Origin of the sequence: Halobacillus sp. A5 (assembly GCF_024189315.1) — a bacterium.
In the GTDB taxonomy this organism is placed as follows: Bacteria; Bacillota; Bacilli; order Bacillales; family Halobacillaceae; genus Halobacillus_A.
This window is the reverse complement of record NZ_JAIZEO010000004.1, coordinates 461,370-519,040: the sequence shown is the minus strand read 5'-3', so window position 1 is coordinate 519,040 and position 57,671 is coordinate 461,370. Positions and strand designations below refer to the sequence as shown.

At 38.4% G+C, this 57,671-nt stretch carries 49 protein-coding genes and 5 pseudogenes (2 of these 54 cut by a window edge); 34 read left to right on the top strand and 20 right to left on the bottom strand.

The window, feature by feature from the left end; genetic code table 11:
- The 19 genes from LF822_RS17715 to LF822_RS17625 all read left to right on the top strand — a co-directional run.
- Positions 1–307: the 3' end of a VirD4-like conjugal transfer protein, CD1115 family gene (locus LF822_RS17715; RefSeq protein ID WP_253925403.1), read on the top strand. Its footprint begins 2,234 nt before the window's first position; 307 of the gene's 2,541 nt are visible here — the last part of the coding sequence; its start codon lies off the left edge, out of view; it ends in the stop codon at positions 305–307.
- A gap of 21 nt (positions 308–328) precedes the next feature.
- Positions 329–2,179: a pLS20_p028 family conjugation system transmembrane protein gene (locus LF822_RS17710; protein ID WP_253925402.1), complete on the top strand. Its 1,851-nt coding sequence runs from the start codon at positions 329–331 to the stop codon at positions 2,177–2,179.
- A 40-nt stretch (positions 2,180–2,219) separates the two neighbouring features.
- Positions 2,220–2,543 (top strand): DUF5592 family protein, encoded by a 324-nt coding sequence (locus LF822_RS17705; protein ID WP_253925401.1) that lies wholly within the window; start codon positions 2,220–2,222, stop codon positions 2,541–2,543.
- On the top strand, positions 2,524–3,177 hold the full coding sequence (locus tag LF822_RS17700; RefSeq protein WP_253925400.1) for a hypothetical protein: 654 nt from the start codon (positions 2,524–2,526) through the stop codon (positions 3,175–3,177). The genes LF822_RS17705 and LF822_RS17700 overlap by 20 nt, the downstream gene beginning before the upstream one ends.
- A gap of 5 nt (positions 3,178–3,182) precedes the next feature.
- A complete protein-coding gene (locus LF822_RS17695) occupies positions 3,183–5,105 on the top strand; it encodes a VirB4 family type IV secretion system protein (protein WP_253925399.1) in 1,923 nt (640 codons plus the stop codon).
- Between the two features lie 2 nt (positions 5,106–5,107).
- On the top strand, positions 5,108–6,208 hold the full coding sequence (locus tag LF822_RS17690) for a lysozyme family protein (RefSeq protein WP_253925398.1): 1,101 nt from the start codon (positions 5,108–5,110) through the stop codon (positions 6,206–6,208).
- Positions 6,209–6,223: 15 nt separating this feature from the next.
- The gene (locus tag LF822_RS17685) at positions 6,224–6,802 is read left to right on the top strand and encodes a hypothetical protein (protein ID WP_253925397.1); all 579 of its coding nucleotides are present in this window, start codon (positions 6,224–6,226) and stop codon (positions 6,800–6,802) included.
- On the top strand, positions 6,799–7,662 hold the full coding sequence (locus tag LF822_RS17680) for a hypothetical protein (protein WP_253925396.1): 864 nt from the start codon (positions 6,799–6,801) through the stop codon (positions 7,660–7,662). Before LF822_RS17685 ends, LF822_RS17680 begins: the two co-directional genes overlap by 4 nt.
- A gap of 250 nt (positions 7,663–7,912) precedes the next feature.
- Positions 7,913–8,170 (top strand): hypothetical protein, encoded by a 258-nt coding sequence (locus LF822_RS17675; protein ID WP_253925395.1) that lies wholly within the window; start codon positions 7,913–7,915, stop codon positions 8,168–8,170.
- Positions 8,167–9,330, top strand: a complete 1,164-nt coding sequence (gene mobP2, locus LF822_RS17670; RefSeq protein ID WP_253925394.1) for a MobP2 family relaxase — start codon at positions 8,167–8,169, stop codon at positions 9,328–9,330. Before LF822_RS17675 ends, mobP2 begins: the two co-directional genes overlap by 4 nt.
- 10 nt (positions 9,331–9,340) lie before the next feature.
- A complete protein-coding gene (locus tag LF822_RS17665) occupies positions 9,341–9,769 on the top strand; it encodes a hypothetical protein (protein ID WP_253925393.1) in 429 nt (142 codons plus the stop codon).
- A 40-nt stretch (positions 9,770–9,809) separates the two neighbouring features.
- A complete protein-coding gene (locus LF822_RS17660) occupies positions 9,810–10,091 on the top strand; it encodes a hypothetical protein (RefSeq protein WP_253925392.1) in 282 nt (93 codons plus the stop codon).
- Positions 10,078–11,571 (top strand): ImmA/IrrE family metallo-endopeptidase, encoded by a 1,494-nt coding sequence (locus tag LF822_RS17655; RefSeq protein ID WP_253925391.1) that lies wholly within the window; start codon positions 10,078–10,080, stop codon positions 11,569–11,571. The genes LF822_RS17660 and LF822_RS17655 overlap by 14 nt, the downstream gene beginning before the upstream one ends.
- Before the next feature lie 59 nt (positions 11,572–11,630).
- Positions 11,631–12,560: a toprim domain-containing protein gene (locus LF822_RS17650; protein ID WP_253925390.1), complete on the top strand. Its 930-nt coding sequence runs from the start codon at positions 11,631–11,633 to the stop codon at positions 12,558–12,560.
- A 32-nt stretch (positions 12,561–12,592) separates the two neighbouring features.
- Positions 12,593–17,293 carry a DEAD/DEAH box helicase gene (locus tag LF822_RS17645; protein ID WP_253925389.1) on the top strand — a complete coding sequence of 1,567 codons (4,701 nt, stop codon included), beginning with the start codon at positions 12,593–12,595 and terminating at the stop codon, positions 17,291–17,293.
- A gap of 685 nt (positions 17,294–17,978) precedes the next feature.
- Entirely contained in the window at positions 17,979–19,124 is a 1,146-nt protein-coding gene (locus LF822_RS17640) for a hypothetical protein (RefSeq protein WP_253925388.1), read from the top strand.
- Between the two features lies 1 nt (position 19,125).
- Positions 19,126–19,563 carry a hypothetical protein gene (locus LF822_RS17635; protein WP_253925387.1) on the top strand — a complete coding sequence of 146 codons (438 nt, stop codon included), beginning with the start codon at positions 19,126–19,128 and terminating at the stop codon, positions 19,561–19,563.
- Positions 19,556–21,325: a hypothetical protein gene (locus LF822_RS17630; RefSeq protein WP_253925386.1), complete on the top strand. Its 1,770-nt coding sequence runs from the start codon at positions 19,556–19,558 to the stop codon at positions 21,323–21,325. Before LF822_RS17635 ends, LF822_RS17630 begins: the two co-directional genes overlap by 8 nt.
- A 93-nt stretch (positions 21,326–21,418) precedes the next feature.
- Positions 21,419–21,772 (top strand): hypothetical protein, encoded by a 354-nt coding sequence (locus LF822_RS17625; RefSeq protein ID WP_253925385.1) that lies wholly within the window; start codon positions 21,419–21,421, stop codon positions 21,770–21,772.
- Between the two features lie 755 nt (positions 21,773–22,527).
- On the opposite strand, the gene LF822_RS17620 is transcribed toward LF822_RS17625, so the two are convergent.
- Positions 22,528–23,181, bottom strand: coding sequence for a hypothetical protein (locus LF822_RS17620; protein WP_253925384.1), 654 nt, complete (start codon positions 23,179–23,181; stop codon positions 22,528–22,530).
- A 407-nt stretch (positions 23,182–23,588) separates the two neighbouring features.
- On the opposite strand from LF822_RS17620, the pseudogene LF822_RS17615 reads away from it, so the two are divergent.
- Positions 23,589–23,826 (top strand): annotated as a pseudogene (locus tag LF822_RS17615) (IS21 family transposase); the annotation flags it as partial.
- Between the two features lie 73 nt (positions 23,827–23,899).
- Here the strand turns inward: LF822_RS17615 and LF822_RS17610 are convergent.
- The 3 genes from LF822_RS17610 to LF822_RS17600 all read right to left on the bottom strand — a co-directional run bounded on the left by LF822_RS17610 (position 23,900) and on the right by LF822_RS17600 (position 27,305).
- On the bottom strand, positions 23,900–24,136 hold the full coding sequence (locus LF822_RS17610) for a hypothetical protein (protein WP_253925383.1): 237 nt from the start codon (positions 24,134–24,136) through the stop codon (positions 23,900–23,902).
- 1,599 nt (positions 24,137–25,735) lie between these two features.
- Positions 25,736–26,185 (bottom strand): CBO0543 family protein, encoded by a 450-nt coding sequence (locus tag LF822_RS17605; protein WP_253925382.1) that lies wholly within the window; start codon positions 26,183–26,185, stop codon positions 25,736–25,738.
- Between the two features lie 928 nt (positions 26,186–27,113).
- Complete coding sequence (locus LF822_RS17600) at positions 27,114–27,305, bottom strand: aspartyl-phosphate phosphatase Spo0E family protein (protein ID WP_253925381.1); 192 nt, start codon at positions 27,303–27,305, stop codon at positions 27,114–27,116.
- A gap of 1,029 nt (positions 27,306–28,334) precedes the next feature.
- Here LF822_RS17600 and nhaC point away from each other — a divergent pair.
- Genes nhaC through aspA form a run of 3 tightly spaced genes read left to right on the top strand, consistent with a single transcriptional unit; the run spans position 28,335 to position 32,262 of the window.
- Positions 28,335–29,762 carry a Na+/H+ antiporter NhaC gene (gene nhaC, locus LF822_RS17595; protein ID WP_253925380.1) on the top strand — a complete coding sequence of 476 codons (1,428 nt, stop codon included), beginning with the start codon at positions 28,335–28,337 and terminating at the stop codon, positions 29,760–29,762.
- Positions 29,763–29,801: 39 nt separating this feature from the next.
- Positions 29,802–30,818 (top strand): asparaginase, encoded by a 1,017-nt coding sequence (locus LF822_RS17590; protein ID WP_253925379.1) that lies wholly within the window; start codon positions 29,802–29,804, stop codon positions 30,816–30,818.
- 31 nt (positions 30,819–30,849) lie between these two features.
- Complete coding sequence (gene aspA / locus LF822_RS17585; RefSeq protein ID WP_253925378.1) at positions 30,850–32,262, top strand: aspartate ammonia-lyase; 1,413 nt, start codon at positions 30,850–30,852, stop codon at positions 32,260–32,262.
- 1 nt (position 32,263) lies between these two features.
- Here the strand turns inward: aspA and LF822_RS17580 are convergent, their stop codons facing one another.
- Positions 32,264–32,617, bottom strand: a complete 354-nt coding sequence (locus LF822_RS17580; protein ID WP_253925377.1) for a helix-turn-helix domain-containing protein — start codon at positions 32,615–32,617, stop codon at positions 32,264–32,266.
- A gap of 129 nt (positions 32,618–32,746) precedes the next feature.
- Here LF822_RS17580 and LF822_RS17575 point away from each other — a divergent pair, with 129 nt between their 5' ends.
- The 3 genes and pseudogenes from LF822_RS17575 to LF822_RS17565 all read left to right on the top strand — a co-directional run bounded on the left by LF822_RS17575 (position 32,747) and on the right by LF822_RS17565 (position 36,036).
- Complete coding sequence (locus LF822_RS17575; protein WP_253925376.1) at positions 32,747–33,727, top strand: asparaginase; 981 nt, start codon at positions 32,747–32,749, stop codon at positions 33,725–33,727.
- Between the two features lie 687 nt (positions 33,728–34,414).
- Positions 34,415–34,835 (top strand): annotated as a pseudogene (locus LF822_RS17570) (amino acid permease); the annotation flags it as partial.
- A 217-nt stretch (positions 34,836–35,052) separates the two neighbouring features.
- A complete protein-coding gene (locus tag LF822_RS17565; RefSeq protein WP_253925375.1) occupies positions 35,053–36,036 on the top strand; it encodes a LacI family DNA-binding transcriptional regulator in 984 nt (327 codons plus the stop codon).
- Positions 36,037–36,274: 238 nt separating this feature from the next.
- Here LF822_RS17565 and LF822_RS17555 read toward each other — a convergent pair.
- Both LF822_RS17555 and LF822_RS17550 read right to left on the bottom strand, forming a co-directional pair.
- Positions 36,275–37,013: pseudogene (locus LF822_RS17555) on the bottom strand (ROK family protein).
- 168 nt (positions 37,014–37,181) lie between these two features.
- A complete protein-coding gene (locus LF822_RS17550) occupies positions 37,182–37,799 on the bottom strand; it encodes a hypothetical protein (protein WP_253925372.1) in 618 nt (205 codons plus the stop codon).
- Positions 37,800–37,896: 97 nt separating this feature from the next.
- Here LF822_RS17550 and LF822_RS17545 point away from each other — a divergent pair, with 97 nt between their 5' ends.
- The 7 genes and pseudogenes from LF822_RS17545 to LF822_RS17515 all read left to right on the top strand — a co-directional run bounded on the left by LF822_RS17545 (position 37,897) and on the right by LF822_RS17515 (position 44,179).
- Positions 37,897–38,505, top strand: a complete 609-nt coding sequence (locus LF822_RS17545) for a YesL family protein (RefSeq protein WP_253925371.1) — start codon at positions 37,897–37,899, stop codon at positions 38,503–38,505.
- Positions 38,506–38,553: 48 nt separating this feature from the next.
- Positions 38,554–38,646, top strand: a pseudogene (locus tag LF822_RS23255) (LacI family DNA-binding transcriptional regulator); the annotation flags it as partial.
- A 108-nt stretch (positions 38,647–38,754) separates the two neighbouring features.
- Positions 38,755–38,922: pseudogene (locus LF822_RS17535) on the top strand (LacI family transcriptional regulator); the annotation flags it as partial.
- 197 nt (positions 38,923–39,119) lie between these two features.
- Positions 39,120–40,079 (top strand): ABC transporter permease, encoded by a 960-nt coding sequence (locus LF822_RS17530; protein ID WP_371925953.1) that lies wholly within the window; start codon positions 39,120–39,122, stop codon positions 40,077–40,079.
- Positions 40,080–40,095: 16 nt separating this feature from the next.
- The gene (locus tag LF822_RS17525; RefSeq protein ID WP_253925369.1) at positions 40,096–41,004 is read left to right on the top strand and encodes a carbohydrate ABC transporter permease; all 909 of its coding nucleotides are present in this window, start codon (positions 40,096–40,098) and stop codon (positions 41,002–41,004) included.
- Between the two features lie 131 nt (positions 41,005–41,135).
- Positions 41,136–42,734, top strand: a complete 1,599-nt coding sequence (locus LF822_RS17520; protein WP_253925368.1) for an extracellular solute-binding protein — start codon at positions 41,136–41,138, stop codon at positions 42,732–42,734.
- Positions 42,735–42,748: 14 nt separating this feature from the next.
- Entirely contained in the window at positions 42,749–44,179 is a 1,431-nt protein-coding gene (locus tag LF822_RS17515) for a glycoside hydrolase family 32 protein (protein WP_253925367.1), read from the top strand.
- A gap of 426 nt (positions 44,180–44,605) precedes the next feature.
- Here LF822_RS17515 and LF822_RS17510 read toward each other — a convergent pair whose 3' ends face one another.
- From LF822_RS17510 to LF822_RS17495, 4 genes are all read right to left on the bottom strand, one after another.
- Complete coding sequence (locus tag LF822_RS17510) at positions 44,606–45,049, bottom strand: tripartite tricarboxylate transporter TctB family protein (RefSeq protein ID WP_253925366.1); 444 nt, start codon at positions 45,047–45,049, stop codon at positions 44,606–44,608.
- Between the two features lies 1 nt (position 45,050).
- Entirely contained in the window at positions 45,051–46,532 is a 1,482-nt protein-coding gene (locus LF822_RS17505) for a tripartite tricarboxylate transporter permease (protein ID WP_253925365.1), read from the bottom strand.
- Between the two features lie 15 nt (positions 46,533–46,547).
- Positions 46,548–47,660 (bottom strand): type 2 periplasmic-binding domain-containing protein, encoded by a 1,113-nt coding sequence (locus LF822_RS17500; RefSeq protein WP_253925474.1) that lies wholly within the window; start codon positions 47,658–47,660, stop codon positions 46,548–46,550.
- A gap of 105 nt (positions 47,661–47,765) precedes the next feature.
- Positions 47,766–48,635 carry a LysR family transcriptional regulator gene (locus LF822_RS17495; protein ID WP_253925364.1) on the bottom strand — a complete coding sequence of 290 codons (870 nt, stop codon included), beginning with the start codon at positions 48,633–48,635 and terminating at the stop codon, positions 47,766–47,768.
- A 137-nt stretch (positions 48,636–48,772) separates the two neighbouring features.
- Between LF822_RS17495 and LF822_RS17490 the strand changes: the two genes are divergently transcribed.
- Positions 48,773–49,888, top strand: coding sequence for a 2-methylaconitate cis-trans isomerase PrpF family protein (locus LF822_RS17490; RefSeq protein WP_253925363.1), 1,116 nt, complete (start codon positions 48,773–48,775; stop codon positions 49,886–49,888).
- 456 nt (positions 49,889–50,344) lie between these two features.
- On the opposite strand, the gene LF822_RS17485 is transcribed toward LF822_RS17490, so the two are convergent.
- The 9 genes from LF822_RS17485 to LF822_RS17445 form a co-directional block, all read right to left on the bottom strand.
- Entirely contained in the window at positions 50,345–51,235 is an 891-nt protein-coding gene (locus LF822_RS17485; protein WP_253925362.1) for a metal ABC transporter permease, read from the bottom strand.
- Positions 51,232–52,101: a metal ABC transporter permease gene (locus LF822_RS17480; RefSeq protein WP_253925361.1), complete on the bottom strand. Its 870-nt coding sequence runs from the start codon at positions 52,099–52,101 to the stop codon at positions 51,232–51,234. The genes LF822_RS17485 and LF822_RS17480 overlap by 4 nt, the downstream gene beginning before the upstream one ends.
- A gap of 4 nt (positions 52,102–52,105) precedes the next feature.
- Complete coding sequence (locus LF822_RS17475; RefSeq protein WP_253925360.1) at positions 52,106–52,858, bottom strand: metal ABC transporter ATP-binding protein; 753 nt, start codon at positions 52,856–52,858, stop codon at positions 52,106–52,108.
- 10 nt (positions 52,859–52,868) lie between these two features.
- Positions 52,869–53,789 carry a metal ABC transporter solute-binding protein, Zn/Mn family gene (locus LF822_RS17470; RefSeq protein ID WP_253925359.1) on the bottom strand — a complete coding sequence of 307 codons (921 nt, stop codon included), beginning with the start codon at positions 53,787–53,789 and terminating at the stop codon, positions 52,869–52,871.
- A 247-nt stretch (positions 53,790–54,036) separates the two neighbouring features.
- Positions 54,037–54,285, bottom strand: coding sequence for a hypothetical protein (locus LF822_RS17465; protein ID WP_253925358.1), 249 nt, complete (start codon positions 54,283–54,285; stop codon positions 54,037–54,039).
- 25 nt (positions 54,286–54,310) lie between these two features.
- Entirely contained in the window at positions 54,311–54,889 is a 579-nt protein-coding gene (locus LF822_RS17460; RefSeq protein ID WP_253925357.1) for an HMA2 domain-containing protein, read from the bottom strand.
- Positions 54,838–56,961: a heavy metal translocating P-type ATPase gene (locus LF822_RS17455; protein WP_253925356.1), complete on the bottom strand. Its 2,124-nt coding sequence runs from the start codon at positions 56,959–56,961 to the stop codon at positions 54,838–54,840. The genes LF822_RS17460 and LF822_RS17455 overlap by 52 nt, the downstream gene beginning before the upstream one ends.
- Positions 56,961–57,491 (bottom strand): HMA2 domain-containing protein, encoded by a 531-nt coding sequence (locus LF822_RS17450; protein WP_253925355.1) that lies wholly within the window; start codon positions 57,489–57,491, stop codon positions 56,961–56,963. Before LF822_RS17450 ends, LF822_RS17455 begins: the two co-directional genes overlap by 1 nt.
- Positions 57,488–57,671, bottom strand: the 3' portion of a protein-coding gene (locus LF822_RS17445; protein ID WP_253925354.1) for an HMA2 domain-containing protein. 146 nt of this gene lie beyond the right edge of the window; the window shows 184 of its 330 coding nt (coding positions 147–330); its start codon lies off the right edge, out of view; the stop codon is at positions 57,488–57,490. The genes LF822_RS17450 and LF822_RS17445 overlap by 4 nt, the downstream gene beginning before the upstream one ends.

Sequence of the window (57,671 nt, the reverse complement as noted above, 5' to 3'; positions counted from 1 at the left end):
TGGTGAAGCTGAAAATGGTCCGTTTGTTGAAGATAGTGAAAGAAGAGAACCCTGGAAAGAACAAAAGGTAGGAGAATTTTTTGATAAGAGCACCCTTCATATGGTTCATCAACACGTGGCACCCCTTTTACATCATAGTAAGGAAGAGATGGATCAGGAGCCAATGGAGGTCTTCCTTTACCTTATTAAACTTTTAGGAGATGGGCAGGAAATCAATCGTCAAGTGTATGGTCATATCCGGAAACAGATTGACAAATTAAAAAAACAGCAAGAGGATCTGCCAAAAGAAATGATTCAAGGTGAGTAATGCTTGAAAGGGGGTGAAACGATGTCTGATGAAGAGCTATTAGAGAAATTGCTGGAGTTTTCAGAGGTTTTGTCAACGAATAATATTTTTATATCGGGCTTACGGATCATGGGCTGGGGGATTATATTATTTCTGAAGATGATCGTAGATAGCCTAGAAGGCATGGTCGACAGTGTCTTATCGTTAACAGATTTCTTCTTAAGTGAACCAGTCCAAAATTTTCTAGATACCATTCAACCTGTGCTTTACGTACTGTTAGCTATTTCATTAGCGATGATCGGTTTTCGTTTGATTTTTAACAAAGAGAAAAATCGTGCCGATCTACCAATGAACCTTTTTATCTCCGTGATGACTATTAGTCTACTGACGTTTGGTATGGGACAAGTCAATGATTTTACTGGGGATGCAGTGAATGTAGCCCAGGTGAACACTGACTCCTTTACAACTTCCGACCGAGTGATGACCGACTATATTACGGATATCGCCGTTTACGATGAAACAGGATGGGAAAGCCCAGATGTTGAAAACCAACATCATGTTAGTCCCAACTCTATAGATAAAATTTCTATAAACGAGACCATTACCAGGGAGTTTAAAAAGGCGAATGGCGATCAACTTTCCTCTGAAGGAAAAGAGATAATAATGAATAAAGTTGGCCTAGAGTCCAACGGGGAAGAAGGGTTAGTTGAGTTAGGCAAAAGTGGTTTATTTGACTTCTTGCCTGAAAATTATTACCGATGGCATGTCGATTGGTTTACAGCCATCGTGACACTTGGAGTCATGGCTTTTACGATGATTCTCATATCCATTAAAATCGCCAAGTTATGTTTTGAACTTGGATTTAATCACATTGTGGCTCTTATTATGGCTTATGCCGACATCTCGACAGGGCAACGATTAAAAGCGATCATCAAGAATATTGGTAGTATTTTTGCTTCGCTTATTATGATTTTCTTGAGTTTGCGGGTGTATATGTATTACACCACCTTTATTGGTGAAAATCTTGAAGGAATAGGTTATTTAGTGGCATTGATTGCTGGGAGTCTAGCTGTAATTGATGGACCGAATATCGTTCAGAAGCTCTTTGGCATAGATGCTGGATTGAAGAACGCTTGGCATGTGGCTATGGGGGGTTACTTAGCATCGAAAACGTTAGGTCCACCTGCAAAGAAAGCAGCCGGCGCTATCGCTAGTGGAGGAGCTAGTGCCGTTATGAATACGGGAGCTGGGGCAGCAGGAGCTGTTGCAGGAATGGCAGGAAGTAAAACAAAAGGGAAGTCACAGGGATCTGAACAAAATAAGCAAACGGCTAGTCCTACAAAGAGTAACAGAACTCAGGAGGAGAGACAGAAAAAGCATGAACCTAGTCCAATGGATTCCTCCCAGAGAGGCCGTTCACCTTCTCGTAAAGGGTCCACTTTATCTGGGACATCCATGAATTCTACTCCTCAAGAAATGAGCAAAGAAAAGCAGCAACCTTCCTCTTATTCAAATAACCATCAGCTTTCACATGATGAAGGGAGTCAAGGGAAGCAACAAGCAAGTGCTACTAAGGGAAAGAGAGAAAATAAAAACTCAGGGTCCAATGGAAAGCCTTTAGAACAAACAGAACAGAACCCTAATCATGATGTTCAGAAAGATCAAGGAACCACACCATCACATCAAAAAGCTCCAACAACTACAGATGAGATACCGATGCCTAATCAGCACAGAACGGAGCAGAGAACCATTAGTCAATACGTCAGGGACCAAGCTAAGGAAAGCATTCAAACTAACAGAAAGGTACAGGGGGCTAAGCGAACGTACAATTTATCACGAAATACCACGGAAAACTGGAAAAATAAAATCAAGAAACGCGGACAGGGATCTTAACTTTGTTCGCGTTTTTATTTTGAGAAAGGAGATATGAACCTTGCAGTACAAAATTCCTTCCGAGATTGGAAGTGAACTTAAAATCAATCGGCTGTTTTACCTTACCGATTTACTTGTAGTTTTAATTCTCGGAGGGATTGGCTTTACTTTTCGATATGTGGTTCATCCCTCTTTGGTTTGGTACTACGTGATCTTTTGGATTTTGTTAATGGTGGCTTGGTTGATACGTCCGAGAACCAACCCCAAGCTGCGGATGGCGAAAGTGTTGCTTTTAGCTGTCAGCCGCGATCGAGTGACCTATTGCGCCGTAGATACAGAAGAAAAAAGAGAAAGGAGAATTCTAAATGCCTGGAAAAGAAAATGAAAATGCTTGGTTCATCGAAGATACCGAAGAGCAACAAGCGCTCTTCGACGAACGAGCCAAGCGAAGAAAAAAACATAAAACACCTAAGGCTCGAAAGAAAAAAAGAGAGGCGGTCAAAGCTTCTATGGCAGACATCCTCCCGATTCAAGATATGACGCCGGATGGATCCTTTGAACTTCAAGAAAACAAAGGGTACATGGACGTGATGCAGCTGCAAAGTAAGGATATTTACTCTCCATCTACGCAAGAAACGGAATACGACATTATGATGATGGCTAAATTCTTCCAATCCTATGCTCACGACATTAAGGTTGTCTCTATGAATTTTCCAGTGGATATGCAAAAGCAATTAGACGCGATCGATCTTAAAATTGCCCAAAACACAGCCCCTTTATATGAACGATTCTTAATTAAGAAAAGGGATGAATTGAAGTTCTTAGAAACTCATCGAACCAACCGGGAGTTTTATTTATATATTTACGCCTCGAGCCTTAAGCAGCTATCGGAGTACCGCAATAACTGTCGTCGGTATCTTGGACGAGTTACACCCATCATTGAATTAACTGATGAAAAGAAGCTTGATTTAATTTATAAGCTCAACAATCAGAATACCAAATTGGAAAAAAGGGGGTAGAACGATTGTTTTCTTTCCTTAAAACGAAAAACGATGAAGAGGAAACCAAGTCTCGTGGATACAATCCCTACTTATTAGCCCATGTACAACCTCAGGGTGGCATTCATTTTCAGGAATCCTTTATTCGCAAAGGTGATGGTTTTGAAGCTTGTGTCCATGTCTATACCTTCCCGAAAAACGTGTCGGACTTTTGGTTGGAACCCATTTTTAATATGGAAAGTGTGATTACCACCATGGATATCGTATCCGATGATCGTTACAAAGTACGTGATGGATTAAATAAAGGGATGGCCGAACAAAGCTCCCGCATCATCAATGAGAAAGATAACGCAGGGATCATCGAGGCACAAAATAATTACGATGATTTACGAGAGCTTTATAATCAGGTATCCGAAGAGGGGGAGATTGTTAAGCGTGTTCATCTTCGCCATTACGTCAGCGCTCCTACAAAAGCTGAGTTAGAGGATAAAGTGAAAGCTGTACTATCCAACTTGCAAGATGAAAATTTCCGAGGATCCATTTTCTTAAATGAACAGGAGTATGAATGGCAATCCCTTCTATCAAACTATACCGATCAATCCACTTATCGGAACAAACGGGAAGGACAGCCGATTCCAGCATTAGGCTTAGCTGGTGGTTTTCCTTTTCATTTTACGAGTCTTAATGATCCCTACGGTACCTTTTACGGCACCACGTTAACTGGAGGCAATGTAGTCTTTGATTTATTCCATCGGGATAAGCAGCGTAAAAGTTATAACGGGGTCATGGTCGGAGCGATGGGGGCCGGAAAATCTACTACACTCAAGAAAATCATGCTCGACAATGCAATTAAAGGGTATAAGGTTCGAACGTTTGACGTAACAGGGGAATTCGCCGAATTAACCGAAGCTCTAGGAGGAAAACAAATTGCCTTAGATGGGTCGGATGGGGTCATTAATCCCTTACAGGTCTATCGAACAGCTGAAGATGAGTACACGTCCTTTACCCAGCATTTATCGAAGTTGACCACGTTTTATAAATTCTTAGCTCCAGAAGCTACAGATAGTGAACTGAAAGAGTACGAGAATCTATTAAGGAAGCTTTATGAAAAGACAGGGCTTTGGAGAGATGAGGAAGACTCGAACATTACGAAACGATCGGTGAATGATTATCCTATATTTACAGATTTCCTGAAATTTATTGAAGATCAACTTTATGAAAATATCGAGGAAGGAAAGCAATGGGAGAAGGTGAGCCAGGAGAGAAAACGACGGCTGGAAAGTATTGAATTGAACATTCGTAACCTCGTGGAAACTTACGCTCACTTGTTCAATGGAGCTTCAACGATTGAACACTTTGATGCTCAACAAGTAGTTACCTTTACGCTGCGGGGGCTATCCCAAATGCGTGCGGAGGTATTTCAAGCGCAGCTATTTAATGTGCTGAATCTCCTCTGGGATTCGATGCTAACGAATGGAGCCCCACAGTTCGATGCGTATGATCGAGGGGAACTCGCGTTTGAAGATGCGGTTCGCTATCTTATCTTAATGGACGAAGCTCATCACATTATCAACACAAAAAAGAAAAGCGAAAGTGCGCTAGACTTCCTTACCAAGTTTAGTCGAGAGGCACGAAAATATTTTGGCGGTTTGCTTTATGCAAGTCATACCATTCGTGACTTTGTGCCGGAGGGTTCTGACCAAAGTATGGTAGAAGAAATTAAGAAACTTTTTGAACTGACTCAGTACAAAATTATCATGCAGCAGGATAGCAACAACCTAGAGATGATGCAGCAAATATTTACCGGACAACTGAGCCAAAGTGAGCTTCAAGATATCCCTTATCTTCAAACAGGAGAGACCATGCTAAGTATTCGTGCTGTGGAAAATATTCGCTTTAAAGTTGAAGTTTCTGATGAGGAACTAGCTTTGTTTGGAGGAGGTGCATAAGGATGCCTTGGTCCCTTCTCCTAGGCCTAGTACCTCGGAAAGTCTGGCTATGGTTAATAGGGATCGCTTTGATTCTTTTTATCCTTCAAACGGTCTTGTTTGCTTCAGCCATTACGACCTTAATTGGATTTGAGAAGAGTGATTCTAGTGAAGATGTTCAATCGATTGATGACGTAAATGGAACGGCTCAAGTCTCTGCTCAACTTGAAAATTATCGCCCTCTATTTGAAGAGTATGCAGCCGAGTACGGAGTTTCCGATTATGTTGAACTCCTGTTAGCCAAAACGATGCAGGAGTCAGGTGGACGTCTTGACGACGTAATGCAAGCCTCTGAATCTCTTGGTCTACCACCGAATACCATTGAAGACCCAGAACGAAGTATTAAAGTAGGGATTCGCTATTTTGCAGACATGTTAGAGAAAGCTGGTGGAGATGTGAAGCTTACCCTTCAAGCGTACAACTTTGGAGGAGGGTTTATTGACTATGCTGACAATCACAATGATGGAGAATACAGCAAGGAGTTAGCGATTGAATTCTCTCAGATGAAATATCAAGAATTGAAGCATACGGGCATGTACTCATGCGTCCGCCCGGAGTCTGCAGAAACAGGTGCTTGTTATGGAGATATTGGTTATGTGGATGCCGTTTTAGGTTACCTAGAAGGCGGGGTTATTGACTCGGATATTGAGCCCACTGAAGAGTGGGGTATGCCTATTTCAGGAGCTCTTACCCAAACATCGGATTACGGGATGCGCTCGGATCCATTTGATGGAACGTCCACTATGCATCGGGGCATCGACTTTGCCTGTACCAACGCTGTCACCCCTATTCAAAGCGTAGATAACGGTGAAGTTGTTGAAGTGGAAAGAAGTAATTCAGGTTATGGAAAGAACGTTCTCGTTAAACATGAAGAAGGACTCTATAGTCTCTATGCTCATTTGTATACGATTAGTGTACAGAATGGGGAGGTCCTTCAAAAAGGAGCAGAAATCGGCAAGTGTGGGTCGACCGGAAATTCAACAGGTCCCCACTTACACTTTGAAGTGATGACCAAAAACCAATATGGATCTGATGTGGATCCAGCTCCTTATCTGGGTCTATAAGAAGGGGGATACTCAATGAATAATCGATTCCTTTTTGGTTTGCTTTTGTTCTCTTTGGTAGCAACGACCGTATTTAATGTGTACGTCGCAGGTACTCCTTCCAAGGACGACATGCAGGCTGAAATTAGAAGTCTTGAAGTAGAAAAACAGCAAGCCTTAGAAGAGAAAAATGAATTAAAACACACGCTAAAGGAAGAGGATCCAGCTGAGATTCAAAAGCAACATAAAGCTTTAGAAAAGGACGTTTCTGCTTTTATAGAAACAGCTTTTGTGCAAAACAAAGAAACGTATCAGGACCGAAAAAAGAATGCTAAAAATATTATGAGTGACGAGTTAGTAAACACCTTCTTTCCTACCGATGTGTATAAAGGGGAAACGGAAACGAGTGTAGATGACGTCGAAGTATTTATTAAAACCGGCAACCTTGGCAGTAATCATGCCCAAGTCATTGTAAGGCTGGAGCACACCCTTCACTCTTTAGAAAATGATCAAAGCCAAGTGTCTCCTGTCTTCATAGAAGTGAACGTTCAACGCCAGAAAGATCAATGGATTATAACAGATTTTAAAGAAGTCAGGGAGGAGAGAAATGAATGAAAAAACCAACCAATGTCCTAGCAGAAGGAACCACAAGAAAATATTTAATTGGGTTAAGCGCCATGGCTGTGGCGCTTCTTTTTTTCTTATTTTCCGAATTTTTATTTGGAGATGAAGATCAATCTGAAATCCAACAAACCCCTTTGGATGAACCACTACATTTGCGAGGTGCAGGAGACTTAGTGGTTGAGGAATGGACCTATAACCCTTCGAAGAATCTTATGATTGTAACATTGAATGTAAATAAATCGACCTCCATTTTAAACGATACGTTGAGCTTTGTGGCTCAAGAGAAAGAACATCCTAATCGTGAACTTCCAACCCATGTCGAGTATCACGATGAACGTCGGTATGTGGTTAGTATCCAACAGGTAAGTCCTTCCTTTGATGTCATGGCTTTAGATATTACGAAGGAAAAAAACGAACACTTTGCTCTGGAGACTGAAGAACAACCTTCACTGAAAGAAGGTGAGGAAAAAGAGGAGCTAGCACGGATCTATACCGATCAACGAGAGGTACAACATGACCAAACATTGAGTATACAAACGGAGCAGGAATATGAAGTAGCTGCTATATCTCAAGACATTAAACAAGCACAGCAAGAGGTTGTCGATAAGGAAGATCAAATTCAAAAAAACGATGATCAATTAAAAGAAATGGAGCAGGAAATGGTTGAGTTAGAGTCTCAACAAATGTATGAAACAGAAGAAGAGAAGGAGCAAACAACGGCACGTATTGATCAATTAGAAAATGAAGTTGATCGACTTCAAAGAGAAACCACTGAACACGAAACAACAATTCAAACGCTACAAGAAAAGATCAAGATGCTGAAAGAAAAACGAGAGATGATGGAAAGTTAAAGTCAGTAATAAAAAGAGAAAGCATCAACACAAGGGACACACACCTCCTGTGCAGGGACCACACATCACGGTGAAAACACGAATGATTGTTCCTATTTTAGCCACACAGCGACCGCACATCTGGAGATTTTCTTGTTCCCTCGTTTTGCCCGGCTCTGCCGGGATTCACACGCCAAGTGGGAACAAAAACCCCTTATGCTCTTCTCTTTATTCACTAGTTTTAGGGACTTCAACAAAAGGAGTGATATTAATGGAAGTAAGAATTCGTTATATGGATCCAAAAGCTGTTCAACGAATTGACGAACTTGCAGAAGAAAAAGGATTAAGTCGGCAGGAATTTTTACATGCTCAGTTGCATCAATTAGCTGTCTTTCGAGAAGAGAACCATCGTGAACAAAGACTCCAGCAATTAGTCGATCGCAACATTCAAACGATGGCTCATTGTTATACAGCGATTCGAGAAATGAATGATCTCTTACAGATTGAAGAACCAGGTGAAGAAGCATGAGTGAAACCGTAACACCTGGAGTGGTTTTAAAAACAAAATTCGTGACCGCAAATAAAAAAGGATTCCAAGATTATGTGCAATACGTAGATCGTGAAGAGGCCAAAGGAAAGGGGGATGCTAATCGGTCCATGTTTAGTTTATATAATCACTATATGGACGATCCGGATAAAACATCTGCCTTGTTTACTCAGCAATCGGATCGTTTATCGGTGGAAGGAAAACAGGGCATTAAATCTTTGTTTGAACAAGCTCAAAAGAAGAACAGTATCATGTGGCAGGACGTCATTACCTTTGATAATGATTGGCTTCAAAAACAAGGTGTTTATGATTCCAAGACACACACCTTAGATGAAGAAGCTTTGAAGCAAGTAACAAGGAAATCTATGCAGGCCATGATGAAAAAAGAGGGGTTGCAAAAGAGTGCTGTATGGTCGGCGGCTATTCACTATAACACCGAAAACATTCATATTCATGTGGCTACAGTCGAACCCAACCCGACTCGTGACCGTGGAAAGCGAAAACCGAAAACATTAGACGCGATGAAAAGTGAAGTCGTGAATGGATTGTTAGATCGAACCCAAGAACGAAATCAAATTAACACGTTGATTCGTGACTACATGGTTAATGAAAAGAAAGAAAATAGCAGCATGAAATGGAGCAATAGAGAAATGAAACCTTTGTTCCTCGACGTATATAATCACTTGCCAAAGGATAAGCGACAGTGGCACTATGGCTATCAAACGCTGAATCCTATTCGTCCGAAGATTGATGAACTAACGACAAGATATTTAGGTAAGTACCATGGCAAAGATATGAAGCAGCTGCATGATCAATTGGATCAAGAAGTGACCGAATTAAAACGGGCCTATGGAGATGGACCTAAGGATAAGAGACGCTACCAGCATTACAAACAAAACAAGTTGGATGATCTCTATAAACGAATGGGCAATGCGTTCTTACAAGAAATGAAGCGTTATGATCGCCAGCAATATACTAGACAAACTACACACACAAATGCCTCTTATAAGTCCATGCCATCAGGAATTGAACTGCAACGTTCCTTGAGAAGCATTCAACGTTCGATGGGACAAACCTATGATCAGTTTATCAATGACTTGGATCATCAGAAGTTGGAACGAAAAATCGAAAGAGAAGGGTAGGGGTATATAAATGGGAAGGCGGCAAAATGTTACGCTCCATGAAGAAACGATAGCATTAATTAAAGAGTATCAGGAACAGCATCATATTCGTTATCCTGGTGAAGCTTTAGACCGCATGATTGAGGAGTGGGAATCGCAGAACGCGACAGACAATTCTCAAGAATATCTCCTAAGTTTAATGGCGCAACGTTTTCAAGAAGTGTTTTCTGAAGAGATGAAACGGTTACGGTTAGCAGCCAACCGAAGCGATAAAAATACACAGGTCCTTCTTGAATTAATGAATGGTTTCGCGATGGATCAGAACTTAGAAAGTTGTGTTACGACACCAATTTTTGAGAGCCCAGCGATGAAGGATGCTAAACAAGCGGTGGAAGAAAGGATCAGTCATCAGCGTCAAAAGAGAATAAGTGTCGGAGAGACTCAACCAGCATCAAGCTAATGGTATGCATGAGTAATTATCCAACAAAGGAGTCGAAGGAATGCTTATGTTTAATAGCAATTATGAAGTAGGTGTGTTTAAGCGTTTAAGTGAAAATAATGAGCTCGTGATGGAGGTGGGCCAGGAGGAATATACCTTAACGTTGAGTGATCTGGAAATGGTTGATCTTGAACAGCATTTAGTGAATCAAGAGAACCTACTCATTCCCTTTCATAAGAAAACAAAGGAACTGATATTAAATACAGAACCCAATTACGATGAGGAAGGAATGGAAGAGCTCATGAACATCAGTGAGGGAGCTGGGGATCATGGCGAAGACTAAACGATCCTATAAACAGAAATCACCAGAAAAGGTCAAAGAGGAGATCAATCAACTGACTGAGGGAATGGAAAAAAGCATTTCAAACCATTTTCATTCTCCTTCACAAATGAAAGAGTATCTAGACTTTATGGGGAAGTTCCATCGGTATTCCCCACGTAATACAGCACTCATTGATTCACAGTTTCCAGGAGCCGAAGCTATAGGTTCCTACGCCTTCTGGAAAGATAAAGGGTTCTCCGTAAACAAAGGTGAAAAAAGTCTAAAGGTTCTCGTGCCCAATCGGTTAGGGCAGCAGTTCCAAGATGAAGAGGGCGAATGGAAACCTTTGAAATATGCAACGAAAACAGAAAAGCAACAAGTCAAAGACGGTCAACTCGATAAGCGAGATGGCCGTCTTGTTTATTCTACCGGAAGTGTGTTCGATGTTTCGCAGACAACAGCAACTCAAAAAGATCTGCCTCAAATTTTTCCAAACAAATGGATTGATGGGGAGGTTGAAAACTATGGTCAGCTTCGACAAGGGATGGAGTCTATAGCCGAAAAAAATAATATTCAAATTGTAGAGCCTTATGAAGAGTTAGGAGCAGCCAAAGGCGTAAGTTACACCGGGCGAGATGAAGTCGCTCTTAATCCGCGTAACTCTGAGCGACAAGATACAAAAACTCTGCTGCATGAACTGACTCATGCCAAGCTTCATACAAAGGAAAATATAAATGACTACACCAAACCGGAGAAAGAATTTCAGGCGGAAATGACAGCTTATACGGTTGCTTCTTATTTCAATATTGATACCAGTGACTACTCTTTAGACTATTTGCATCACTGGACCAAGGACCATGAATTTAAAGACCACGAAAGCCTGTTACAAGAAGTTCAGTTAACAGCTAAAGAATTTATTACAACCATTGAAGAATCTATGGACCAAGAAAAGGAAGGGGAGAAAACCATGAGTGTAAAACAACCAAAACATGAAATGGAAGAGGAGAAACAAGAAGTGGAGATGTTACCTTCAGAAAAACTTAGAGATATGTACCGAAGCCAAGTGAGTAAGGCTGAAAAGGATAACGGGCCTTTTGTTAAGGAAGAAAAGAGCGAAGAGGAATATTCTCATCAAGATTTCAAAAATGCTTATAAAAAGGAGCTCATGAACTTTATTGAACCAACCGTCGGAAAAGAATTGGATAAAGAAGAAAATTCTGATCGGCAAGAACGTCTAAATCTGATGCGTGCTTTTCAAGAGACTCACAGCAAAGAAGATGTGTACCAGCTTAAGAAGGAATCTCTTCAAGAATTAAAAGAACTACCATTGACCGATCGTGGGGAGCAGCGACTATCTCAAATCGAAAGTAAGCTGGATCGAGAATTTCATGGAGAGAAAGAAAAAGAAAGCACCACTTCAAAAATGAAGAATGGAAATGAGGATAAGAAGGCGTTTCATCAGAAGGAAAAGCAAAAAGAAAAAATAGAGGTTGAACGATAGGCAGGGAGTTTTCTCCCTGTCTTTTTTTATATCTAATTTTAGAGAGGAGGAAGTGCTGCATGGCCAAACATGTAAGCGCGGACCAAGTGGAAGTTGCTCGTAATGCGGATCTCATAGACTATCTGGAGCGTAAAGGGGAGCCATTGAAGAAAGAGGGACGATATTACCGACATCAAGTGCATGACAGCTTAGTGATTAAAGACCAAATGTATGCCTGGAACTCCAGAGACGAAAAAGGAGCTGGAGTCATTAACTTCGCCAAAATGTTTTATGGAATGAGCTTTCCAGAAGCTGTTTTAGATCTGAATGCACATGGTTGCAAGGTGAAAAACAACGTCCAAGAAAAGCAATCAGAGGAGCCATATCAATATCCTTCTCATTATGAAGTGAACGATAAGAGAAAAGCGAAAAATTATCTTACGAATGAACGAAAGATTCATCCTAAGATTGTTAATTGGCTCGATAGTAAGGATTTGATTGCGCAGGATAAGCTCGGTAATGTGGTTTTTAAGTGGAAACAGCAGGGAGAGGTCGTTGGTGCGGATCGACAAGGAACCTCTCCTATGAAAGATGGACGAATGTTTAAAGGTATTGATAGGAACAGTCATGGTTCTGCTGGGTTTTCGGTTGATATCGGTAAGCCGAATTCCATTTACCTGTTTGAAAGTCCAATTGATGCAATGTCTTATTGGAGTATTAAGAAAGAAAAGCTGCAGAACACTCGGTTAGTTTCCATGTCTGGGCTTAAACGGCAGACCATGATTGATGAAATAAAACGAATGGGGAAGGATGGTCATAAGGTGAAGCACATAACCTTCTGTACGGATAATGATAAGGCGGGGAGGGAGTTTGCTAATAAGTATCAAAGAATGATGAGTGAAAAAGTATCCAAAGTTACCTTACCGATTAATAAAGACTGGAATGATGAATTAAAAAACTGTAACATAAAAAACAGTAGAAGCTATAATGTTTACATGCGCGAGCATTGATGAATCACACAATAAGGAGATTTTATAAGATTATGAACATAAATGATAAAAGTTTCGTTTCATTAGTAAAGGAGATAGATGCTGAATATAGGGTACAAAGAGACAGAGGTACTTTATTTGAATTGTTAATAAAAACCTATTTAGAGAATGAACCTATGTACCAACGTTTGTTTGAAGAAGTCTGGATGTTGAGTGAAGTCCCTTTTGAATTTAACATACCTAAAACTGATACTGGCGTTGACTTAGTTGCAAAAAAAGCAATGACAGGTGAACTAGTAGCTATTCAGTGTAAGTATTATTCCAAAGATACAAGTATCCGTAAAGAACATATAGATTCATTTTTAAATGAAGTTGGAAAAAACTATTATTCCGAAGGATTAATTGTAACCTCCACAGAAAAATGGACTAAAAATGCAGATGAAGCTTTGAATAATAGAGATAAAAATATTATGAGGTTGACCTTGTCTCAACTAAAAGAAAGTCGAATAGATTGGTCAGAATTTAGTTTTACCAAACCAAAAGAAGTAATTTTACAAAACAAAAAAATTCCAAGATCACATCAAATACCAGCAATAAATTCTGTTATTGAAGGGTTTGAAAATACAGATCGTGGAAAATTAATTATGGCACCAGGAACAGGGAAAACATTTACCTCCATGGCAATTGCAGAAAATATGGCTAAGAAAACAAATGATACGTTTAAAGTATTATATCTAGTCCCTAGTATTCAATTGCTATCACAAACCTTAAGAAGCTGGAATTCAGACATTGATTTTAATATGGATTCAATTGCGGTTTGTTCTGACAGAAAAGTAACTAAAAAGAGGATAGGAACTGAAATTGAAGATATTGCAACAGCAGATATTGGCTTCCCTGCGACTACAAATACTGAAAAACTATTAGAGTACCAGCAGAAAATAGAAGCGAAGAGTATTCAGCCAGAGTTTATTAGTGTATTTTCTACTTATCAATCGATAGACGTCATTATTGAAGCTCAAGAAAATGGATTTTATGAATTTGATTTAATTGTATGTGATGAAGCACATCGAACAACTGGTGCAACAGAATTAAATCAAGAGGCCTCAGCTTTTACGAAAGTACATAGCAATGACAATATTAAAGCGAAAAATCGTCTATATCAAACTGCTACACCTAGAGTATATGGGGAAGATGCAAAAAGGAAAGCAGAGGAAAAATCAACTATAATTGCTGATATGAATGATCCAGAAACTTTCGGAGAAGAGTTATACCGTATTGGTTTTGGGGACGCAATTAGGCAAGGAATATTAACGGACTATAAAGTTATGGTTTTAGCAGTAGATGAAGACGTTATAGCACGTCGTTTCCAAGATATGTTTTCAAAAACTGAGTCAGGCTTACAATTCGACGACGTGACGAAAATTATTGGTTGCTGGAATGGTCTTGTGAAACGTGACGGTAATTCAAACAAAACATTAGGACAACCAATGAAAAGAGCTATTGCATTTACAGGTACAATTAAAGATTCAAAAAAAATTACAAATATGTTCTCAACGGTGGTAGACGAATATTTGTATAAAGATGATCATAGTGGCAAAAATCATTTTAATATTGATATTCAACATGCAGATGGAGCAATGAATGCTATAGAGAAGAATGAAAAGATTGATTGGTTAAAGAGCGAAGTTCCTGATAATACTTGTCGCGTACTTTCTAATGCTCGCTTTTTAACAGAAGGTGTAGATGTACCACACCTTGATGCAGTAATGTTTTTAAAGCCTAGGAAATCAAAAATAGACATTGCGCAAGCAGTAGGAAGAGTAATGAGGAAAGCAGAAGGAAAAGACTACGGATATATTATACTACCTATTGGCGTCCCAGCAGCTTCTGAAGCTCATTCAATATTAGATAATAACGAGAAATATGAAGTAGTTTGGGAAATCTTAAACGCTCTTCGTTCGATTGATGAGCGCTTTGATGCAACGATAAATAAGTTAGAATTAAATAAAAGTAAACCCAATCAGATTCAAGCTGTTGGGGTGGGTGATGCACCAAAAGGAGGAGAGCTAGAATACCCTGCTCCCGAAGATATAAATGAACAGTTGGCTTTTGACTATTCAGAGGAAAATTTAACAGATTTAGAAAGAGCTATTTTCGGTAAAATTGTGCAAAAAGTGGGTAATGTTCATTATTGGGAACAATGGTCAGAAGATGTTGCGAAAATTGCTCAACAACATATGACAAGAATAAATGTAATGTTGGAAGATAAGAATAGTAATACTTTTAAAGAATTCCAAAAATTCATGAAAAGTGTTCGCCATAATATAAACGATTCTATATCTGCGCAACAAGCAATAGAAATGTTAGCACAGCATTTGATTACAAAGCCTATTTTTGAGGCGCTATTTGAGACCTATAGCTTTGTAAAAAATAATCCTGTCTCACAGGCTATGGAGTCTATATTAAGTGTATTAGATAAACAAGGATTATTAAAAGAACAAGAGAAATTAGAAGGTTTTTATGAAAGTGTACGTTTACGTGCAGAAGGGATTGATAACTTAAAGGCTAAACAGGATATTATTATCCAACTATATAATAAGTTTTTTAAAGTTGGCTTCAAAGAAACAACGGATCGTTTAGGAATAGTATTTACACCAACCGAAGTGGTGGATTTTATAATTCATTCAGTAGATAATGTTTTACAAAAACACTTTAGTAAATCTTTATCAAGTAAAGGGGTACATGTTTTAGATCCATTTACAGGAACAGGTACATTTGTTGCTCGTTTATTACAGAGTGGTCTAATATCAAAAGAAGATTTATTGCGTAAATTTACTCAAGAAATACATGCAAATGAAATTGTATTATTAAGTTATTATATAGCAGCAATCAATATTGAAGAAACATTCCATGCTTTACATGGCGGAGATTATGTGCCATTTGAAGGAATTGTTTTGACTGATACTTTTGAAAGCACTGAGAATAAGCCTTCATTAATGGATGAATTATTTAATAAAAATAATGATAGATTGAAGCGTCAACAAGAGGAGCCTATATTTGTAATAATGGGGAACCCACCTTATAGTGCAGGGCAAGGGAACGAAAATGATAATAATAAAAATATAAAACACGAGATTTTGGATAAAAATATTGGTCAGACTTACGTAAAATTAGCTTCATCAAAATCTCTAAGAAATTATTATGATTCATATATTAAAGCTTTTAGATGGGCCACAGATCGAATAGGTGATCATGGAGTAATAGGTTTTGTTACCAATAGTTCCTTTATTGATAAGCCTGTAATGGATGGTATTAGAAAAAGTTTCGCAAAAGAATTTAATTCTCTTTATATATTAAATTTAAGAGGAGCTATTCGTGGACGTTCTGGAGAGTTTGCTAAGCGTGAAGGACAAAATATATTTGATATTATGACAGGTGTCAGTATTTCAATTCTTGTAAAAGATGGTTTAAAAAGTCAAAAAATATTCTATAAAGAAGTTGATGACTATCTGACACGAAAAGAGAAAAGAGAACTACTTAATCTTTGGAAATCTACTGCAAATATAGATTGGATAGAAATAACCCCAGACGAAAATGGAGATTGGATAAATCAGCGAGACAAGACTTATAAAAATTTTACTCCTTTGTACAATGATAAAGATCAAAATGAATCTATTTTCACAGAAAAGACTTCAGGGATAGTTAGCAACCGTGATTCATGGGTGTATAATTTTTCGAAGCAAAAAGTATATGAAAATACGAAGAGGCTAATTTCTAACTATAATTCAGAACGACTAAGGCTTGAAAAGGAAAAAAATAAATTCGAATTAGCGGAAAGAAACGAGAAAATAATTAAATGGACCAGGTCACTTCGAACAAAGCTAGAAAAAAATAAAGAAATAAAATTCACTAATAATACAATTGTTAAAAGTTTATATCGTCCATTTACCAAGAAATATTTAAACTATGATAAAGATATAATAGAAAGTGCTCGCGGCTACTGGAAAGGTTATTTTGAAAAACCTAATATTGGAATAATGATTTCAGGTATTGGCTCAAGAAAAGGGTTCTCCGTGTTAGCGATTGATTCTATTCCTAGCATGGATATTATGGAAAAAGGGCAGGTTTTCTTATTAAATGGTATCAGTGAAGGTGGCTTATTTGATCACGAGAACAAAAGTTTGATCTCTAAAACAAAATGTAAAGAATTTGGTTTAAATGAAAAAGAATTCTTATATTACATTTATGCTATCCTCCATAGTAATGATTACCACTATAAATACAAAAATGATCTTATTAAAGGTTTTCCTCGAATTCCAAAAGTTAGAAATATGAAAGAATTTATACGTATAGGTGAGGAACTTCTAAGCCTTCATTTAAATTATGAAGATTGCCCCATTTATGAAAACGTAAAAATTGAATATAAATCTAATAATCCTACTTTCAATGTTCAAAAAAAGATGAAATATCAAAAACGTGGTGAGTTTGACACTATAGTTTTTAACTCTGATATAACCATACGCAATATTCCTGAAAAAGCATATGAATACGTTGTTAATGGTCGTTCAGCAATTGATTGGATAATTAATCAATACCAAATAAAGCCCGATAAGAATTCGGGAATTATTGATGACCCTAACTTATATTCGCAAGATGAAAAGTATATCTTTCATCTTTTACTTCGGGTAATAAATGTATCAGTGCAAACAGTCGACTTAGTAAATGCATTGCCAACATTAGAAGAGACTAATTAAATAATGCTCTTACAAAGGTGGAGGAAGCAATCGTTCAATACGACTGAAATACTCATATCTTTTTAAGATAAAGCAACGTAATTAAGTGGAGTACTTCTTGAAGGAAAGATAGCTCCTAATTGTAGCTAGTTTTATTAAAAAAGAATGGGAAGATGATGTAATAAGAAGAATTCACTTTTTCTTTAAAGAAAGGAGAAAAAAGTCTAAAGGCTCTTGTAATCGGTTAGGACAGAATTCTCAACATAAAGAATGCGAATGGAAACCTTTGTAATAGGTGACGAAAACAGAAAAGCAACTAGTCAAAGACGGTTAACTCGATAAACGAGGTGGCCGTCTTGTTTATTCTACAGGAAGTGTGTTCGATGTTTCCCAGCCAACAGCAACTCGAAAAGATCTGACTCAAATCTTCCATAACAAATGGCTCAAGGTTGCCTCACTTTATCTTTTCTTTATATATCCATTAAACTTTAACTAAAAAAGAAATTATTTCCTATAAAACAAGTTGACATATTCAGGGGGGCAATTCAGAATAGTTATAAAGTAACTAGGTTTATAGATGGATAAAGAGTAAAAATTCCTTTATGTCTTCTCTTATTAACGAATAATAGATCCCTTAAGACACATGTAATGAAGGTTAGAGGAGTACTATGGTCTGAACATACTTCAAAGGGGTTGGCTTCTACAAATGGATAAATATGTTCAAGATATTAGTGGAATTAGTAGTTTGAGTGGGTTTTCTTACCAAATAAGAGTTTTTGTATATTATTTGATTTCACTCGAAGAAGGTATGCAAGTAGAGTTTGAAACGGTTGATGATGTCAACATAAAAAAAATTAAGCCAGAAGAAATCGATAATTACGAAGCTAACTTTTTAAACAAAATAGTAAATAAAGATAAAAATAAAGCAATTCAAGTTAAAAGGACCAAAATTTCTGAGGAAGGAGCCCGAAAAGTGTTACTTAATTGGATTTTACTTGAAGGTTCTGACCATAAAGTAACTAAATATATTTTATTTACAGATGATGAATACAAAAATACTGACGTAATGTTTAATTATACTGCTACTGAATTTTTTAAATATATCAACGACTCTTCTAAGGGTGCAAAAGCTACGATTAGTAAGGTGAAAAGAATTCTAAGTGGTGATTTTAAAAAGTTTGAGCAAATCTATGATTCTATTAGAGATAAGTATGAATTTGTTTCTATTACGAATCTAGACGAAGAAATAGATGGAAAATGTGTAAGCTTATTCAGGAAAGTTGCTGTTAATAAAGTAACATATTATCAACGGATTAAAGAATTGCTTCAACATGTTACCGTGAAAGTTATGGATAGCATCAATGAAAAGAAACCACATATATTTACTTATAATGATTTTATGGGCTTAGTTGAAGACATCTCAACTAGAATAACAGATGAAGTGAACCAACCTCTTTATGCTGATTTTAAGAAGATTCATACTGTAAATTTTGAAGATTTAAAGATAGCTCAATCAAGAGAATTTAAACAATTAAAAGCATGCGAGTTACCAGATTTTTTATTAAAGCAACATCTTGGTTATTGTGCATATTATGAGAGCTTAAGATACTCTTATATGGAATCAAATAAATTAAGTAAAATTGAAAACATTGAAGAGACAACTTATGAGAATTTTGAGTCTGCAAAGCATAATCTTAAGAGGAGAAACAAGGATCATCCTTATAATCGTTTAGACGAAACAAAAAAGCTTAGTAATTCATATGCAGATAGTGAGCAAATTCGCTATGGATCTGGAATATATTTAACTAAGGATGAAATTGAGGATAACCAAATCTCTTGGAAGGATGAATGAAATGAAAGCTCTCAAACTTGAAGCCGAAACTATTCAAGTGAGTGTTTATAGCGATATCATTCTAGAAATATTATATACCCACAAGGAATTAAGTATAAATAAAATATTAGTTTTCGCGTATTTGATAAAAAAAGAACGCTTTTTTCCAAAGAAAATTTACACCGCCAAAAACTCCCAAGATATTATCTATAAATGTGTTTCTCAAATTTCTGGTGACTTTGAAGGTTATTGTAATAGTATAGAATATATTCTAAAAGCAATACATCTGTTAAATACAAAGAAAATAGTTGTTGTTAGAGACAATTGGATTAGTTTATGCGCTCATAAAAGTGTAAGTGAGACTATATATAAGGAGAGTAATTTTATAACAAAAGCAATTGAAGCAAGTAAATGTATGACCGAAAAGCAATTTATGAAGGAGGTCATTCATAATGTTTAAGATAAATTCATTAGTAATATTCGGAACTGCTGGCGAACAATATAAATATAAATTCAGTCAGGGTATAAACTACTTTAAAGGAACGAACAGCTCTGGCAAAACAGAATTTTATAAGTTTATTGATTTCATGTTCGGTTCGTCAGAGGATATTAGACTGAAGCCTTGGTATGTAAATTCGCTTGATAAAGCAAGTATGATTTTTCAGTATAGGGAAATAGAGTACAAAATAACAAGGACTAGAGAACCTAATGTTAATTTTATGAGCTATTCAGATGAAGAAGAATTAAGTTCTATTGATTTAAGAGAATATAAAGACAGACTTAACTCAATTTTTGCTGAAGATATTGAACTTCTGAAAGATATAAGAAGTTTCACAGAGGAAGAATTGACTTATCGTACTTTTACGATGTTTAACTTCCTTGGAGAAAAAAGACAAGGTGCAATTCATGATTTTTTTGATAAGTGCGGTGACATTAAATATTCAGTGAAATTATCACCGATTTTAAATTTTATATTCAACAACAATCTTGAAAAAATATATGAGCTTAAAAGAGAACTGGATACATTGTTAGAGAAGGTAAAGAAATTGGAGAAAAATTCTGGGAGGTTTGATTTTATTTGTAATCAAGTAAATAAAAACCTTCAAATACTTGGGTTGAATCCCTCGTTTACAGGAAATAATCCTGAAGATATAAGAGAGCAGCTTAATGAAATCAAAAATATGCAACCTGTGTTTCGTAATAAAAAAGATAAAAATATTTCGGACTTGGAGGTAATGTACAATAATATCACTGAACAAATAAAAGTATATGAAAATGGCATTTCCGACTCTAAAGAATTTGAGAAAGATAATAAAAACAGGAAGATTCTCTTACAAAGGTTAAATAAAGTAATAGATGATAATGGCGCTTTTGAATATTTAATCTCGCCACTGGAAAATCTAATTTCTGAATTGGATACAACTATTTCTTTTAGTAAGTATATGATAAGTGATAATACAATAAAAGAATTAAAAAAGCAGCGTGATTTTCTTAAAAATGAAATAAAACGGAACGATTCAAGGTTTAAAATGTATTCATTGGAAGATAAAGAGAAAGCTATTATGTTGATTGAAGATTATCTATCTGCAGACATTAGTTCAAATGCTAAAGAAATTCAAGAAAACAAAAGAAGAATTAAAGCAATTCGAGATGAATTAAGAGTATTACAAAATTTGGATGACCAAAAAAAGGTAAATGTCTTATCAGATTATATAACTAATCTTTATAAATCTGCTAGGGGAATTTCTTCAGTAGTTAAAGACGATATAACTCAAGAAGGATTTTATATACAATATTTCAAAAGAGGGAATATATTACAGCCTATGATTGTCAAGTCTGTGGTTGACGAGAATGATATAAAGAAAAATGAAAAAGTGAATTACTACATTGGAAGCATGGCAAGACACACCCTTATACAGTTATGTGGGTACTTGGGCTTTCTAAATATGTTGGTGAAAGAAGGGAAATATCCTCTAATTCCTATACTAGTGGTGGATCATATTTCTAAACCTTTTGATCATAGTAATTCTAAAGCTATAGGTAAGGTTATAGAGACTGCATACGAGTCCATTGGAAAAGATAATTTACAATTATTCATGTTCGATGACGAAGAATATGAGAAGTTAGACGTTAAACCAGATTATTCTGAAAATTTAGTAAATAACGGGAAAACAGGGTTTAACCCTTTTTATTTCCCTTCAGATTATAATGAAGATATATGAATACGATGAAGTACATATACAAGCTTACAATGTAATAAATACATAATATTAATAAAAGTGTTTGATATTAAAATTAATTAAAGAGGGATAATATTGAGTATTGACGAACATAAGATTGAAGGATGTTACATTTATGCAAAAAAATATTATCATCATCAAATTGACCGAATAGAAGCAACAAACTCGGTTTATAAATACTTTGGTATGAATCAGGGTTCTGCGAACGATTACATTCAAGCCTTTTATTGTATGATGAATGGAGAACGATACACTAGAACAATTAATACAAAAGCAACTAAATACTTTCTGGAAAAAATTGAAACGGAATTTGGTGACAATTACCTTGAACAGGCTTTGGTTGCTGTGAAAAAGCATACAGAATATTATGGTAGTGTTAGTAAGGGGCGCTTGAGGAGTATAGAAAGCTTATTAAAAAATTATAATTGAGGGACGTACAAAGATAATACTAGAAAAACTAAAGAATGACGACTTAGGAGATTTTACACTAATCTATATTGAAAATTCATATTTACTAAAACAGCATTCTAAGCTGTTGCTATTTAGTTTCTGAGGTTTATTCTTGAAATAAGGTGAATCTAAGGTCATATTTATGACTGGATTTTGACTGGATATTGTTCACTAACATTCATACCTTATTTAACCTTAAGCTAATGCCGTGAAGTTGGAATACCGATTATATAGTGGTTTTTACATTTAATCTTGTATTATTTAGATAATACAGTGAATGGGCGGCATGATGTGATAACGCATTAACCCTTGATATGATAGGATTTAACCACATTACAAAAAAGTTTTGACTGGATTTTCTAAAAAAAGTGATAAGAAAAAGCCTCTCTGTAGTTTAAGTTATCTACTGAGAGGCTTTTAAAGATATTAGTATTTGTAGGTAAATTGGAATGTGCAGGACAGTAGTTAGTTGCCACGGGAGAATAACCTGAGACTGTTTTATATTTTTCAAATAGCTTGACCACCAGCCGATCTATTCCAGTTATTCCTTTAATTACAGGGACCAAGCAATTGTTTTCGAGTTGGGTGGCTCATCCAAAAACTCCCCTTTCTCACCCACGCTATCTCGTGGAAAAACATGCAAAAGGCCCAATCCTTTACTCGAAGGGTCAGGCCGATATTTTAAGAGTGTTATCCAATGATTCTGACAAACTAATCATTTAGATGCTCACCCTTCAATTAAAGAAATTTTCCATTTCGAAATACTTTAATAATGGAATTTTTCTCCCTGCACTGTCCCAATTGCTGTATTCGTTAAAAACCCAATCCAAATCTTGATTAGCTCGAATTTCTACTAAGAACTCTACGATAAGGTAACTGCGCCAATAATCGAACATTCTACTGGTCAAGTTACTGCTTTGAGGAAAATTGCTTCCCAATTCGTCTAAGGAATGCTGCCCATACTTATCCTTAAAAATTTCCACTAATTCTACTTCAACGTTCGTCAATTCTTTAAACTCGGCATTATCTAATAAATGTTTTCTCGATAGATAATTACACATTCCTTCTTCAAACCAAGTATTTACCTTACTATCGCCATTGAACCCTTCAACGAAGAGGTTAGAATGATGGGTCAATTCCTGTGCCAATATAGTGAATAAATAGTCGTCAGAACAATGATCATAAAAGTTCTCTATTTCCGAGATATTTTGCCCTTCCAATTGTTCTACTAATAATCTTCTCCATGCCGATAGATCAGGAGAAATATAGATGACATCACCATTCGTGTACGCTGGTACTGGGATAGCAGAAAAAACGGTCGTCGCTAAATTTTCTGAGGTCCAAACGATTCCTTTTGGCAAAGTTGCTAAGGCGTATTTTTCTTCCAATACATGTTGGTAAGCCTTTAATTTCTCACTGAATCTTTCGATGGTTATCCTGATGTTTAACGTATTCTTCCTGCGATTCAAAAGCGTATATTTGTTTCATTTGAAAATCTCCTTTACTTCCATCACCCCGCGTGTGCGTAAAACATTTATTGTGGAAGCCTGACATCATTTTATTTTACGCCAATTGTTCAAACTGGAGGAAAAAATAAATATGTTATTTGGGTATGCCAGGGGTAAGTTCCAGTAAATAAAATTCTGATCGTCAGATTAACGTATTATAATCCTAAGGTTGGGAGGATATTATAATCAAAAAAAGAAAGGAGGAAGGTTTGAACACCCTAGAATGAAGTTAACAGTTTAGCCTAGTGATGTTTTACAATTTTGATACAACAACATTAGTAAGGTATTCCGGTGCAAAATATATGGAGTGGCAGGACAGACCTTTTACCACAAGGGGTTCCATATGCTGTCACAAAAACACATATCAATTTTACAGAGGACAGCCCAGAAGAAATTGTGTATGATCAAGATCATTTAATCACTGTAAGCGAGAATGTAGGTCAACTGCTTTTAACATCTGAATATCAAAGCTATGTGCACGAACGCAAGTTTAGAGTTCATTTGTTCAGTAAGGCGGATCTAGAAAAGTAATTGAAATCGTTGATGAAACGAAAGAGTGAGTGGAAAAAGAAGGTGATAAGCGAGGTTTAGAAGTTAACTAAGTTAGTAATTCAGTGACTGTTACGAGAATGGGATGATTCTTTGGAGATAAGTAAACATTTTCTTTATGGGTGAAATATAAACCACGTTTAGCGGCGACGCTTTCTATATACTCAGTCTCACCGAACATTGCATTTGAAAGTTTACCTGAATGAATATTAGTAAGAATAAACAAATAATACCCTACTAGCTGATTGTCTGATAAGCTTTCATATGGGGAGCTATCATTTTCCATTTATAGGCTCCTTTATTAAATACATTCCAATTATACCATATATATAAGTTAAAAGATCTAGTTCTATTTATCTAATGCGTTTAAGAGCTTATCAAGTTCTTTAGGAGTATCCACAAGAAAACGATCGGATATATTAACAATGGAATACTTACCTCTTTATCCCTTCCGCAAAGTCAAACAATTAGAAATGCACAACATTGAGGACCGCGCAAAAAAATTCTTATTATCGACTTCTAACCTGTTTTCCACAATACCAGGGGTATGGTGGTTAGTTCGAGTTTCAGCAAATTACCTCACCCTCAATAATACCCTTCTCCATCAATGGGTTGAACGGATGAATGGGAAAGTGATGGAATAGCTAATAAAGGTAAAGCCCCAGACGTTAGTAACTACTTCTAGTTTGTGAACCAAATATTTTAAAAAACGCATTTTCCCAAATGGGTAAAAATCTATTTCTTTTATTCTGAATTCTAGGTGATGTTTTTAGTGACTGGATTATGACTGGATACTGTTCATAAAGTATTAAAACTTATTGTGGTTTATAAATTTACTTTGCGATGGAAACCTTAGTATAACAAGGTTCTGAGGATCTTATTATTGTCCTATTAAATAGCCGAGTGAATGGGCGGCATGATGTGATGACGTCCAAAACCCTTTCAATATAGGGTCTGAGAACAATTTGACTGGATTTTGACTGGTTTTTAAAATCGTTCACTAAAATTACAGGCTTCTCAAGAGCTCATAAACTTTTGAGAGGCTTTTCTTTTATTCTAAGAGCTGCATGTGCGCATACTTTTCAAAGTTCAATTGAATTTGAACTTTCAGAAGGCGAAGGCAATGGAATCTTTCTGAATTAATGGGGATCTCAGAAGAGATGGTAGAGGAAATAGATCAGAGGTAGAAGGAAATACAAAACATAGAGATATTTGCCCCCTGTTATGAATGGTTCCACAGATTCTGCTTAAGTTAGCCTTCCTAGGCTTACATTAACTTAGAACATTTTTTATAAGAACTGATGTGTCAAAAAGAATGAACGGTCCAAGTAATTCACCAATCCTTCCAAAAATGAAACTCACTGTAAGATTCTCCAGTAGGATAACAATTTATAATATGCAAAAACTGCAGCATACCCAGTGATGTAGACAGAAAACGTCCACAGTATATTCCACCCGTTATAATATTTACAGAAATCCAAGAAAACAATAAGCCACTCCAAAAGTGTAAATAGCACTGAAAATAGTATTATCATCCTAACTGATTTTCTGTATTTGATAATCACATGAATCATGGCAGAACTAGTAGCAGGAATGAGACCTAGGACAAAGGGCAAGGAAGCGTAATTGTCTTCCACGTGGTATGGATAGACTTTCACAAAATCATGAGCTATTGTCCATGTATTAAGCAGATGGGCAGTTAGAGAGGCAAAAGGTGAGATAAGAAAAATGAGTTTTAAATCGACCTTTAAGAAGAATATTAGGATAACCCAGGAAGGAACAAACAGAACTAGAAAGCTTAATAGCATAAGAACCAAGCACCCCTTAAAACACGTTTATGAATAGATCGAACGCCGCCGATCAAGACTTATTATATTTACAATGATCAATGGATATATTGAAGCCTATTTAAAATTTTATAATATCCATAAACCATATAATAGCCGATAATATAAACTATAAAGGTCCATATAATTGTCCACCCATTGTGATATTTAACAAAGCCTAAGGATAATAGCAGCCATTCAAATAAAGCTGTGCTGCAAGCAAATATAATAATCCAGCCAATATCAAAGCCATGTTTTCTAATTAAATGAATTAAAACCGTGGAAATTGCCGGGATTATACCTAATACCATAGGGATTGAAGCGAAATTTGTTTCGAGGGAATAGGGTGCCACTGCAACAAAACCATAGGCAATTGTTATTGTGTTTAAAATATGCGTAACGATTGATGCGAGCGGAGCGATGAGTAAAATTATTTTAAGGTCAATTTTAAATATGAAAATAACGACAATCCATGGCAGCAAAAATGAAGTGAAAATATTAAATACCACAATCCTGATCCTCCTTTAGTATGAACAGAACTGGGCTAAATTAGCCTAACTTCTTTTTAAGGGTAGTATGATGAAGAAACTCAAACATAGGTGGTTTGGAGCAAGAAGTGTTTTGGATTTTTGTTAACGACCGGACTATAAAAAACTGATATGCAGCAATGAAAAAAAGGTCCCCCGATAAGTATTGATATATTTATCAGGAACCATTGAGGGGTTTCTCTCTTTGCTTCAGTGAACCTCTCGACTGGTCTTTTTTTGTTTTTTTGGGTTTGTACCTTTTGAAGTATGCTCTCACAAAGCCTATTCTTGTTCTATGACTGGTAACAAGGTTCTACGCAGTCTGTTAATATTTTTTTAACTAGGCGAAGGAATCGGTGGCAAGATGTAAAGTCTTCCTTACAAAATCTACTCTGCTTAATAGCTACAAAACTAAAAGCAAAATTTTAAAAAATGTACCTGGGTGTGAGAAGGCCACACCTAAGTAAATCAATGTGAGTAAGACAAGATTTAAAGATGTTAAATAGGGTAGCTATATGTAGGAGGTAATACGAAAGCGAAGAAGCGTGTTCTTATGCATGGGTAGGGAACGGTAAATTTAAGTCATGTAGAACTAACGCGAGCTGAACTTGCAGCAGTCGGTAATCGCGCTTATGAAAAAGCTAAGGAATACTGTGAAAGTTATAAATAACGTGATAAACTAAAATTTGTCTTTGAGCTCTCTTAATCCAAGAGATTTTTCTACCCTAAAGTATTATGAATCAAAGACAATAGCCTCACCTTTACTCAACGGGGTGGGGCTAGTTTTTGAAAATGCAATTACATTAATGTTGGTGAGAAAAGTTCTGTTTAGTTTATAATACAAGTACAGGTCCACTATTCCAATACTTAACAAGCCGATATGACCTGTTGCCTTTTCTAAAAACGGGGCTTAATCTTGGTTGTCCTCACTTTCCCAGAGTGAGGGTTTTTCTTTACGTAATTTCTCCAATTTATTAAGCCAACAGTCGAGCTGCTGAGAAATAATCAAAAGATCTCGAAAATCGGCATTATTCTTATAAGCAGTGTACATCTTTTCTCTGGTTTCTTCGATTTTATTTTCTAAGTGATTTTTTTCGGACATTATCCACCTCCAATTAACATTTACATAAATTTCATCTTTTAAAGACATCTAGACCAATCATATCATGTGTGATTTTATTAGATATGGACATTTAATCCGCACTTCAATGTGGTGAAAAGGAATTATGCTTATGGAATTTGTAAATATTTCAATAAGTTTAATGCTTTTTCAGATTATATCCTTCCATAAATAACTCACGCCTCAATTCTTCATAAGCTTGCTGAGAATTCTCCACCATATTCCCCAGATCCTCATTTATGTACCATTATAAAAGCAGATATAATAGTATTCATTACAAGATTCTCGGAAACGTTCATATAAAGACATTCACTTTGACAGAGTGAAGGTCGTTTGAAGACCACGATTTAATGAAAGCACGGTCGCACTTCTGACTGGATATTGACTGGATTTTATTTATTAATATTTATATCTTATTTAACCTCAAACTATTACTGTGAAGTTGGAAACCTGATGATATATGGGTTTTAAAGTCTTATCTTCTATTATTTATTTAATACAGTGAATGGGCGGAATGATGTGATAGCGCCCTAAACCCTGATATGATAGGGTTTTGTAACCTTACAAATAGGTTTTGACTGGATTTTTCTATAAAAAACTTAAACCTCTAAAAGTCTCTCTTAAGATAATCAATCTTAAGAGAGACTTTTTTATAGTTAGGTCCCGAAACACTTCGAATTGTTATGCCAAAAAAGATAGAATTTAATGAAAAAGCCTCCTGTAAGTTTGCAGAAATTACAGGAGGCTTTTACTCGATTATTCTTCTAAACAGTTATCAGATTTAGAAAGGCTAACAGTAGAAAGATTCACACCCTATTGGCATCTTCGATTCTAATAACTTATGGACTAAAAACTGCCAAATTAATTAGTAAGATGAAAATACAACACATAAATATTCTCAAAATGCGTAAATAAAATTTGAAAATTCGCTTTTTTGTGGTATTATGATAAAAAATGTTCTCGAATCGCGTACTTAAGTTTATTTTTAAAAGAAAATAGGAGGAGATTGCAATGAGGAAAGCAAGGTTACCGTCTCTATTGGAAGTTTGTAGTGTGTTGGTTGCGTTTTTGGCTGTCGTTTTCTCTTTTACAGCTCTTTTTGAATTACCTATTCAACTCGCATTATTTGTAGGCTGGTTTATCGTCATTTTACTTGGTTTGAAGTTAGGTTTTACTTATGATTCATTACAAGAATCGATTATTAAAGGTATTTCAAATGGATTAGAAGCTGTAATCATTTTGATGGCTGTAGGTGCTCTGATTGGTACATGGATTGCAGGTGGAGTCGTTCCGACAATTATATATTATGGTTTGGACTTTATTCATCCGTCCATATTTTTGTTGGCTACTTTAATAATATGCGCTTTAACTTCCCTTTCTACAGGAACTTCTTGGGGAACAGTTGGAACAGCTGGGATTGCAATGATGGGAATTGGAGAGGGCCTCGGCTTGCCACTTCCATTAGTAGCAGGTGCAGTCTTGTCTGGTGCTTATTTCGGGGATAAATTGTCACCGCTTTCAGACAGTACGGTACTTGCAGCATCCATGTCGAAAGTCAATGTCATATCCCATGTGAAATCGATGCTGTATTTGGATGTCCCGGCATTTGTAATTTCAGCGGTACTTTTCACCATTGCCGGATTCAATCATGGTAGCGGCAGTGTTGACTTAGACAGGATCAATTCAATTATGGGTGCATTGGATGATACGTTCAATATCAGTCCTCTCATGCTGGTGCCGGCGTTAGTTGTAATAGGCTTGTTGGTATTAAAGAAGCCTTCCATCCCTACTATTTCATTTGGTGCGTTGGTGGGAGTCGTTTGGGCCGTCCTTTTTCAAGAGACTAATTTCGTCCCTGCTCTTGAAACTGCTTACAATGGCTTTCGTTTGGAGTCGGATTCCGAATTCATTGACAACTTGCTTAACAGGGGCGGAATCAGCGGAATGCTTGGTTCTATCGCAGTAATCATTCTTGGTTTGGGCATTGGCGGTATGTTAGAAAAAGTCGGGGTATTAACGGTAATCATGAATGCTTTTGTAGAAAAAATTAAAAATGCAGGAAGCTTATCCGTATCGACGCTTATGGCCGGCTTATTCACCAACATTTTTGGTTGTGCCATGTATGTCTCTTTAATCCTCACTCCGAAGCTTATGGAGAGAAGCTATGACAGGTTACATATTGATCGAAGAGTTTTGTCGAGAAATACTGAAGTTGGCGGGACGATGACATCAGGTATGGTTCCGTGGTCTGATAACGGGATATTTATGGCGGGGATACTAGGCGTTTCCACGTTATCCTATCTACCATTTATGTGGATGAGCTTTGTGTCGATCGCACTTGTCATTATTTACGGATATACTGGCAAGTTTATTTGGTACACGAGCTCTGAGGAGAAGGAAACGGATTCAGAAGAAGATCTTACACATTTGGCTAAATAACAACAGAAATACATCGTGTAAAGAAAGGGTGTTCCATAGATGAAAAAAATTCTTCTTATCGGTACGGGTGGCACGATTGCCTCGGTTGAGAGCGAGCGAGGTTTGACACCTGGATTTAGTCCTGAAGACATGATCAAAACTTTGGAGAGCCCAGTCAACTGTGAAGTAGATTGTACGGTATCGTTGAACTTAGACAGTACAAACATTTATCCGAACCACTGGATTGAACTAGCGACTATCATTTACAACAGTTACGAGGAATATGATGGCTTTGTTATTACACATGGTACAGACACGATGGCCTATACTGCGGCAGCTTTGGATTCTATGTTATTACATTTGAATAAGCCTGTTGTTTTGACAGGTTCTCAAATTCCGATTTCGCTGGTAAATTCAGATGGGGAAAGAAACTTGACGGATGCTGTGCATTATGCATCAGAGGGGTTAGCCGGGGTATATATTGTATTTAATAAGCGTGTAATCAAAGGAACAAGAGCTGTGAAATTAAGAACAAAAAGTAAACATGCTTTTGAAAGCGTTAACTATCCATACGTCGCTTATGTAGATAATTCTTATATCACTTATCACACAAAGCCTGAAGAAATAAGTAGAGGGAGCGTGATCAAATTAGAAACTAGTTTATGCACGGATGTTTTTGTCCTTAAACTTTACCCTGGGATAAATAAGGAGATCTTTCGGTTTATCTCTAATAACTATAAAGGCGTTATTATTGAGTGTTTCGGAAGCGGAGGCATTCCTTTCTACGAAGTGGATTTAGCTGAAGAAATTAAAGCGCTGATCCAGTCAGGAATAGTGGTAGTCCTTACAACTCAATGTTTAGAAGAAGGAATTGACATAGATTTATATGAGGTCGGACGCAAAATATATCGAAATAATGTAGTAATCTCAAATGACATGAATACAGAAGCCTTGTTATCAAAGTTAATGATTTATCTTGGAAAATACAATTCTATGCAAGAGGTGGTTCACTACATCAATCTCGATATAGAAAGGGAAAGCAACGAATATCTATTTAGCTGCGACGTATCACTGTAGGTTCGATTACAATATTTCAGGAGGTTACATCATGTATAAAGTTAAAACTACTCGAGTAGAAAAAGACTTCTTAGGTGAAAGAGAGATTCCTGTCCATGCGTATTATGGCATACAAACCTTAAGAGCTTCTGAAAATTTCCCAATCACAGGCTATCGTATCCATGAATCTTTAATCACCTCCGTTTCCATGGTGAAAAAAGCAGCAGCAGAAGCGAATATTTCAACTGGGCGTCTTTTATCCCATCTTGGAAATGCTATTATAAAGGCATCTACTGAAATCATTCATGGAGAGCATCATGATCAATTCATCGTAGACCCGATCCAAGGAGGAGCAGGAACTTCCATAAACATGAATGCGAATGAAGTAATATGTAATCGAGCTTTGGAAATATTGGGACGGGAAAAAGGTGATTACTCCTATCTTAGTCCTAATACCCACGTGAACATGTCCCAGTCTACCAATGATGCGTTTCCGACGACCATTCATCTTGCCATACTTTCACAGCTGGACCAGCTGCTAGTCTCTATGCGTAAAATGAAGAATGTTTTCATGGAGAAAGCAGAAGAATTCGATCCTGTGATTAAAGTAGGTCGAACACACCTTCAAGATGCTGTACCTATAAGATTAGGGCAAGAATTTGGAAGTTATGGAAGAATGATTGGTAGAGATATTGAGCGGGTCAACAGTTCCTTGGAGAAGTTATATGAAATCAACTTAGGTGCAACGGCAGTAGGGACGGGGTTGAATGCGGATCCTGATTATGTCAGTGGAGTAGTAAGTAATCTTAGAAAGATAAGTGGATATCCTTTGGTGTCTGCAGAAAACTTAGTCGATGCAACAGCTAACACAGATTTATATACTGAAATTTTGGGTCATCTGAAAACCTGTATGCTGAATATGTCCAAGCTGGCTAATGATCTTCGACTCATGGCTTCTGGACCTCGGGCAGGTATGAATGAAATCGATCTTCCGGCTCGCCAGCCGGGTTCATCAATCATGCCAGGTAAAGTAAACCCTGTTATGGCAGAAGTCATCAACCAAATCGCTTTTCAAGTGGTTGGAAATGATCAAACCATCAGTTTTTCTTCTGAAGCAGGACAATTGCAATTAAATGTAATGGAGCCAGTCCTCATCTTTAATTTACTTGAATCCATTAAAATCATGAAAAATGGTTTTGGAGTGTTTACAGATTATTGCGTTAAAGGTATTAAGGCAAATGAATCTGTGATGAAGAACAATGTAGAAAGTAGTATAGGTGTAGTAACCGCCTTGAATCCTTATATTGGGTATGAGAAAGCATCTGAAATCGCCAGAAAGGCGCTTGATACAGGGCAGACGATCAGGAATGTGTGTGTAAAAGAAGGTGTACTGACAGATACGGAATTAAATCGAATCTTAGATACACATAAAATGACTAGTCCTGGAGTGTTAAGTGTGCATTGATCTACTCTTTTCTTAGCAGTCTTTTTGATCGAACAAAAGCAATGAAATCATTCAGTTCATCTTTAGTCAAACTTTTATCGTCGAGACGAATCTCCCATTTTTCATTCTGGTCGAAATGATCTAAGTGAATTGTTTTATTGTTCATGGGAGACTGGCTGTCCTCAATCCTATTCAGTAAGTAATCAATAGATGTATCCATGATATCGGCTAATTTAATAAGCGAGTCTAAAGAAGGTTGTCGGTAGCCTGATTCATAACCTGCATATGTACTTTTAGCAATCCCTAATTGATCTGCTGTTTCTTGAAGTGTCCACATTCTCTCTTTTCGAAGCTTAGTAAGTCTAGTTAATTTCATTTGGTAATCCTCCCATTAACTAGTATAGCTTAATTATGGTTCAGACCAAAATTATTACTGCTTGTTATGTTAAACTAGACAAAATTCAAGTAGAGCTTTTAACTCTTCTAATAAAAAGGTGGGAAGATAATGAAAAAAATTCTTCTATTGTCAACGGGCGGAACGATAGGGTGTATACAAACTGATGATGGTCTTATTCCAGGCATCCCTATCCAGAAGTTGGTTCGTTACTTGCCGTTGAATGAAAACGAAGTGCAAATAAGTACGGAAACAGTTGTGAATATAGACAGTACAAATATGCAGCCTGAGCACTGGGAAGAAATTGCGAGAGCTGTTTATGACAAGTACCATCATTTTGATGGCTTTGTCATTACACATGGCACAGATACCTTATCTTATACTTCAGCTGCATTATCTTATTTTTTACGAAATTTACAAAAGCCGGTTGTTTTGACTGGCTCGATTCAGCCGATCGATGCTAAAAAAACGGACGGGGTCAAAAACTTAACAGATGCTGTTACGTATGCAACCAAAGGTACTGCAGGTGTATTTGTGGTGTTTGGCGGCAGAGTGATTAAAGGAACAAGAGCAGTCAAGATGAGAACGGAAAGCTATGATGCTTTTGAGAGTATTAATTATCCATATATTGCTTATATTGAAGGGAATCACATACAAAATAACATGGAGGTCACTGATAAGGCGGATGGGGAACTTAGGTTAGAAACGGGGTTATGCACCGATGTTCATTTATTTAAATTGTATCCTGGTGTCAAACCAGATCTCCTGCATTCCATCAAAGATCAATTTAAAGGAGTGATCATCGAAACCTTCGGGAGCGGAGGCCTTCCTTTCTTGGGGCGAGACCTTTCTAAGACGGTCGATAATTTAATCCAAGAAGGCAAATTTGTAGTTATAACAACGCAGTGTCTAGAGGAAGGTGCTGACTTATCTCTTTATAAGGTGGGACGGTTGATCGATCAAAGCAAAGTCATCCTTTCTATTGATATGAATACAGAAGCCCTATTACCGAAGCTGATGTGGGCAATGGGAAAAACATTAAAACTCTCCGAAGTGAAAGAAATCGTAGAAAGTACCAACACCCCAATGTGAAAGGGTTCAAAGCTCTAGTTAATTCCAAAATGACATATTTTATGTCTTAGAAGGAAAAAAATACCTATATATTTTAGTTACCTCCCAAAAGTTCTCGAACTTCTGGGAGGTTTTTAATTTTGTATAGAAGACTTTTTACAAATAATTATGTAGTATTTTGTCAGTACACTTCTCAGATAACGGACAAAAAATCTGGCTTAATTCCTATCAAAGTCTAAGTGCAATCTCACTTAGTTTGTTCAAATCTTCCGGTTTAGTTATACCATCGTGTTACTAAGTCTTCAAGAATTGTAGTTGAATAAATAGGAAATCCCAAACCAATCACCTTCCTTAAAAGTAATTATACGAACATACGTTCTACATATCAATTAAGAATGACAATTAATGGTTTTAAATAATTTTTGATGTTATTATTTTCCTGTATTATGGAATGAAATGGTTTCGTTATAGAGGGATATTAGAATCAAAGTTACTTTGCCAACGAGGGGATTGTTTTGAACTCAAGTCTTCCAGATAAGGGGAGGATTGTTGAAGACTTGAATCCGAGATAATTGGATGGAAATTGCTTTTTTTGAAACTTAATAGAGTTTTTTTCGTAATTTTATAGAAAGGAATGCGGTTTGTTTCGGGGATTTCCCCCCCTCCGCTTCGATGATGGTTCATCATCTTTGCTTTTTTTGCTTTCTAGTCTTTTTGGTGATTGCAGGTGTTTCAAATTATTACGGTGTAAATATCAGCGATAAAGTCGCATTGATTTTAAGCATTTTATTACTTGTTCTTTTACTGTTAGCCGTATTTGTGTCGCTACCTAATATACAATGGGGGATTTTACTCCTTTTGTTCCAAATGGATGGCTTTCCGTTGGAAGTGCTATAACGGTTATCTTTTGGTCATTTTTCGGTTGGGAGGTCATTTGTAATCTGGCCAATAACTTTAAGAAGCCGGTAAAGGATATTGTCAAGGGGGCATTGTAAGTGCAGTTATCATTGGTGTCCTGTTTTTGGCGTTAAGCCTTGTCACCATTGGAACGGCTACGTATGGTAGTAAAGAAAGGAACCTGTCTCCTATTGGTGTTATAATGGGTGATGCAGCGGGTGCAGACGCCAAAGGTAATTTATAAAAAGAGTAAAAAATTCAGGAGGAATGTTTCTGTTTTACATTTGTAGTGTGAGAAAAAACAAGCTAAACCAGCATGTTACCCTTATTCATTTGTTGATGTAAATAAGGTATAATCATTATTAGTCTAATGATCCTAGCAAATCGTTCCCCTTCCTTTTTCTCTTGCTACAATAAACGGAAGTATTCATAAAGGAGATTTATAATCTATGAAGCCAAAAATTCAAGACGTGGCAAAGGTCGCTGGTGTCTCTCCTACTACCGTTTCTCGTGTGTTAAATAATCGAGGATACATTAGTGAAGAGATGAAAAAGAAAGTTTATGTTGCAATGGAGCAAATCAATTATATTCCTAATGATTTGGCTCGTTCTTTATATAATAAAAAAACATATATTATTGGACTTATTGTACCAACGACCAAAAATCCTTTTTTCGGAGAACTAACAGCCGAGGTAGAAAATTACTGTTCACAACAGGGATATAAAGCCTTGATTTGTAACAGTCTAAATAATATTAATAAAGAAAAGCAGTACTGGGAAATGCTAAGAAGAAATCAAGTAGATGGCGTAATTGTCGGTACATATAATAGAGGGATTTTAGATTATGATCAACATAATTTACCTACTGTCGCAATTGATCATTATTTGTCCAAAAACATCCCTGTCGTAGGATCTAATAATTACAAAGGTGGTCAATTAGCCGTTGAAACATTGCTGGCCGGGGGTTGTAAGCGAATTATACACCTAAACGGCCCTTTTGATCTCAAGACACCTGCAAATCTTCGTAGAAAGGCTTATGAAGACGTCATGATTAAACATGGATTACCTTATACTACTTACGAAATCTCAGGCGTGTTTGATCAATATGAGCAGGTACGTATTATCAACCAAATGTTTGATGAACAGCCTGATCTGGAAGGAGTGTTCGCTAGCGATGACTTGTTAGCCCTGGCGGTCATAAGGGAAGCGGAAAAAAGAGGGGTATCTATTCCCGAACAACTTAAAATCATAGGTTACGATGGAACTGAAACCATCCGTACAATATTTCCAGGCCTCTCAACCATCTGTCAACCGATTAAAAAAATCGCCGAATCCGCCGTGATCCTTCTTCAACAGCAAATGGAAGGTCCTAAACCAATGAGCCATGATGAAATGAGCCATGATATTACCCTTCATACAGGGAACACGATATAAACAGTAGAGAGTAGATAAGGATAACTAATTTCAGAAGGCAGCTCCTTTGACTATTTTCCTTTACTCTCAGTTCCTGGGTTTCCTCACCAGACCTGTCAGCTACGGATTCTGTTGGGCTTTCATCAACCCATACGACTTTTCAGGCATGCTTCTATAAGAAAAAGACGGTCCATGTAAAAACGTACCGTCAGAAATGTTTTGTTTATACAGATTATGATCTTCCGCCCGATATCTTGACTTAATATACCGTTAATTTTTTTGCTGCGTAAAGCCCTCCTTTAATGGCTGATAAGCCTTCTATTCCAGGTGTCACAATATAATTTGATATGTGCTTATCTAACTGCGAAAATGATACATATCCTTTATTCAATCTTTTTATATATTTATATACGAAGGGTAAAATTTGCCTTTGCTTCATAACCCCTCCACCTAGAATAATTTTTTCTGGTGATAAGGTGAGTATATATGTCATTAAAGCTTGTGCAATATAATAACTTTCTACCTCCCAGACTTTCTCCATATCTGAAAGTAAATGAGCTCATCCCCTGCAGAGGTTGGTCGTTTATGATCGCCCCCACGCCGACACCAGTACCAATAGTGACGTAAATACAGTTCGACAAGCCTTGAGCAGCACCAAACTTCGCTTCTCCTAAGGTCGCCATCGTTACATCGGTATGTATAACCATTGGTTTATCCATTGTTTCCTTAAGTGAATCTAATATATTGAAATTTCTCCATTGTACTTTTGGTGTAGTGGTGATACAGCCGTACGTTTCGGAATGATAATCAATATCTAAGGGGCCAAAAGATCCAATACCCATGGACGTAATATTATATCTCCCGAAAAAACCTTTCACTTTATCCATTGTTTCTTTTGGAGATTGTGTAGGAAATTCTATGAAATCAATAATATGATAATCATCGTCGCCAACAGCGCAAACAAACTTAGTTCCTCCTGCTTCAATCGCTCCAAACAACGATACTCCCCCTTTTCATTATCGTGTTTTCTTTAGATAGAACTATTTTCACTACTCATCCTCCTTCGTAAGCAATGACTATGGGCTGCTGTAGCCTGTTAAAGGTGAACCGGAGGCCAGAATCGGAAAACGTCCGTCTGCGGCGTATGGCATTCAGGAAAATAATAATTATTCTACTGCACGTTTAATCCATTCTATGGCATTATCGACATTCTTAGGATTCTCTCGGATAGATACAATTTTTTCGGCGCCACCAAACGGTGAGTCATGAAATACGCTGCTGTCCGATACGTCGATGCCGTATATTTCTTCATCATCCGCTGTGTTTCGCTGCAATGAATCGTTACTTACTTCTTGTAGGAATTCTTCTTCAGAATCTATTGGGTAAAATGCATCCATTTCGGTCATTAAGTCAAAATGGGTCTTATCTGTAATATAGATATCGGGCTCGTTTTTCATCAGGGCCACCGGGCGCATCTGTGCAGAGGAAATATCCATCTCTGAATCTGTTTCGGCCGGGGAATACTCCACATTCACCTCAACGTTATCAACATTCGGAACCTGTTGTTCTATCTGTTCTTCGAAACGGGACGTTTCTTCTGTGTGATATTCTCCGAAAAATAATATTTCCAGGTCAGGAGCTGGTTCATTGGCAGAGTTGGTTTGTTCGATTTGATGGTTAATAAAAGAATAGAGAATCGAGCCAAACACAAATACACTGAATGCTATAAGCAGGGTGTGATATTTATAATAATTGAAAAGTTCGTTTATGCGGATCTTGTTCATCATGTCATCCTTTCCGCGTCATTTGCTAATTTACTATGTACGAGAACTAGTGTATTCTTGGTTACGTTATCTATTTTACATAAAGGGAGGCTGAAACGTGCTTGATTCCACACGCTGGTACATAAGGTGGGGCAATATTGGATACCATCTCATTGTGTTTCATTTATTGTGGTTTTTGTTAGTGCTATCGGGCTTCTTCATTCTAGGATTTTTTCCGGCAACGGCTGCGTTATTTGCCGTGCTGAGGGAAATGATAATGGAAGATGAAGATGAACCGTATTATAAGCTATTTTTTAAGAAATTTAAATCGGAATTTGTCATGGCAAATGTAATAGGATATGTTTTAGTGGCTGCAGGTATAATATTATACTTGGACTTTCGCATCCTGCAACTGCTGGAAAATGACCTTCTGCAAATCACGCTTGCGAGCATTACTTTTGTCGTTGGTGTGATGTATGTGCTCGTACTCCTGTATATTTTCCCGATTTTTTCTCACTTTCGCCTGTCTTTCTGGACGTACTTCAAGTATTCCGTGGCTTTAGCAGTGGCACGCCCTTTTCAAACCATTTTTATTGCTGCCGCAATGGCTATTTTTATTTATATATATATTAATTTTCCCGTCTTAATGATGCTATTTGGTTTGAGCCCCGCGGCTTATATGACGACAAAAGTAGCGTCGCGCTCCTTTCCGAAAAAACAAGCGTGAAATATGTTAACCGGTTAGTATAAATGTGAAGGTGAAAGGAGTCCTATCTTGAAAGTGAAGTTGGGAGATGTGACAAAAGCAGCCGGCTTTTCTCCTACGACCGTATCCAGAGTGTTAAACAACCGCGGATTTTTTAAAGAAAATGAAGACTGGAAGGCATATTTGCTAGTGATGATTTTATCGCGTTCAGGGTGATGCAGGAAGCAAGAATCGAGGAATTCGTATCCCGCAAGTGGTAAAGTCGCCGGCTGTGACGACGGGACAGATACAACTCGTATTTTATGTCCGGAGCTTACTACGGTGCAGCAGTCAGTAAAAAAGATGGCAGCATCGGTGATTCATCTACTAATGAAGCAGATGAAAGAAGAAGCGGATACCATCCTTCCTGTAAGGCTACTAAAAAGCGAAACAACCTAGAAATGAAAAAAAGGAGGTACAGCCATTACTATCAGGTCGTCATTTTTGTAAATTGTGTCACCCGGTTGACATATGAAACCGGATGACATATACTTTGATGTAGATAAAAGAAAGCGTTAACATTTGACGGAAACGAGGGTGACTTCTATGGAGGAATGGAACAAGCAGGTATATCAAACAAGTAAGGAGGAGGTAGCGTGGACAACACGGTTGGGTCATTGGCGAGGAAGAAAAGCAAAACGAAGACTACATCGAGTAGAAGAAAAATTCTAAATATTAAGAAAAATTGGGTGTTGTATTTATTTTTACTTCCCGCCATTCTAACGGTATTCATCTTTAATTATCTTCCGATGTACGGCGTCATTATCGCTTTTAAAGATTTCAGCCCAATTCAAGGCATTATGGGCAGCAAATGGGTGGGATTTTCCCATTTCACGAAATTTATGCAGTCACCGAATTTTCTTCAGATATTTTCCAATACGGTTAAATTAAGTGCGTATGAGCTTTTGATTGGATTTCCGGTACCGATTATTTTAGCTCTTATGTTAAATCAGGTGAGAAGAGCACGGGTGAAAAAGAATATACAATTGATTATCTATGCCCCTAATTTTATCTCTGTTGTTGTTATCGGGGGGATGCTCTTTATGTTCTTATCCCCAACTGGACCACTAAATGCTTTATTAACGCTCTTTCTCGACCGGCCGATTTCCTTTATGTCCGAGCCGGAATATTTCCGAACGATCTTTGTAGCATCAGGTGTTTGGCAAGTAGCCGGTTTCTCTTCCATTATTTATGTGGCCGCTTTGTCGAACAGCGATCCTCAATTGCATGATGCGGCAGTTATTGACGGAGCTTCGCTCTTACAGCGGATATGGCACATTGATATTCAGGTACTAAAGCCTGTCATGGCTGTTTTGTTTATTCTAGCGATTGGTGGAATTATGGCGATAGGCTTTGAAAAAGCTTATTTGCTTCAGACCGATCGAAATTTACCTGCCTCTGAAATTATTGACACGTATGTATACAAGCGTGGGCTGCAGGCGGCTGACTGGTCGTTTGGTGCTGCAATTGGCCTGTTCTTATCCGTGATCAATCTCATGCTGCTCGTTACCGCAAACCAAATCGTGAAAAAGCTTAAAGGAGAATCTCTATACTAGAAAGGAGAAAAAGTCCATGAGCCGTTCTCATGCAAAAAAAATCGCTACGATCAATCAATCAAAAACGGATCGGATCATCCTATTTGTTAACAAAATAATGCTCAGCCTCATCGTCATCGTTGTGTTAGTGCCGCTACTTTATGTGCTGGTCGGGTCTTTTTTACAACCCAATATTTTAATTACTCAGGGACTGTCTTTGAATCCGGATCATTGGACAATCAGTGGTTACGTTCGGATTTTCCAGGACGGTTCTATTATCCGGGGATTTTTTAATTCCATGTTATATGCAGGCGGCTTTACGCTCGTATCAATTGTCTTTTCCGTATTAGCCGGGTACGCCTTATCGGTGGATAATCTGGTAGGGAAAAAAGCGGTGATGATTTTCTTTATCTTTACAATGTTTTTTAACGGTGGACTGGTACCAACATACTTATTGGTGCGTGAACTCGGGTTAATCAATACACCTTGGGCAATTATTCTTCCCGGATCTGTCACGGTATGGAACATTATCCTTGCGAGGACCTATTTTAAAGCGCTTCCAAATGAGCTCAAAGAAGCAGCAAGAATTGATGGAGCCTCGGATTTTATGATTTTTCTCAAAATTCTGCTTCCTTTGGCTAAACCTATCATTTTTGTTCTTGCGTTGTTCGCTTTTATAGGTCAGTGGAATGCTTATTTCAACGCGATGATTTACTTGGATGACCGCTCGCTTTATCCGCTGCAGCTTGTTCTGCGGGAAATTCTGATTCAAAACGAAGTCCAGCCTGGCATGATTGCCGATCAACTCGCACGAGCAGAAATGCAGCGCATTGCGGAAATGATTAAATACTCATCGATTGTTGTCGCAAGTCTACCTTTATTAATTATGTACCCATTCTTCCAAAAGTATTTTGAAAAAGGAGTTATGGTCGGTTCATTGAAGTAATGGCCTTGTTAAAACCCATTGTTAATAAGTAATTCTTTGATGAAGAAAATGAGCAGGGAATCCCGCGGTAAACGAGTCGATTTTTAAATCATACTTAAGAGCTTCTGAAAAAAGAGAAAGTGGGGATATACATGAAAAGGTATGTAAAATTAATGTCTGCGTTAATTTTAGGGAGTGTTTTGATTGGAGGGTGCAGCAATAAATCGAAGACGTGGTCGGAGGATTATGAACTCGAGGATATTTCCTTTCCAGTGGAGGAGGATGTATCACTAAAAATTATCACGGAAAGTTCACCGTTAGCGCCAGAAAACCCGAACGATAAACTATTGTATCAGCGTCTTGAAGAAAAAACAGGTGTAGAAATCGATTGGAGAAGCTTTACCGGTGAGTCGTTCCAAGATAAAAGGAATCTTGCCATGTCAAGTGGGGAAATGCCGGATGCCATTAAAAACGCAGGCTACAGTGATTATGAGCTGTTAGAGCTGGCGGAGGATGAAGCGATTATCCCTTTGAATGATCTGATTGATAACCACATGCCTAACTTAAAGAAGGTGCTCGAAGAAAAACCGGAATATGAAGACATGATGACAGCCGAAGACGGCAATATTTATGCCTTCCCTTGGATTGAAGAACTGGGAGAAGGCAAACAAAACATTCACTCCATCGATAACTTTCCATGGATTAATGTAGAGTGGCTCGACGAACTCGGACTCGACATGCCGGAGACGACAGAAGAATTAAAAGAAGCATTGATTGCTTTCCGCGATAATGACATGGCTGGAGACGGCCAGACAATTCCGATGTCTTTCATTATTAACGATGGTGGCCAGGATCCCGGCTTCTTATTCGGTTCGTTTGGATACGGAGATAATTGGGATCACACGGTGGTAACCAATGATCATGAAGTGAAGCTTACCTCTGCAGAGGAAGGATATAAAGAAGGGATTTCGTTTATGAATGAGCTGTATAAGGAAGAGCTCATTGACGAGGAAGCGTTTGAACAGGACTGGCCGGTATATGTGTCCAAAGGGGAAGAGGGGCGCTACGGCATGTATTTCACATGGGATAAAAGCAACATTACAGGTATGAATGAGGAGTATGAGCTCATGCCGCCACTCGAAGGTCCGGATGGACAAATTAATGCGCCGCGTACGAATGGAATGGGATTTGATCGTGCAAGAATGGTCATCACGAGTGCTAATCAAAACCTTGAATTAACTGCGAAGTGGATTGATGAATTTTATGATCCGCACACTTCTGTTCAGCACAACTGGGGCACGCACGGGGATGAGGAGCAGCAGAATATTTTCGAATTCGATGAAGAAGAAGATATGTTGAAGCATGAAGATTTAGAGGGGACTGCACCGACTGAATTACGGGAAAGAACCTCCGTCGGTGGACCGCTTGCCATCCTCGACAGCTATTACGGAGAGGTGACAACGATGCCGGATGACGCTGCGTGGAGACTCGATCTAATGGAAGAAGTCATGGTACCGCACATGCAGGCAGAAAATATTTTTCCAAATGTTTTTCACACAAAAGAAGAGCTCGATCGTCTTTCTACGATTGAAGCAGATTTGATCCCTTATATCGAGAGAAAGAAAGCGGAATGGATATCAGGAGGGAAAGTAGAGGAAGAATGGGACGAGTATTTAGAAGAGCTAGAACGTCTGAATCTATCTGAATGGCTGGAAATCAAGCAGGAAGGCTACGATCGTACGATTAATTAATGGAGGGTTTTCTATTGGAATTACAACACGTACCGCACTATCGACCGCACTTACATTTTGCTCCAAGTAAAAATTGGATGAATGACCCTAACGGGATGGTTTATTTTGCAGGAGAATATCATTTGTTTTTTCAACACAATCCGTATGACAGCATTTGGGGCCCCATGCACTGGGGCCACGCTGTCAGCACGAATTTGATAGAGTGGGAGGAACTCGATATCGCTCTCTATCCGGATGAATTAGGAACGGTTTTTTCCGGCAGCTGTGTCGTCGACTGGGAAAATACGTCTGGCTTGTTTACCAACAAACCTGGTCTCGTGGCTATTTTTACCCACCATAAGGATGGGCAGGACGGACAGCCGCCTAAACAGAGCCAGAGTATAGCTTACAGTACCGACAAAGGCAGAACGTGGATTAAATACGAAAATAACCCGATCCTGACCGATGATACAAAAATAGATTTTCGTGACCCAAAAGTATTTTGGAATGAAACAGATGCGAGATGGGTGATGGTAGTAGCTGCGGGTCAATCTGTCTCATTTTATTCTTCACCGAATTTACTAGACTGGCAGTTTGAAAGTGAATTTGGAGAAGGGAGCGGTTCACATGAAGGTGTTTGGGAATGTCCTGATTTATTTAAAATGGCTGTAGAACCTACAAAGGAAGAAAAATGGGTGCTGCTCGTGAGCATTGGAGATAACCCTCGTTACGAGAAAGGGTCACGCACTCAGTATTTTACGGGAAGCTTTGATGGCTCGATATTTGTTCCCGATCATACTCATGTCAAATGGCTCGATCATGGCAAAGACAATTACGCTGGTGTAAGCTTCTCTGATATTCCTAAACAGGACGGAAGACGAATTTATATCGGATGGATGAGTAACTGGCGCTATGCTAATCACGTTCCTACCGGTCATTGGAGAAGCCAGATGACGATTCCAAGGGAGCTTTCGTTGAAAAATATAAATGGGGAGTCCCTTGTACGGCAGCAGCCCGTAAGAGAATTCGATGACTATGTCAAGAAAGTAACAGACTTTCATAAGCAGAGAATCGAGAAGGATCAGGCTTTCACTCATGATATAAAAAAACCTTTCTTTGAGGCGGAGTTTACAGTAAGTGGAGCTAATCCATTTACCATAACACTGCATCATACAGACATCCAACATACTGTTATGACATTTGCTGAAGGGGTGCTTCAAGTCGACAGAAGTCAATCTGGAGATGTCAGCTTCTCTGAAAATTTCTCTCATATTCAGGAGGTAGTGACGTCCCGTGCGGATAAGCTGAAACTTCGTATGATCGTCGACTCCTCATCGCTCGAACTGTTTATCAATGATGGAGAGCAGGCTCTAACGTGCCTTCTGTACCCGGATAACGCATGCACAAGTATTTCTATATCTAGTAACGATGCCATCGTCCATGACGGGTATCTATCAACACCATAATAACAGGGCGACATCACTAGGATCTTCTTCAGAAATGGTCAGCCTTTGTGATAGCGCCCAAACCCCTTCCATCATAGGGTAGAAGAACAATTTGACTGGATTTTGACTGGTTTTTAAAATTGTTTACTAAATCTAAAGGCCTCTCAAGAGTTCATAAGCTTTTGAGAGGCTTTTCTTTTATTCTTAAGTATGGCCAGGAGATACCATGTTTACCTCAAGATTAATATTGGAGACAACTTCCTAATAGTATGTACTACTATAAATCACAAGAAACCGACACCCCTTTTAGACATTTCTGAATGCCACATTCTATGGCATCAATATCGATGTTTAAAACCTCTCAATAACTATTGGGAGGTTTTTTGGTGTTTTTTAAGAAAATTTTCTCTGGTATGTGATCATATTTATCAATTTTACCCTTTCACTTCAAAGCCCTAACAATACACTCTGCGGCCATGCAATGTTTAGTAAATTGCTTAAAACTGTAATGATAACTAAAGCAATCCCAGTGGAGTAGAGAGCCTTAAAGAAAGTGAACTTAGATTCTATAAGTAAAAAGGCAATAAGGTAAATAGTTGAGGCAATAAATAATCCAAATAAAGAAATAGTAATTACGTATCCTACAATCCATCCTGTATATATAATGGGTTTAACAATTAAAACTTTCGGGTGCGAACCTTGGTCTTTTTGTTTCATTATTTTTACAACTTCCTTTACTAGATAAATACCGGATACAATACTACCGGCGATAGAAACATATAAAGGGAAGAATTGGGCTAAGCGGGAAAAAGTAAGCGCAGTAACAGCTGCCCAGACAAAAACAATAAATATACAAAAAGTAAAAATTAAATTTAGTGTTTGTTTAGTCATTTTACACACCTTCTCTTTGTAAGTTGTTGCTGATTTTTTTCATTATGGATCCTCCTGTAAGAAGGATGACAATTAATACACCGATAGTAATAACGATAGGATTGCTCAGCCATTCCCAGCCGTACCTTTCAATGGAGATCCAATAGTACCTTTCTGCTGATATGGCTAATACAAATCCGATAAGTAATGGGGGCCTTGGCCAATCAAGGATCGTCATGATATATCCTAATAAACCTATTGCGATAAAGGCTATAATGTCTCCCCAGGCAAAATTACTTTGGTAAGCTCCAATTAATAACAGTATGGTTAGAAAAGGGACTAGCTTCTCACCAGGAATCAAGCTTAGTTTAGCAATTGGTTTAACTAAAGTCATACATAAAATTGCTCCAATTATGTTAGCAATAACAAGTGTCCAAACGATAGATAAGGTGAGAGGCAATTCGGTTGTCAACATTCTTGGCCCTGCTTCTAATCCCATTAAAATTAATCCGCCCAGCAAGATTGCGGTTGTTCCACTGCCTGGAATGCCAAATAGCAGGGTCGGGATGAGAGATCCGCCTTCTTTCGCGTTGTTGGCACTTTCGGGAGCGATGACTCCACGAATGTCTCCCTCACCAAACTGGTTATTTCTTATAGTCTTTTTACCTGCTCCATAAGCAAGCCAGTCGACGACACTTCCTCCCAAACCGGGAATGAAGCCGATCAGACTTCCTAATACCGCGCTTCTCATGACTAAGAACTTATTCTTAAGGGCGTCACCAACTCCCTTTAAAACTCCGCCTTTTAAATGATTTGATTCCGCTACGCTCCCCTTATGGGTAAGCATTGTAATGAGAATTGGAAAGGCAAAGATAGCCAAAGCGACAACTGGAAGGGATAGCCCATTAGAAAGGTAAAGAAAATCAAAGGTATACCGGTATTCCGTAATAGCCGGAGCACTTCCAACGGAGCCGATCATTAAACCCATTAAACCTGCCAAGGCTCCCTTAGCAGGTGAATCTCCTGCTAAAAGGCCGGCCATGCTCAGTCCAAGCATCGTTAACATAAATAAAACAGGTGAATTGAAACTAGTAATAAGCGGAGCAGCGATTGGGATCGCCAGATAGAGAGCCACCCCGCCTATAATTCCACCAATCATAGAACAAAATAAAGCAGCTCCCATAGCCCTGGATGCTTCACCTTTCTTAGCTAAAGGAAATCCGTCCATAATGGTTGCCTGTGATCCAGAAGAGCCAGGGATTCCAAGCAATACAGAAGGAAAGGTATCTCCTGTATGAACAACGGCTACCATGCCAATTAACAGGGCCATGCCGATGAAGGGATCCATCCCAAATACAAACGGCAGTAAAAGTGACATACCTACTGTTCCGCCTAAACCTGGCAGCAGGCCAACTACGATGCCCAGTCCAACACCGAGGCACATAAATAAAATTCTCGATGGATCTAAGACAATACTTAAGGCTTCCATTGCACTCTCAATCATAATATCCCCTCACTTCTATAGTTTTCTGCCATCAACTCCGTGTTCTTTTAAAAGAAATTCATAAACCCAATTGATTGTATCCTCATTCATATTTTTCTCTAAGTTATCGATCCTTTTTTCTAACTCTGCTTGGGAGTATACTTCATAATCCTCTAGAATAACGGACGACTCTTGCTTGAATTGTTCATCCTTAACTAATTTGTTGGCTGTTTTCTTCAATTCTTCTTTTGCACTTTCAGGCGCACCCTCATGCACCCATATCACCTTTTGTAAAGTATAGGTAGCGTTTAGAAAATGTTTATAGGTTTCCCATGCTTGTCCTTTAGGTTCCTCACCGTGGAGTTCTTTATAAACTTCTTTTACAGTAGGAAGGTCAGGGAATTGCGGATCCCTCACAACTTCACCGTTTTCATCGATTTGTCCTAAACTATAGAGTGGAACAGCTTTCCCATCTTCTACCTTAGGTTCTATGTTCTGCTTATAGGCTGTCGTCGTTTGAAAATCAATATTACTTTCTCCTTGTTCAAAAGCCACTCTTGCAGGACCTCTTCCTTCGTAACCCAGTACTGCTTTGGAATCTATCTCTAGTACTTCAAAAGAGATTAATGTCGTTAAATCTAAACCAGTAGGAGACATGCCAGCATAAAAGAGTTTTTCTTTCACTTGGTCGAGATCAAAACCATCTTTAATGTTTAAATCTGCCGAACCATAAACCACACCACCTGTAGGAGCCCCGACCAGGGGAGTGAGTTCATCAAAACTATACTGAACAGATGATTGATCCAGTAAATAAGGGATATGAGTGGAAGCACTTGTTGCTACCAGATTTGTTCCATCCTTATCATAAGAATTTACATATTCATTTGTACCAGTAATACTTCCACCACCAGGAACGTTCTCAACATGAATACTTGGCTGGTTTTCAATATGTTCGGAGAGCGGCTTCGTCATAAATCTGGCAAATACATCAGTTCCTCCTCCTGAATTATAAGGAACGACCATTGTTAGAAGATCTTCATTATAACCTTGTTCTTCTTCCCCGCTCGTTACTTTAGAGCTGACAAACGATAAGGGCTGGCAACCTGCTATAAAAAGGTTAAGAATCAGTAATAAAGTAAGCGCATACATTTTTCTCACTGCCTTATCCTCCTTCTTTTTTGTGTTGTCATAAGGTTATAAAAATCATCTTTATAAGTAAAATAGGTAAATATTATCGTTATCCATAAAATTTTTTTATATTTTTACAGTCTGCTGCTTGATTAGGAAATCGATAAAAGCTTTTACAATATTAAGCTGGATAAAGTCTGTGCGGTACATTAACCACGTATCACGCAAGACAGGCTCCCCATTTTTATAGGTTAATCCTTCTGTATATAGCTCATCGGAAGGGGTTAAGCAGATTTCGGGCACCACAGAAAAACCTAAATCATTCTTTACCATCTCTTTACTCGTTTCCTGTCTGTCCACTTCCATTGCAGTTAAAGGAGATTGAGAAAATTGATCATTCCACCATCTGCTGATCAGCCGTTTAAGTGAGTTATCGGTTTTGTAATAAATAAAGGGAAGCTGGGGGAGTTCTTCAAGGGAAATTTCATTTTTAGATATAATATACAATTGCTCTTTTGTTAAAAGTAATTTTTCTCCTTCCCAATCATAATCTCCCCTTAGGATTCCTAAATGGATTTGAGATTGATTCAATAAGTTCCTGATTTCGGTACTCCATCCAGTCTGTACCTTAAATTGAATATTGGGATAAGAAGTTGAGAATTTCTTCAACAATGCGGGAAGCTTATATTGTGCAAAGTTACTTGAGACTCCGATCCGAAGAGTGCCTCTCACTTCATTACCAATGTTAAAAATTTCATCTTTTAATGTGAGATATTCCTTAATTCGATCCTTAGCATAATCTACGAGAAATTCGCCTTCAGAAGTAAACTCAATTCCTTTTTTTGTACGAAAGAAAAGCTTGGTCTGAAAAGACTCTTCCAGCTGCTTTAATCGGTAACTGAGAGCAGGCTGAGTAATAAATAATTTTTCAGCTGCTTTTGTTAAGCTTTTTTCTTCTGCAATTGCATTTAAAATCTGCCAATCTTTTTGGTCCATAAGATAAAACTCCCTTACTTATAAAATATATTTATACACTTCCATATAGAATTTTGATTTTTCTTATAATTAGATCCATTGTACGCTATGGATACCATCTGGACAACAATCATTTTTCTATAAGGAGGGCATTTAAAGTGAATAAAGTACCTATTACTTTAATGCGTGGAGGAACCAGTAAAGGGGTTTTTTTGCAAAAAAAAGATTTACCTAAAACTGACCAGGAAAGAGAAGAATTTCTGCTGGATATCATGGGTAGTCCAGATCCAAACCAAATAGATGGATTAGGTGGAGCTAATTCTCTTACTAGCAAGGTGGCTATTATTGATAAGAGCAGCAACTCTTCATATGACATTGAATATACTTTTGCTCAAGTAAGCTTATATGATCAATTGGTAGATTTTAAAGGGAACTGCGGAAATATATCTTCAGCAGTTGGACCTTATGCTATAGCTAAGGGACTCGTTTCAATAGAAGAACCTATTACAAAAGTAAGGATATACAATACAAATACTAAAAAAATTATTACAGCTGAAGTAGAAGTGGAGAATGGTAGAGTAAAAACAGAGGGAGACTATTCGATACCGGGTGTGCCAGGCAGTGCTTCTCCTATATTCTTATCGTTTGAAAATCCTGAAGGGGCTGTAACAGGCAAAGTTCTTCCAACAGGCAGACCAATAGATTATCTTTCGTGTGCTTTAGGGGAAATTAGGGCATCTATAGTGGATATAGCTAATCCCCTGGTTTTTGTTCGGGCGCAAGATATAGGACTTCGAGGAGATGAATTACCAGAGGAATACTCAAAAGAGCAGATTGACCTTTTAGAAGAATTACGCTCAGCAGCAGCCGAGGAATGCGGGTTTGCATCCCAATCTGAAGCTGCAAGGCTTTCGCCGGCAACACCTAAATTAACAGTTGTTTCAAAGCCTTTTGATTATCAAGATACTGCGGGTGAATTTCACAGGGAAAAAGATTTTAACGTTCTAGTGAGAATGATGTCCATGCAGCGCCCGCATAAAGCTCTGGCTATTACGGGAGCGGTATGTATCACAGCTGCCAGTAAGATTGAAGGCACTATCCTTTCGGAAATTATCGATAAGAACAGCAGCACCATTTCCATAGGTCACCCAGCGGGGGTGATGGAAACTATATATAATGAGTATCCGTTGTCCATTAAAGTCGGCAGAACCGCACGTCTCTTAATGGAAGGGGAGGTTTACACAAAGAGTAATTATGGTCAGTCTGTAATTTAAACATTCACAATTATAGCTCAGTGTTTTGAATGCTCTTCTTAAGGTAGACAGGATAAAAAAATAACTTGTATACGGGTGAAACTCATGTTCCTGATGTCCTGAAAGATTCAATATGTAATTAAAATTTTTGAATATTTCTATGGTTTTTTATGACTGGTTTTTAAATTTGTTCCCCCCAATATGAAGGAGTTACTGACCCTAAACTAACTAACCTATAAAAAGACATGTTTTTTCTTTCAATAATAATAAAATAATCTTCTAAAAGCCCCTCAAAGTTTACACTAAACTTTGAGGGGCTTTTATATCCATATATTAAGTCGCTAACCATGTTGGGAAAGTAGCATTCGTTATTTCCTTAATTCTCTATTTAGAGAATTCCTTAAGACAGGGAAGCAAAACAATACACGTGACGATGAGAAAAGAGTAAAGATATACATATGGTTTTGATAAAGCATACTAAGAAGTCGCCATTGATTTTCTGAAAGATTTTCTTTTCCACCACTTCGATACCACGCCGTGCTTCGGACTGAGAAAGAAGGCCAGGGTGAATAATAACCCGCATGATACGGCCATCGAACCTGCAATGGAAACATCTAGCCAGACTGCAAAACCATAACCAATTATGGAAGCTAACGCACCGATAATTGCGCTTAACGCTATCATCCAGCCGAAATGGTCTGTTAATAAATAGGCGGTAGCCCCGGGTACGATGAGCATCGCTACAACTAAAATCGCTCCCACACTGTCGAATGAAGCAACCGTGGAAAAGGATACCATCCCCATTAATAAATAGTGAAGAAAAAGAATAGGGATTCCTAAACTAGCAGCAAGTTGTGGGTCAAAGGTGCTAACTTTGAATTCTTTGAAAAACAAAAGAATAATGGTTAAGTTCAGAATGAATACGCCACCGAGCATCCAGACCGCTTTAGGACCAAGGTTAATACCGGCATAAGTCCATGTATCCCATGGCACATATGCGATTTCACCCATCAGCGCGTGTTCGACATCAAGGTGTACACCATCTCCGATAAAGCTAAGCATTACTACTCCCAGGGCGAATAAGGAAGTGAAAACAACTCCGATGGCAGCGCCCGATTGAACGCCGCTTGAGTCAAGCCACTGCACCAGTATAGCTGTCAATATTCCAACAGCACCTGCCCCTATTAACATGGGCAATCCATTAAGGGACTGGGTCACTAAAAAAGCAAGGACGATGCCGAGAAGAACCGTGTGGCTGATGGCGTCTGCAATCATCGCCATTTTTCTTAAAACTAGTAAAGCACCTGTGATGCCGCATGTGACACCGACAAGTACGCCTGTTAATATAATCCAAGCTCCATACGTCATATCCGCTGCACCACCTTAATGAGAAGACCTTTTCTCAAGCCGAATAGGAGAGAAAGTATAAAAATGGAGGACGCTGTAAGAACAATAAGAGGTCCTGTAGGAAGCCCGTCGCCCATCGTACTTATCGCTGTGCCAATCAATCCTGAAACAGCTCCAATCAGACCAGAAATGAACCCCATCCATTCCAGTCGATCGGTCCAGTATCTTGCTGCCAGCGGGGGAGTAATTAATAGCGCAACCATCAAAACAACCCCCACCATTTGAATCCCAATGACGACCATGCTAATAACGAGAACCATGAGGATAGCGTTAAGACCTTTAACAGGAAGACCTAAACCTTTGGCATATTGCGGATCAAATGTAGAAATCTTAAATTCTTTGAATAAAAGGCTTGTTAAAAGGATGATCAGAAGGGAACCAACCGCTATCATTTGTACATCACTGCGAACCATAGCTGCTGCCTGACCAAAGATAAAGTCATCCAATCCGGCCTGGTTCCCGCCACTATGACGCGTAATATAAGTGAGGAGAACGATTCCGATTCCGAAAGAAACACTTAATACGACTCCGATGGAAGCATCTGTTTTGATTCTTGAATGATTGACGATTGCTTGTATGAGATAAGTGGCGATCAGCCCACTCACTGCGGCTCCTAATAAAAAGAGAGGAGTGGACTTGACCCCATAAATAAGGTAAGCAATACATATTCCTGGTAAGGCTGCGTGTGCCATTGCATCACCAATTAAGCTTTGTTTTTTTAATAATACAAAACTGCCGATCAACCCACTAGCGAAACCTAGTAAAATGGAGCCGATGAGCACCCAGCGCGCGTTTGGGTTTTGAAGCAGCTCTATTAATTCCTGCATGGAATTAACCTCCTCTTCCTAAGAAAGAGGATTCCTGTGCCAGGATGGATAATGCTCCTCCATAGGCTTTTTGAAGATTATCATAGGTGAACGTTCGATCAGTCGGACCGAAAGCAATCGGTGTTTTGTTGAGCAAAAGGCAGTGATCAAAATAAGATCGAACGGTTTGAAGGTCATGATGAACGACCAGAACGGTTTTACCTTCCTCTTTCCATTCCTGTAATAGCTTGATCATTGCTTTTTCTGTCGCAGCATCAACGCCAGCAAATGGTTCATCCATAAAGTATATATCGGCATTCTGGGAAAGGGCACGAGCTAGGAATACCCTTTGCTGCTGTCCGCCTGAGAGTTGGCTGATTTGTCTGTCAGCAAAAGAATCCATGCCTACTTTAGCCAAGCAATCCGCAGCCAACTGCTTATCTTTCTTTTTGATTCGCTTGAACATTCCGATATGACCGTATCGTCCCATAAGAACAACATCGAGAGCGTTTGTAGGGAAATCCCAATCTACTTCACTACGCTGCGGCACATAACCGATTCGGTTTCTTTCTCGTTTTAACGGATTTTCATAAACGGACACTTCTCCAGATGATTTTGGTATTAATTGTAAAACGGCTTTGATTAATGTTGACTTTCCTGCACCATTGGGACCGATGATTCCAGTCAGCGATCCCTGAGGTACAGAAAAGTTTACTTGTTCAAGAGCTGGTTGCTTATCATAAGTGACGCTTATATTTTTTACAGTTAAAGCGTTCATTTGTATCCTCCTAGTTTAATGCTTCAACGATTGTATCGATGTTGTGTCGGAACATACCTATATATGTGCCTTCTTCTGTATCTTCAGGTCCCATTGCATCGGAAAAGAGTTCGCCGCCAATCTCAACTTCATGACCTTTTTCTGCAGCTCCTTCAGTTACCGCATTGATTGATTTCTCCGAGACACTGCTTTCTACAAATACTGCCTTTACATTTCGCTCTGTCAATGTTTCTGTGATACGTTCGATATCATTTACTCCGTATTCAGACTCCGTACTTAATCCCTGTAAACCTAAAACTTCCAATCCATAAGCTTCACCAAAATATTGGAAAGCATCATGCGCAGTTACGAGGACTCGGCTTTCTTCTGGAATTTCAGAAATGCTGTCTTTGGCATAGGTGTGAAGTTCATCTAGTTCTTCTTTATAAGCTATTGCATTGTTTTGATATTCCTCTTCATTGTCAGGATCCGCTTCGATCAATCCTTCCGTTACACTATCTACCGCATATTTCCATAACTCAATGTCAAACCATATGTGAGGGTCATAGACTTCTGGATTCTCCGGGTCTGATGCCAATAGATCTTCTGGGACTGTTTCTGCGACAGCATAGGTCGGTTTTTCCTCGTTCATTTTTCCGAAAATTTCATTCATTTGCCCTTCGAGGTGATGACCGTTATAAAAAATAATATCGGCTTCTTCCATGGCATCAATATCGCTTGAAACAGGTTTGTAAAGGTGCGGATCGGTTCCTGGTCCCATCAAATTCTTTACTTCTACATGTTCTCCGCCAACGTTTTCAACAATGTCAGCGATTTGAGCAATTGTCGCTACGGCTTCTATTTTCTCACCTTCTCCTGCGCCTGCGTCCTCACTTTGACATCCGATGAGCAACAAAGCAGGGATAAAAATAAGAGTGAATATTCTTTTCATACAACCATCTCCTTTTCCTTAATTCATTTTTTTTTCTTTAGTGCAACTTTAAGGGTAAAAAAATGTGCCCTTTTATTATATGGGCGATTCCACGAATAGTTTACTGTTTTGTTGTTAGTTAAAAAAGTTTCCTTAATACAAAATATATAGTTTTTGAAAAGATAAATCAACTGTTTTTTACGGGGGAAAGATTATAAATAAGGTACACCCCGGATGGAATGTACCCTAGTGGGGCTATTCTAAGCCTTTATTGCCCGCTATGCACTTTCTTTTCAGCGATATAATCTTCTAAACGCTCTTTTTGTGCAATTAAATCTTCAAGGCTCAATTCATTCTGGATAGGGGAGGGGCCCTGCGCTAAAGGATTTAAATTTTGCGCAGTTGGATTTTGGATCAACTGGGAGAGCTGCCCTTGATTTTGTTCATATAGACGATAACCTACCGCACCTACCACTGTACCTGAAACGAACCCCATCATGAAATCTTTGTTTACCATAATATAAAACCTCCTGAAAGAATTTTTAATGTTGTAAAACCAATTTGTTTTTACTAGCTTCATTTAATAGCTCTAATACATTAACCGCCCATGTCACCATAGCCACTTGCAGGATGTTTCCGGCTCCCATTGACAGCATGCTGAAGATTCCTGTAATAACATCCGGATGCCTGAATTTGTTTTCCCCGTGGGAGAGGACTGTGTATGCAGTCGATATAACTACAGCGTAATCAAGCATGCTCGAGACCTTTCCGGGTGTATTGTTTAAGTAGGCGATTAATATGAGAAAACCTGTGACTAAACTGCGGAGAAAGTTTTTGCGCTGAGCAGGTGAAATATTGACCATGATATTGTCTAAAGGGTCAAAACGAGTTTGTTTGAAAAATAGACTTATAAACTTCAAGATGACTTTTCGATTGATTAGCTCTTTGGCATAAGAAATCGTCATTGATTGAATGGTCGGTTCAATTCTTACCGACTCGATTCCTCTAATGGAAGTGAACATATCCTGTATCTGATTATAATCCCGCTTATCGTACAACGCAGGAATGATTAAGCGGAGTCGACCAGGTATGTCATGGACGATGGAGAAGGTTCCTTGCATGATATTCGCTCCTTATTCACCAATAGTCGGGTACTGTTCAGGACCACAGCAATGGTTGCTGAATTGTGTATAGCTGCGCCGATGGTCGGGGTAATCGATCCAAAAAGACCGAAAAGAATCGCCGCACTATTGACGGCAATGGTGATAACGAAGTTCTGACGGATCATTGCCATGGTAGACTTTGAAAGCTGAATGATATCTGATAGAATGAGTGGATTATCAGATGTAACAACAAGATCGCTGGCTTCCACGGCTATATCAGTACGCTTGCCTCCCATACTCACGCCTACATCAGCTAAGGCGAGGGCAGGAGCGTCATTAATTCCGTCTCCAACCATCAGGACGTGACTGCCTCGTGATTTATATTGCTTTACAAATGCAGCTTTCTCGTGAGGGAGGACTTCAGAATGGAATTGGTCCAACCGTAGTTCCTGGTAGACCTCTTCAGCAACTTCACGTTTGTCTCCTGTAAGCATAACGATTTCATCGACTCCGGCCCTTCTCAGCTGGTTGACAGTTCTTTTCATCCCTTCACGTAACGCATCTTCAATCACAATTGCGCCGGCCATTTTTTTATCGATCGCTACGAAAATCGTACTCTTTTCTTTAATTGACTTGTTGAGGAAGGTCAGACTGTTCGTGTCGACCTCATGCTTAACAAGTAAGGTTTGGTTCCCTATCACTACTTCTTTGTCGTTAACCAAAGCTTTCACTCCATGACCGACAATGTTTTCGATGCTGTCATGGTCGTGTTCATAAGGCGTCAGGTTTAAATCAGACGCTTTTCTAAGAATGGCCTCGGCAATGGGATGAGAAGAATGTTCCTCTGCTGAAGCGGCATACATTAAAATTTCTTGTTCTGTAAATCCGTTGTACGGAGCAATCTTTACAATTTCAGGTTTGCCTTCTGTAATGGTTCCTGTCTTATCAAGAACAGCAGTATCAATAGAGGAAAGCTTTTGTAAGTATTCCCCACCCTTGATAAGTGCACCATTACGTGCCGCTTTTCCAATTGAAGCAGATATAGCAGTAGCCGTGGCCAGTTTGATGCCACAGACGTAGTCAATAACAAGCATATTCAAGACACGATCCCAGCTTCTTGTGACTGCGAAAGTAAGGAGCGCCAGTAAAAAGGAGACCGGTACTAGTCGTTCAGACATTTCATCTGCATAGGATTGGATCGGAGCTTTTGATTCCTGAGCTTCTTCAATCATTTGCAAAATCCTTGCCACGGCAGTTTCGTCTCCTAACTGAGAAACCTCTATTCGAATGTTCCCCGATTGGACGATGGTACCGGCATAGACGGTTTGACCTCTGGAAATATGTTGAGGCATGTATTCTCCGGTGATGGACGACTGATCGACATTTGCCCAGCCGCTAATGACTTTACCATCAGCTGAAACCTTTTCTCCTTCAAACACCGCAATATGATCTCCAATGCTTACTTCATCAATGGACACTTTTCTCTCGTCGCCCTGGCCATCCACTTTCCAAACATACTGAGTATCCACATTCATCATGTCTTTCACGTAATTCTTTGTCCGGTGAGCGGTAATATCTGTGATGATTTCGCTTAAGGCAGACATAAAAAGGATGACGATTGCTGACTTTGGATTTCCTTTTAATATGGAGGCGAAAATGGCTGTAGTACTGAGAGTGTCAGCATTTGGCCTTTTCCATTCCGTTACCGGTCTTAACCCATTAACGATCATGGATTTACAGGCAAAAAGACTGGCAAGGGAGGCTGGGGAAATCAATTTCATCAAACCTGTAAACCTTGTGGTCGGAATCAAGAAATCAAGCAGAAATGCCAGGCCGCTTGCGGTGAATTCATTTTTGTATGGTTTGTTTTTCATTTGAGATGGTGCAGCAGTCCGTCCATAAACAATCTTCTTAGAGTTCAGATCCAGGTCATGGTGAAGAACCACTGAACCTGATTCTTTAGTATAGATAGCAGAGTGAATTCCAGGAATGAGCCGGTAAGAGGCTTCGACTTTTTCCTGTGCTAAGCCTTTGAGGATCTGCAGTCTGGTTCTGCCAGGGATTGAATGAACAATGGTTCCTCCGTTCACTATCTTCCCTCACCATCCTTCTTAATTAATGTGTAGGCCCAATACAATAGACTGCTTGCGAATGCAGGGTTGGTCCCGAATCCTGTCGCTCCTTTGAAAAGCAGCGTGAGGATGAGTAAGGATTCTGCATCCGTCTTTCCACCTGTCTGCTTTTTGATAAGGTCGTCAAAGGAATCCACGCTTTTTCTTAAGGAACTTTTCACCTTGGATTCTATGTGAGGATACGTCGAAATAGAAGTGTCCACTGCCAGCTGTACAAGGGCATCGAATTGTTCTGAAGTTAAGTGATCGGTGGTGAATTCTAAAAGTAAGCTTCCAGTGATTCCTGAAGCTTTCACTCGACTCACCAGGGAAACTTGTCCCATCTGTAGTTCCAGTGCTTCTGCAATTTTTTCTTCTTTCCAATGGTCGCTCTGCAAGCGGACACGACCTGGCATGGCATGAAGCACTTGTACTTTTTGATCTTTCAATCGTTTCATAATGCCTGGGATAGCGAAAGAAGCGCCCAGACCGATCAATGAATTCATCATGAGCCTGTCACTTCTCTTGTAATTACACCATTATGGACGCGCTGGACGATATCAAACCATTGCTCGATTTGTTTTTCATCCACCTCAGGACTGGGGTCATATTCCACTAAAATCGTCCCTGTTTCTGAGGTATGACGCACGGAAAGAATTTTAGGCTCTAATTCAAGTAATGGAACCAAT

Excerpts from the sequence above, each read along its gene's own strand:
- LF822_RS17575 (WP_253925376.1), top strand. The coding sequence starts at position 32,747 with ATGAAAAAAATTCTTCTATTGTCAACGGGCGGAACGATAGGGTGTATA.
- LF822_RS17655 (WP_253925391.1), top strand. The coding sequence starts at position 10,078 with ATGGCGAAGACTAAACGATCCTATAAACAGAAATCACCAGAAAAGGTC.
- LF822_RS17675 (WP_253925395.1), top strand. The coding sequence starts at position 7,913 with ATGGAAGTAAGAATTCGTTATATGGATCCAAAAGCTGTTCAACGAATT.
- nhaC (WP_253925380.1), top strand. The coding sequence starts at position 28,335 with ATGAGGAAAGCAAGGTTACCGTCTCTATTGGAAGTTTGTAGTGTGTTG.
- LF822_RS17470 (WP_253925359.1), bottom strand. The coding sequence starts at position 53,789 with ATGAAAAGAATATTCACTCTTATTTTTATCCCTGCTTTGTTGCTCATC.
- LF822_RS17690 (WP_253925398.1), top strand. The coding sequence starts at position 5,108 with ATGCCTTGGTCCCTTCTCCTAGGCCTAGTACCTCGGAAAGTCTGGCTA.
- LF822_RS17700 (WP_253925400.1), top strand. The coding sequence starts at position 2,524 with ATGCCTGGAAAAGAAAATGAAAATGCTTGGTTCATCGAAGATACCGAA.
- LF822_RS17665 (WP_253925393.1), top strand. The coding sequence starts at position 9,341 with ATGGGAAGGCGGCAAAATGTTACGCTCCATGAAGAAACGATAGCATTA.
- LF822_RS17630 (WP_253925386.1), top strand. The coding sequence starts at position 19,556 with ATGTTTAAGATAAATTCATTAGTAATATTCGGAACTGCTGGCGAACAA.
- LF822_RS17485 (WP_253925362.1), bottom strand. The coding sequence starts at position 51,235 with ATGACGTATGGAGCTTGGATTATATTAACAGGCGTACTTGTCGGTGTC.
- LF822_RS17640 (WP_253925388.1), top strand. The coding sequence starts at position 17,979 with ATGGATAAATATGTTCAAGATATTAGTGGAATTAGTAGTTTGAGTGGG.
- LF822_RS17565 (WP_253925375.1), top strand. The coding sequence starts at position 35,053 with ATGAAGCCAAAAATTCAAGACGTGGCAAAGGTCGCTGGTGTCTCTCCT.
- LF822_RS17610 (WP_253925383.1), bottom strand. The coding sequence starts at position 24,136 with ATGGAAAATGATAGCTCCCCATATGAAAGCTTATCAGACAATCAGCTA.
- LF822_RS17635 (WP_253925387.1), top strand. The coding sequence starts at position 19,126 with ATGAAAGCTCTCAAACTTGAAGCCGAAACTATTCAAGTGAGTGTTTAT.
- LF822_RS17680 (WP_253925396.1), top strand. The coding sequence starts at position 6,799 with ATGAAAAAACCAACCAATGTCCTAGCAGAAGGAACCACAAGAAAATAT.
- LF822_RS17525 (WP_253925369.1), top strand. The coding sequence starts at position 40,096 with ATGAGCCGTTCTCATGCAAAAAAAATCGCTACGATCAATCAATCAAAA.
- LF822_RS17660 (WP_253925392.1), top strand. The coding sequence starts at position 9,810 with ATGCTTATGTTTAATAGCAATTATGAAGTAGGTGTGTTTAAGCGTTTA.
- LF822_RS17685 (WP_253925397.1), top strand. The coding sequence starts at position 6,224 with ATGAATAATCGATTCCTTTTTGGTTTGCTTTTGTTCTCTTTGGTAGCA.
- LF822_RS17500 (WP_253925474.1), bottom strand. The coding sequence starts at position 47,660 with ATGTATGCGCTTACTTTATTACTGATTCTTAACCTTTTTATAGCAGGT.
- LF822_RS17505 (WP_253925365.1), bottom strand. The coding sequence starts at position 46,532 with ATGATTGAGAGTGCAATGGAAGCCTTAAGTATTGTCTTAGATCCATCG.
- LF822_RS17600 (WP_253925381.1), bottom strand. The coding sequence starts at position 27,305 with ATGTCCGAAAAAAATCACTTAGAAAATAAAATCGAAGAAACCAGAGAA.
- LF822_RS17580 (WP_253925377.1), bottom strand. The coding sequence starts at position 32,617 with ATGAAATTAACTAGACTTACTAAGCTTCGAAAAGAGAGAATGTGGACA.
- LF822_RS17475 (WP_253925360.1), bottom strand. The coding sequence starts at position 52,858 with ATGAACGCTTTAACTGTAAAAAATATAAGCGTCACTTATGATAAGCAA.
- LF822_RS17460 (WP_253925357.1), bottom strand. The coding sequence starts at position 54,889 with ATGCAAGGAACCTTCTCCATCGTCCATGACATACCTGGTCGACTCCGC.
- LF822_RS17645 (WP_253925389.1), top strand. The coding sequence starts at position 12,593 with ATGAACATAAATGATAAAAGTTTCGTTTCATTAGTAAAGGAGATAGAT.
- LF822_RS17550 (WP_253925372.1), bottom strand. The coding sequence starts at position 37,799 with ATGAACAAGATCCGCATAAACGAACTTTTCAATTATTATAAATATCAC.
- mobP2 (WP_253925394.1), top strand. The coding sequence starts at position 8,167 with ATGAGTGAAACCGTAACACCTGGAGTGGTTTTAAAAACAAAATTCGTG.
- LF822_RS17710 (WP_253925402.1), top strand. The coding sequence starts at position 329 with ATGTCTGATGAAGAGCTATTAGAGAAATTGCTGGAGTTTTCAGAGGTT.
- LF822_RS17450 (WP_253925355.1), bottom strand. The coding sequence starts at position 57,491 with ATGATGAATTCATTGATCGGTCTGGGCGCTTCTTTCGCTATCCCAGGC.
- aspA (WP_253925378.1), top strand. The coding sequence starts at position 30,850 with ATGTATAAAGTTAAAACTACTCGAGTAGAAAAAGACTTCTTAGGTGAA.
- LF822_RS17480 (WP_253925361.1), bottom strand. The coding sequence starts at position 52,101 with ATGCAGGAATTAATAGAGCTGCTTCAAAACCCAAACGCGCGCTGGGTG.
- LF822_RS17520 (WP_253925368.1), top strand. The coding sequence starts at position 41,136 with ATGAAAAGGTATGTAAAATTAATGTCTGCGTTAATTTTAGGGAGTGTT.
- LF822_RS17510 (WP_253925366.1), bottom strand. The coding sequence starts at position 45,049 with ATGACTAAACAAACACTAAATTTAATTTTTACTTTTTGTATATTTATT.
- LF822_RS17495 (WP_253925364.1), bottom strand. The coding sequence starts at position 48,635 with ATGGACCAAAAAGATTGGCAGATTTTAAATGCAATTGCAGAAGAAAAA.
- LF822_RS17590 (WP_253925379.1), top strand. The coding sequence starts at position 29,802 with ATGAAAAAAATTCTTCTTATCGGTACGGGTGGCACGATTGCCTCGGTT.
- LF822_RS17465 (WP_253925358.1), bottom strand. The coding sequence starts at position 54,285 with ATGGTAAACAAAGATTTCATGATGGGGTTCGTTTCAGGTACAGTGGTA.
- LF822_RS17650 (WP_253925390.1), top strand. The coding sequence starts at position 11,631 with ATGGCCAAACATGTAAGCGCGGACCAAGTGGAAGTTGCTCGTAATGCG.